This is a genomic window from Nocardia sp. NPDC004260 (assembly GCF_053603155.1).
The window spans coordinates 1-56034 of the sequence record NZ_JBSGEZ010000001.1 but is presented as its reverse complement, the minus strand read 5'-3'; the positions used below and the strand labels follow the sequence as shown (position 1 = coordinate 56034).

Below are 56034 nucleotides of genomic sequence, written 5' to 3'. Positions count from 1 at the left end.
CCCAGATCGAGGGCTTCCGCTGGCACATCGACCTGGCCAAGCGGGTGCGCAAGCCGCTGATGATCCACAACCGCGAGGCCGACCACGACCTGCTGACCGTGCTGCTGGACGAGGGCCCGCCGGAGCGGGTGATCTTCCACTGCTTCTCCTCGGACACGAACATGGCCCTGTCGTGCGTGGCCGAGGGCTACATCCTGAGCTTCTCCGGGACGGTGAGCTTCAAGAACGCGCACGAACTGCGCGAGGCGGCCAAGGTGGTGCCCGACGACCAGATCCTGGTCGAGACGGACGCGCCGTATCTGACCCCGCATCCGTTCCGCGGAGCGCCGAACGAGCCGTATTGCCTGCCGTACACCGTGCGTGCGCTGGCCGAGGTGCGCGAGCAGGATCCGCTGGAACTGGCCGAGATCACCACCGCCAACGCGCGTCGCGTCTACCGGAACTGAGCGGGACGCCCGCCCAGGGGCGCGTCCCCGAGGGCGTCACGAATGCCCGGAATGCATCGCTGTATGCGAAATGTGTCCTATGTCACTTTCGGCGTTCCGTTTTGTGATTTACCTGCGGGGTCGATATTCGATCGTGATATTGAAAAGGCCCTGTTCCGGAGCTTGCTGTTGTCGGCGCCCTACCCCCTCGTTATCGTGCTGTGACCATGTCCCCCTTCATGCGGATCAACCAGTCGCGTTCGCCGCTGCTGTACATCGCGGTCGGCGCACTGCTGCTGACGCTGATCGTCGGCGCCGGTCTCGCGATCGTGAACCGCAAGACGGTGACCGTCGTCGTGGACGGCGAGAAGCTGTTCCAGACCACGATGTCGCGTGACGTGCGCGGCGTGTTGAAGGCCGCGGGCTTCGCGGTGACCGACCGGGACAAGGTGGCGCCCGCACTGGCCGCGCACATCGCCGACGGCGCGACCATCACGCTCAACCGCGCGAAAGAGGTCGACCTGTCGGTCGACGGTATGACGCAGAAGGTCTGGACCACCGGGGTGACCGCGGGGGAGGCGCTCGAACAGCTGAAGATCCCGAAAGAGGTGTACGTCTCACCCGCCCGCGACGAGCGGCTCCCGCTGCAGGGCGGGACGCTGACCATCGCGACTCCGCGCGTGGTCTCGCTGGTCGACGGCATAGGCAATCCGGTGGACGTGCGCGCCGCCGCTCCCACCGTCGGCAAATTCCTCGAGGTCACCGGCATCCCGCTGCTCGAGCAGGACTCCGTCGAACCGGCCGCGTCCACGCCCCTGGCGAACGGCTTGCACGTCACCGTGACGCGCAAGCGGGTCGAACAGCAGACCGAGACGATGCCGCTGGACCCGCCGGAGAACGTCATCGAAGACCCGGAAATGAACATGAGCCGCACGGTGGTGGAGTCGCCCGGCGCTCCCGGCGTGCAGAACGTCACCTTCGCGGTCACCATGGTCAACGGCCAGGAAGTGGACCGTAAACCGGTCGCTTCGACCGTTACCGTGGCGGCGAAGCCGAAGACCGTCCGCAAGGGCGCCAAGCCTGGCACCGAGGTGCCCCCGGTGCGCGACGGCGCGATCTGGGACGCGCTGGCCCGCTGCGAGTCGACCGGCAACTGGTCGATCAACACCGGCAACGGCTATTTCGGCGGTGTGCAGTTCGACCAAGGCACTTGGGAGCGGCAGGGCGGGCTGCGGTACGCCCCCCGCGCGGACCTGGCCACCAGGGAAGAACAGATCGCCATCGCGGAGATCACCCGGCAGCGGCAGGGGTGGGGCGCCTGGCCCGCTTGCACCGGTCGTCTCGGCATCAGCTGACGCGGGGGAGACGTCGCGGCCGGCCGGGTATGCCGGTTGATAGATTCTCGAGGTGTCCGAACCTGATATTTCCGCCCGCGGGAGTGCGGCGCTGCTCGGGCCCGCCGAAGTGCGGGTGCTCGCCGAGCGGTTCGGGGTGCGGCCGACCAAGCAGCTCGGGCAGAACTTCGTGCACGACGCGAACACGGTGCGGCGGATCGTCGCGGCCGCCGGGGTGGGGCGCGGGGACGTGGTGCTCGAGGTCGGGCCCGGTCTCGGCTCGCTGACCCTCGCGCTGCTGGACGTGGTGGACTCGGTGGTCGCCGTCGAAATCGATCCCGTGCTGGCGCGCCATCTTCCGGTGACCGTCGCGGACCGGGCTCCGGAACTCGCGGAGCGCCTGTCGGTGGTGGAGGCGGACGCGCTGCGCGTCACCGCGGCGGACCTGCCCGCCGCGCCGACCGCGCTGGTAGCCAATCTCCCGTACAACGTGGCCGTCCCGGTGCTGTTGCATCTGCTCGCCGAACTGCCCGGCATCGCGGTCGCTCTGGTGATGGTGCAGGCCGAGGTGGCCGATCGCTTGGCCGCCGAGCCCGGTGGCCGCATCTATGGCGTACCCAGCGTGAAAGCGGGCTTCTTCGGGACCGTACGGCGCGCGGGGGCGGTGGGCACGCAAGTGTTCTGGCCGGTGCCGCGAGTCGAGTCGGGCCTGGTCCGGATCGACCGCTTCGCCGAGCCGCCGTGGCCGATGGACGACGAGCATCGCCGCCGCGTCTTCGAAGTGGTCGACGCCGCTTTCGCGCAGCGGCGCAAAACGCTGCGCGCCGCGCTCGCCGCCTGGGCCGGTTCGCCTGCCGAAGCCGAACGCCGTCTGCTCGCCGCCGGCATCGCTCCCACCGCTCGCGGCGAAACCCTCGACACCGCCGCCTTCGTCCGGCTGGCGGCCCAGGCGTAGCGCGCCGCACAGCACAGTGGCTCCGCTGCCGGCGTCGGCCGGTGCGCGGAGCCACTGGTGGGGACCGGTCAGACGGCGACTTCGTAGCCCGCTTCGTCCACGGCGGCGACGATGTCGGCGTCGGCGATCTGCGCGGTGCTGTCGACGCGGACGGCGCCGCTGGCGAGATCCACATCGACGCCGGTCACGCCGTCGATCTTGCCGATCTCGGTCTTGACGGAGCTGACGCAGTGCCCGCAGGTCATCCCGGTGACGGTGTAGGTGGTGGTGGGCATGTCCGACTCCTTCGCATCCATATCATTCATACGGGCGGGGGGTACCCCCGACATCCGAAAGATACCCCCTCAGGGTATGTGGCCGCAAGGGGCGGCCGGGCCTCACACGCCTTCGGCCAGTTCCATCCAGCGCTCTTCGGCCGTTTCCTTCTCCGCGAGCACCTGCTTGAGCTCCGCGCCCAGGTTGACCAGCTTGTCCGGGTCGGTGGCGGCGTCGGCCAGCGCGACGTGCAAGCGCTGCTCGCGCTCGGACAGCTTGTCGATGGCGCGTTCCAACCGGGTCAGCTCCTTGCGGGCCGCGCGGTAGGCCGCGGAATCGGTGGCCGGGGCGTCGGCGGGCTTGGCATCCGGTGTGGCGGTGCGGGTCTGGTTCGCCGCGAGGGCCGCGCGCTTGGTCAGGTACTCCTCGATGCCGCCGGGAAGGTTGGTGAGCTTTCCGTCGCCGAACAACGCCCAGGTCGAGTCGCAGATCCGTTCGATGAGGTACCGGTCGTGGCTGATCACGACCAGCGTGCCGGCCCAGTTGTCGAGCAGGTCCTCCAGCTGTTGCAGGGTGTCGATGTCCAGGTCGTTGGTCGGCTCGTCGAGCAGCAGCACGTTCGGTTCGGACATGAGGATGCGGGTCAGCTGCAGGCGTCGCCGCTCGCCGCCGGACAGGTCGCCGACCGGCGTGCGCTGGCGGGCGGGGGTGAAACCGAGTCGCTCGGCCAGCTGTCCCGCCGAGATCTCCTTGTCGCCCAGCATGATTCGCTGCGCCACCTGCTGCACCGCCTCCAGCACGCGCAGGTCGGTGGGCAGGTCGTCGAGCTCCTGGCGCAGCCAGCCGATCTGCACGGTCTGGCCTTGGATGCGCTTGCCCGCGGCCAAGGTCGTGTCGGTGTCGCCCGCGAGGGCGCGCAGCAGCGTCGTCTTGCCCGAGCCGTTGACACCGACCAGGCCGACGCGCTCGCCCGGCGCCAGCCGCCAGGTCAGGTCGCGCACCAATTCCCGGTCGTCCGGCGTGGTGAGCGTGACGTCCTCCAGCTCGACGACCACGCGGCCGAGGCGTTTGCGCGCGAAGGCGGCCAGCGAGACGCTGTCGCGCGGCGGCGGCACGTCGGCGATCAGGGCTTCGGCGGCCTCGACCCGGTAGCGCGGCTTGGATGTGCGCGCCTGCGGGCCGCGCCGCAGCCACGCCAGTTCCTTGCGGGCCAGATTGCGCCGCCGGGCCTCGGAGGCATCGGCCTGGCGGGCGCGCTCGGCGCGGGCGAAGATCCAGTCGCCGTAGCCGCCCTCGTAGCTCTCGACCTTGCCGCCGACCACTTCCCAGGTGTTGGTGGCGACGGTGTCGAGGAACCAGCGATCGTGGGTCACCACGACCAGCGCGCTGCGGCGGCCGAGCAGGTGTGCGGCCAGCCACTGCACACCCTCGACATCCAGGTGGTTGGTCGGCTCGTCGAGCACGAGCAGGTCGAGTTCGCGCACCAGCGCGGCGGCGAGCGCGACCCGGCGGCGCTCGCCGCCGGAGAGGTTGTCCACCGGGGTGTCCATGCCGAGACCGGCGATGCCGATGCCGTCCATCACCGAGCGGATGCGCGGGTCGGCGGCCCATTCGTGTTCGGCGACCTCGTCGGTCATGGCGTCGTCGGCCAGCCCGGCCAGCACCACCGATCCGACCGTCGCGCCGGCGGGCAGCACACCGCGCTGCGTCACCACGGCCATGCGCAGGCCGCCGAGTCTGCTGACCCTGCCGCTGTCGGGTTCCTCGATGCCGGTGAGCACCTCGAGCAGGGTGGTCTTGCCGCCGCCGTTGAGGCCGACGACTCCGATCCGTTCGCCCGCGTGCACGCCGAGCGAGACGTTGTCCAGCAGCGGCTTGATCCCGAAGCTCTTGTGGACCTGTTCGAGATTGATCAGGTTGGACATGGATCCTTCCGTGTCTTGCGGGGGCGGTCCGATCAGACCTTCCTGTCGCGGCCCTGGGGCCCCGGGCCAGCGTACCGATCTGGGTGGACCGCCTGTCGTCCCGGCGAACGGCGGCGAGCTTGCGGGACGAACAATGTTCGTCTAGATTGATCGCGACCGAACGCTGTTCGTTCTCATGCAACCGAATCGGCGCTCCCCAGAAGTACAGCCGCAGAGTGGGACGCCCGCCTCCTATCCGAAGGCGTCGGCGGGCGGCACTATTCCCATTCCGCATGCTCTCTGGAGGATTCTCATGCACGTCGGCCTCGGCCTGCCCATCTCCGATCCCGCCGCGTTGCTCGACTGGGCTCGGCGCGCCGACGCGGGCCCGTTCCGCACGCTCGGCCTGCTCGACCGGCTGGTCTACGACAATCCCGAACCGCTGATCGCGCTGGCCACGATCGCCGGCGCGACCAGCCGCGTCCGAGTGCAAACCGAAGTGCTGCTCGCGCCGTTGCGCGACCCGGTGCTGCTCGCCAAACAGGCCGCCACGCTGGACCGGATGTCCGGGGGACGGCTGGTGCTCGGACTCGGCGTCGGCGGTCGCGCCGACGACCACCTCGCCTCGGGCACCGACCCGCGCACCCGGGGCCGCCGCCTCGACGAGCAACTCGCGCTCATGCGCCGCCTGTGGGCCGGTGAGCCCTACGGCGAGGAGTGCGGACCGATCGGCCCCGTGCCACTGCGCCCGGAAGGGCCCGAAATCCTGTTCGGCGGTTTCCAGCCCGCCGCGCTCGAACGCGTCGGTCGGTGGGGCAGTGGATTTCTCGCCGCCGCCCCACCGTCGTGGGCGGGCGGGCTGTTCGACACCGTGCGCCGTTCCTGGACCGACCACGGCCGGCCGGGCGCGCCGCGGATCGTCGCCCAGGTCAACGTCGCCCTCGGTCCGGACGACGTCATCGAGGACGCCCGCGCGTCGATGGGCGCCTACTACGCGTTCACCGGCCGCGCCGAAGGCATGCTCGAAGGCATGCTCACCACGCCCGCGCGGATCCGCACCGCCATGGCGCAATTCGGCGATCTCGGCGCGGACGAGGTGATGTTCTATTGCTACGGTCGCGACGCCGATCAGATCGATCGAATCGCCGACGCGCTGCCCTGAGCGGGGCTGTACACCGCGTCCGTTCGCGGCCTACGGCGGTCAGTGCTTACCGGGTGCGTCGCCGCTGAGGACGCGCGCGCCCGGCACGGGTCCGCTGGCGGTCCGCACGCTGCGGCAGACGCCCGCGCCCGCGAGTTCGGCGGCCACCGAGATCGCCGACTGCTCGCTCTCGCAGAGGAACGCGCAGGTGGGCCCGGAACCGGAGACCAATCCGGCCAGCGCACCCGCGGTGATGCCCGCGCGCAACGTGCGGCGCAGTTCCGGCTTCAGCGACACCGCCGCCGCTTGGAGATCGTTGCCGAGCAGGGGTGCGAGCTGCCGCGCATCGCCGGAGGCCAACGCCTGCATCAGTTGCTGCGGCTCGCCGAGCCGGGGCGGTTCGCCGTGCTCGCGCAACCGGTCGAGTTCGGCGAACACCGCGGGAGTGGACAAGCCACCTTTTGCGAACGCGAGCACCCAGTGAAACGTGTTGCGGGACAGCACCGGCAACAGGCGCTCGCCGCGGCCGGTGCCCAGCGCGGTGCCGCCGTGCAGGGCGAACGGCACGTCGCTGCCGAGTTCGGCCGCCACCGCGCTCAGTTCCTCCCTGGACAGTCCCAGGTCCCACAGTTCGTTCAGCCCGACCAGCGCGGCGGCGGCGTCGGCGCTGCCGCCCGCCATGCCCCCTGCCACCGGAATGCCTTTGGTGATGGCGATTTCCACCAGGGGAGCGCGGCCGCCGAGGTGCGCCAGCCGGACGGCGGCTTTCCATACCAGATTCGTCCGGTCGGTCGGCACCTCCGCGGCGCCCTCACCCGTGACCCGGACGGCCAGCGAAGCCGACGGCGCGATCTCCAGATCGTCGCTCAGGGATAGTGCTTGGAACACCGTGGTCAGGTCGTGGTAGCCATCGGCCCGCAGGTCGCCCACTCCGAGATGGAGGTTCACCTTCGACGGCGCCCGCACGGTGACGGGACTCGGCACAACTGACAGCACGGTGCTCAAGCGTAATGGGTGCAGTCGGGCGGAGTCCGTCCTCAGTCCGCGCACGGCCGCAGCGAGGGCGGAGGTACGTCTATGGGTGGAGTCGGACGCGGAGTCCGTCCTCAGCTCGCGCACGGCCGCGGCGAGGGCGGAGGTACGCCTGATGGGTGCAGTCGGGCGATGCCGGTCCGTAGCTCGCGCGCGGGAAAGGCGCTTACAGCAGCGCGCCGCCGGTGGCATCGATCCACTGCCCGGTCACCCACCGGGCGTCGTCGGAGGCGAGGAACCCGACGACGTCGGCGACGTCGTCGGCCTGCGCCACGCGGTCGAGCGGGGACATCGTCGCCACCGACGCCTGTGCTTCGGCGTTGCGCAGCCAGTTCGCGTTCATGTCGGTGTCGATGATCCCCGGCCCGACCGCGTTCACGGTGATGCCGCGCGCGCCGACCTCCTTCGCGAGCACGCTGGTGAAACTGTCCAGCGCGGCCTTGGTCATGGTGTAGGCGATCAGTTGCGGCATGTATGCGCCGTGGGTCAGTCCGGTGGAGATGTTGACGATCCGCCCGCCCGTGCGCAACCGGTCCAAGCCGAGGCGGGTGATGAAGAAGGGGGCCTTGGCGTTGATCGCGAAGACCCGGTCGAACGCCGCCTCGTCGGTTCCGGCGATCGGCTCCCTGATCCCGTCGGTGCCCGCGTTGTTCACCAGGATGTCCAGCCCGTCGGCGTGCGCGTCGAAGGCCGCCCACAGCGTCTCGGCGTCGCCGGGCACGCCCAGTTCGGCGCGGATCGCGAACGCCGCGCCGCCCGAAGCCTCGATCGCGGCGACGGTCGCCTTCGCCGCCTGTTCGTCGCGGTGGTAGTGGACCGCGACGCGCGCGCCGTCACGCGCCAGTCGTTCGGCGATCGCTCGCCCGATGCCCCGGCTGCTTCCGGTGACCAGTGCCGTCTTGCCCGTCAGTGCGCCCATGGCGCGCCCCTTTCTCTAGCGACCGCTACAGAAAGAAAGTAGCACATTCTCTAGTGATCGCTATAAAATTGCGCCATGAGCACGACGACCCGAGGACGGCCGCGATCCTTCGATCGGGACGCGGCGCTGGACAAGGCCATGCGGCTGTTCTGGGCCCGTGGGTACGAGGCCACCTCGATCGGGGACCTGACCGCGGCCATGGGCATCGGCGCACCCAGCCTGTACGCGGCGTTCGGGGACAAGAAGACGTTGTTCGGCGAGGTCGTCGCGAAATTCGGCGACCGCTACGGCGGATTCGTCGCGCGGGCGCTGGCCGAGGAGGACACCGCGGAGGCGGCGGTGCGGCGGATTCTGCGGGAGGCGGCGACGGAATACACCCGGCCGGAATGTCCGCACGGCTGTCTGGTGATCAGCGCGGGCGTCAACACCACCAGCGCCGAGATCGCCGATCTCCTGCGCGATATGCGCAATCGGAACATCGACACGTTCGCCGCGCGCATTCAGGCCGACATCGACGCGGGCGTCCTGCCGGGCCACCTCGACGCGCGCACGCTGGCCCGCTACGTCGGCACGGTGATGCAGGGCATGTCCCAGGCGGCGCGCGACGGCGCAGGCCGGGCGGAATTGGAGCGGGTGGCCGAGATGGCGCTGCGCGGCTGGGGGCCCTAGTGGCCCGAGGCGCGTCCGTCCTGCACGACCACCGGCAGGCAGGTGCGCACGAAGTCCGCGCCGAAGTCGGTGAGCACCACGCTGCGGTAGATCACCTTGGTGCCGAACCCGGAGCGCTTCAGCATCTCCCGCACCGGTGACTGCGCCTCCAGCAGCTGGTACCGGTTCGGATTGCCGACCGGCTCGCGCGCGTGCTCGATCAAACCGAGCCTGCGCAGGTTGGTCAGGTACTGCTGGATCCGGTTCGGAAAGCGCAGGCCCGAGTGCTCGCCGATCAGCGTGAGCATCGAGCCCAGGCGTTCGGAGCCGAGCGCGCGCGGGCGGCCGGTGCGGATGTCGATCGAGGGCTGTGGCCCGTCAAGATGCAGGAAGCGCAGGATGCGCGCTTCGTCCGGGGTCAGCTCGGCGAGCATGCCCGCGAAGGCCGGATGGTTGTCATCCTCGCCATGCGGGCTGGCCGACAATCGCAGCAGCGCGGCGCCCTGCTCACGCAGCGTCGGCACCGCTTCCTGCGTGACCGGTTCCGTTGCGCCGGGCATCCCGAGCGCCTTGCGCATCGCGTCACGGACCTCGGACTCGGCCTCGGCCAGCACTTCTCGCGGCGGCGCTCCCTCGATGCTGCGCCGTACGACGGTCGAGGTGACGCCGACCGCGGTGCCGACACTCCAGGACGTCACCCCGGTGACCGCGGTCCATGCGACCCGCGCGACGCCCGTCGCCGCACGCACGGTGGCGAGGGGAACCGTTACCCGTCTGGGTAATTCGTCGGTGTGCGCGATGTCCGAAGCCGGCCGCCGGGCGATCTCCTGCGATGGCTCGGCATTCGCCGCCGCCGCGTCGAGGTGCTCGACGGCCTGGATATCGCCGTCGTCCGGACCCGCTACAGCCATGATGTCGCCACTCCCGTTCCGAAGATCAGGATATGAGCGTATCCGGCGAACAGTCCCAACACGCCGCCATGGACGAAAAGGAGCCATTCATCCTGCTTGATGGCCGCGCGCAGCATGTCGACGAAGTCCGGCGGCGACAACATCGCCATCTGCCTCGCGATGTATTCGTTGATCTGCCTGCCCTGGCGGATGTTGAATTCCGGGTCGGCGAACGCGATCGGCGCGATGGCCATGGCTTCGCTGGTGAACGTCGATTGCAGCGAGTCGTACTCGCGGCTGCCGAGCACGAACTTGACCGCGGGACGCGCCGGACCGAGCGCGCGGTCGGCGGCCGGGCGCAGCGTGTCCTCCAGCATCTGCATGGTGCGGTCCGAGCGGGGGCCGTTGAGCAACTCGTCGCCGATATTCGCCACGGTGATCACCTGGCTGGAAACCAATTCCGCGTATCCGTCGGTGATTTCGGACTTGCGTTTGATCAGCAGGCCCTGCCGCCACGGGACCCACCACTTCGGATACGCGGGCGCGAAGATCATATTGATGCCGATCCAGTTGACCACCCAGCCGATGATCACGCCGCCGATCGGCAGCACGACCAGGCTGGACCAGCCGGTCACATGCAGGATGACGACCAGCAGCACACCCATCGGCGCGCCGAAGTAGAAACCGAAGTTCTGCATGAAACGCAGTTCCTTCGCGCCGAGCACCTGGAACAGCGTGTTGAGCAGATGCGGCCGGGCCTGGAAGTAGCGGATCACCATCTGCTTCACATCGAGCAGCTGATCGATATTCGCGCCCAATTCCTCGGTCAGCTCGCGCAGGATCTCCGGCAGTTGCTGGCGCACCCTGGCGTGCACCATGTCGCGCACCTGGGCGGGCAGGTTGTACCAGAGCTGCGGATGCTCGCGGCGCAGGATGTCCTCGACGATGTCCTTGATCTGCGCGTCGGCGATGCTCGCGAGGTGCTCGGCCAGCTTGTCCGGCTCGAGTTCCCGATAGAAGTCCGCGACGCTGCCGAGTTTGGCCAAGCCCTTGTCGACCGCGATGCTGGCCATCTTGTCCGCACGCGACGGGACGATGCCCTGCCAGCCGACCCGGCCGTCGTAGCTCAGTAGCGGGAGAACTTGAATTCGCTTGGGAAGGAACGGATACAGCGCGCGCAGACCGGGAACTCGAATGCCGTGGAAGGCGACCGGCTTGAACAGCATGAGCACGCCGGTCCAGTTGGTGATGTAGCCGATCACGCCGGTGAAAAGCGGTATGGTCACGAGCTCGAGGAGGATCGTGGGGTGGATTCCGAAAACGCTCTCTAACACGACACCCTCCTGCCGATACACCGGTGATCGCCGCCTCACCGGCACCCAAAACTAGCACCCCCTCGGCGAAGAAACCTTATTGCGCGCCGCGTGCCGGTCGCACTGTCCGAGTCAGGCGGTGCGAATGCCCCGCGACACAAGGGGAAGTAATCTGTGGGACGGATTCGTTCCCCCCGGCGATATCGGAGAAAACGTGGCAGACGACAGGACCGGACAGGACGTGGTACGGCCAGGTCCCCGCGCCGTCGAGCGCAGTTCGGATGTCGAACAGCGGCAGATCAGCAATGAGGCACGGCTGATCCGCGGTGTGTTCCGTGCGGCCGGAGTGGCCGCGGGCACCGTCGTGCGCGGAAGCCAATGGGCGGTCGGCACGACCTACGAGGTCACCAGGGAGATCACCCAGGCCGCGCTGGACGGGGAGTCCTCGGCCGAGATCGCGGAGCGGACCGGAAACGCGTTGCGCTCCATCGCTCGCAGCGCGCTCGGCGTCACCGAGGGGTCGGTCCGGGAGATCGTCAGCTATGTCCCGACCTCCAACGGACCCACCTCGCAGCAAGCGCTGGCCGTCGGGCCGTACCTGCGCTCGGCGAGCACGGAGGAGTTGCGCCGCCGCGGCGACGCGCTGCTGGCCAGGTCCGCCGACGTCTACTTCACCGAGGACGTGCACCCGGCCTACGACCGCATCCTCGACGAGCTCGCTCCCGACGAGGCGCGCATCCTGCGCTTCATGGCGCTCAACGGCCCGCAGCCGTCGGTCGACGTGCGCACCAACCGTCCGCTGGGGATCGGCTCGGAACTGGTGCAGGGCGACCTCACCTCGGTTCCCGAGCAGGCCGGGGTGCGCTACCCGGACCGGTCGCGGTCCTACCTGATCAACCTCAACCGCCTCGGGCTGACGCTGACCTCGGACGATCCGGTGGTCCTGAGCCGCTACATGGTGCTGGAGGTGCAGCCCGTGGTGGAGGCGGCGCTGAAGAAGGCGGGACGGGCGCCGAAGATCGTCCGCAAGAGTCTCCGGCTGACCGAGTTCGGTGAGGACTTCTGCCGCACCTGCTTCACGATCGGAAGCTGACACCCCGAAGTTGATCTTCGTCGGAATGTTCTCTTTCGTCGCGATAGCAATCTGATACAACTCTCCCAATCCGGCACTCGGGATGGGATTGTTGAGGGTATGGATCAGCGAACCGGCGGGCAGGGGCGCGGCGACCCAGGTTTGGGCATCGCTGGGCAAACGCGTAACGACCGGGGCAAGGGTCCCGGTAATCAGCAGCGCGACGACCCGGGTTTCCCCCCGGGCCGGCAGGAGCGCGGCGGTGTGGACATAGATTCGAGCGGGCCGGAGCCCGAGGAACGAGATATCGGCACGGCCGGTCCCGCGCCGAGCCGTGGTCAGCGGGCGGCGAGCACCGGCGAACGAGATCCCGGTGACCTGCGCGCCGACGAGCGGCTGCCCTTCGACGCGGGGCCGATCGACTTCGGGCGGGTGCGCGACGACCCACGCCCGACCCGCGGCGAGGAGCGGGAGCCGGACGACGTGTCGGCGATCTCGCGGTTGAAATACCGGTACCTGCGTACTCTCGACACCAAGTCGTGGGATGAATTCGCCGATACCATGATCCCCGAGGCGACCGCGACCTACAGCGAATACCTCCAGTTCGAATCGCGCGAGGCTTTCATCGCGTTCATGCGCAACACGCTCGGGCCGCACGTGATCACCGAACACCGCTGTGACCACCCCGAGATCGATGTCGACGGCGACACCGCCACGGGCACCTGGTACCTCGCCGACACGGTGCTCATTCCGGGCCACAACATGCTGCTGCGCGGCGCGGCCTTCTACACCGACCGCTACGTGCGCTGCGATGACGCGCGGTGGCGGATCTCGCACACCGGCTACGAACGCACCTACGAAGTGGTGCTCTCCCTCAGCGACCTGCCCAGCCTGCGCCTGACCTCCAGCCGCTGGGGCCTGATCGCCAAGGAGGACGGCATCTCATCGATCGAACGCGACCCCGGCGCAGCGCCGCTGCGGCCGGAGTCCGAAGCCGGCTGACTCAGTCGGCCGTAGCGACCAGGGGCTCCAGGGTGAGCGCCGGGTGCTCCTTCTCGATGTATTGCAGCCGCCACTTGTCGCTGAACAACGCGAGCAGCGCACCGTCTGAGCGGGTGAACACCTCCACCCCGCGCTGCCGCCCGAGTTCGTCCGCCGACGCGGCGTCGGTGCGCCGGGCCAGCGTGTAGGCGAGGTGTTCCATCGTGGTCTCGACGTTGAACTCCGCGAGCATGCGCGCGGTCACCACTTCGAACTGCATCGGGCCGACCGCGGCCAGCACGGGAGACGCGTCGCCGCGGATGTCGTTGCGCAGCACCTGCACGACGCCCTCGGAATCGAGTTGTTCCACGGCCTTGCGGAACTGCTTGTATTTGCCCGCGCTGCGGGCTCGCAGCACCGCGAAATGTTCCGGTGCGAACGAGGGGATCGGCGGGAACTCCACCTTCTTGTCCACGAACAGCGTGTGCCCCGGCGCAAGCGCCGTCGCGTTGACCAAGCCGACGACGTCACCCGGGTACGCGGTGTCGACGGTGGCGCGTTCGCGGCCGAACACGGTCAGCGCGTACTTGGTGGCGAACGGCCGACCGGTCTGCGCGTGGGTGACCACCATGCCGCGTTCGAATTCGCCGGACACGATCCGCATGAACGCGAGGCGATCGCGGTGGGCGGCGTCCATGCCCGCCTGCACCTTGAACACCACCGCGCTGAACGGGTCGCCGGTCTCGCGCGGCTTGCCGTCGACGTCACGCCGCGAACCGGGTGCGGGCGCGAGCGCGACCAGGGTCTCCAGCAGTTGCCGCACGCCGAAGTTCAACATCGCCGAGGCGTAGATGACCGGCGAGGTCTGCCCGGCGAGGAACAGTTCCTGGTCGTGGTCCTGGCCGGTGGCCGAGAGCAACTCGCTCTCCTCCGCGGCGGTGCTCCACGGCTCGCCTTCGCGCGCCTCCGCGGCCTCCGGGGTGATCGACTCCTCCGGCGCGATGGTCGCGCCGCCCGCCGTGCGCGTGAAGTGGATGTATTCGAGCGGGACACCGTCCGGGCCGCGCCGCAGCAGGCCGCGGAAGTCCCCCGCGATGCCGACCGGAAGGAACAGCGGGGTGGGGGTGAGTCCGATCCGCTCGTTGATCTCGTCGAGCAGTTCCAGCGGCGCCCGCCCCGGCCGGTCCCACTTGTTGATCACGGTGATCACCGGGATGCCGCGGTGGCGGCAGACCTGGAACAGTTTCAGCGTCTGCGGCTCCAAGCCCTTGGCCGCGTCGATCAGCATCACCGCGGCGTCGACGGCGGTGAGCACCCGGTAGGTGTCCTCGGAGAAATCGGAGTGGCCGGGGGTGTCGACCAGGTTGATGACGCTGTCCACATCGGAGCCCCTGGCGCGGTAGTTGAACTGCAGCGCGGTCGAGCTGACCGAGATGCCGCGCGCCTTCTCCATCTCCATCCAGTCCGAGACGGTCGACTTGCGCCCGGCCTTACCGTGGATCGCGCCCGCCTCGGAAATCATCCTGGCGTGCAGCGCCAGCGCCTCGGTGAGCGTGGACTTGCCCGCGTCGGGATGGGAGATCACCGCGAACGTGCGCCGGCGGGCTACCTCGGCGGATAACCCACGGGATGCGGGCGCGACAACACCCTCAGGGGAGGCGCTCAACGCAAGACAACCTTTCGCAGACGACCGATCGGCAACCCCGCCAGCGTACGCGACTCGCTCGAGCGCGGGCCGAACCGCCGGTGACCACCCGATTCAAAGAGCGCCTCTGCGCTGGGGTATGGTGTTCGGGTTGTCTCGGCGAGGGTGACCGCAGACCAGTTTTGCGACACCGTGATCGACGCGGCGCGGCTTCCGGCCGTCCCTGTTCGGTCTTCGCCCCGACGAATAGACCATCCGTCAGGTGTGCAGCACCCCTGACGTGTAACTGACCAGCCCGGAAGAGCCGTAGGAGTAGATCCAGTCATGTCCGACGTCAACCTTCTCGAAGCATCCGTACGCACCGAGTTCGGCAAGGGTGCCGCGCGCCGCACCCGTCGTGCGGGCAACGTCCCGGCCGTACTGTACGGCCACCAGGCCGACCCGCAGCATCTGTCGGTGAACGCCCAGGCCTTCGCCGCCATCCTGCGTGAGCACGGCACCAACGCGGTGCTGAACCTCGTCATCGACGGCAAGAAGCAGCTCGCGCTGACCAAATCCGTCGTGGTGCACCCGATCCGCCGCTACATCGAGCACGCCGACCTGCTGATCATCAAGCGCGGCGAGAAGGTCACCGCCGATGTGCCCGTCACCGTCGTCGGCGATGCCGCCGCGGGCACCCTGATCACCCAGGAAGCCACCACCGTCTCCATCGAGGCCGACGCGCTGAAGCTGCCCGAGGCCATCGAGGTCTCCGTCGAGGGCGCCGAGCCGGGCACCCAGATCACCGCGGGCGCGCTGGAGCTGCCCGCCGGCGTCGAGCTGGCCGCCGATGCCGAGACCCTGATCGTCAACGTCATCGCCGCCCCGGCTGCCGAGCCCGTCGAGGGCGAGGGTGCGGCCGAGGCCGAGGGCGAGAGCGCTGAGTAGTACCGAATCGTCCGCCGGGCCCGCGCTCGTCGTCGGACTGGGCAATCCAGGTCCCGAATACGAGCGCACCCGGCACAATGTCGGTTTCCTGGTCGCCGACGTGCTCGCCGAGCGCGTCGGCGGCCGTTTCGGTGTACACAAGAAATCCGGCGCCGACCTGCTGCAGGCGCGGCTGGACGGGCGCCAGGTGCTGATCGCCAAGCCGCGTTCGTTCATGAACCTGTCCGGCAGGCCGGTGGCCGCGCTGGCGAATTTCTTCTCCGTGCCGCCGACCGAGGTGATCGTCGTGCACGACGAACTCGACCTGCCGTTCGGCTCCATCCGGCTCAAGCGCGGCGGCGGTGAGGGCGGGCACAACGGACTTCGCTCCGTCTCCAGCGCCCTGACCACCAAGGACTACTTGCGCACCCGCATCGGCATCGGCCGTCCGCCGGGCCGCCAGGACCCGGCCGATTACGTGTTGAAGCCGTTCTCCACGCCGGAGCGCAAAGAGGTCCCGGTGATCATCGAGCAGGCCGCCGACGCGGTGGAACTGCTGCTGCGCGTCGGGCTGGAGACCGCGCAGAACCAGTTGCACTGAGCCGCAAGCGCTATCCGCCCAGAACGGGTCGGTCTTCGCCAGAACTCGGCCGCATCATCACGGCAGGGGTGCGATCGTCCTGCGACGTCCCCGGCTCGCGGGCTTCCTTGCCGACCTCGGCGACGAAGGCTGCCAGTACTTCGCGATAATCCACTGTTCGGGACACCGATGACGGCGGCTTCGGTGACCGCGAGTCGCGGCTGCGCGGACCTTCCGGCTCTACCAGGGATCGCGAACGTCGATCGCACCCATGGCGTCCACCGCATCCGATCGGGGGACACGTATCCGCTAATGCATGTCGTGTCATTAAATTGCGCGACATTCAACCCTGTTGGGCGCATGGGTGTGACGCTGCGCGCATATTAGATTACACGACATGTATGTCGTGTAATCTAATGGCATGAGTAATCCAACGCTTGTTTTCGTTCCTTGTTTCTCCGGCGCACCGTGGGAGCTCGAACAGCTCGTCCCGCTGGCCGACCGGCCCATGCGCACGATGCGACTGCCCGAGGATGTGGCGGACATGGAAACCTATGCCGACGCGGTCGCCGCCGAAGTGGCGGATCTGGATGAGTACGTGCTGGTCGGGGACTCATTCGGGGCGAATGTCGCCTTGGCGCTCGCGGTGCGCCGACCCCTGGGCCTGCGGGGTCTGGTCCTGTCCGGTGGATTCGCGGCCAATCCCATTTCCTCGCCGGTGCTCAAGGCGGCCATGCGTGTGATGGGGAAGATGCGCGGCCCCCTCTATCGGCAGGTGGCGCTTCGCGCGCACGCTCACAATCTGGCATCGCCGCATGACAACGGAGGTCAGATCCGCTGGAGCAAAAGCGATAGTCGCCAGTTCTTCCTGGAGAACACGCCCGCATCCTCGTTCGGCGCTCGCGCGGTCGCCGCACTGAACGCCGACTACACCGCTGGTCTCGGTCGGGTCCAGGTGCCGACGCTGATTTTGACTCCTTCGCACGACGTGCTGATCGGTCCGGAAGCCGCGAGAGTTCTGCGCGAAGGAATCCCGGACGCCCGCGAGGTCGTCTTGGACCGCACCGGACACATGTTCCGCTTCTCTCATCCGCGAACCTACGCGCAGACAGTCGAGAAGTTCCTCCAGGAGGTCGGCCTGACCCGGCCGAGTTTCACACCCGCATGAGTCGGAAGGATCCGGCGCCGGGTAGTGCCGCAGCCGCGGTACTACCCGGACTGTCGCTGGGGGAGGGTGTTCGTGGCTCGGCCGATGTCCGCCGTCGCGAGGGGCCGGTCTCAGGCGGTGAGTGCCGTGTGATCCGATTACACGGCATCAATACATCGAGTCACGTGGTGAGGAGGCCTTTCGATGCGGCAGGCCGAAGAGTTGCGCTACCTCGTATTGGCTGTCCAACGAGAAGGTAATCGAATGCTCGCGGCCGAACTGCGGCCGTTGGGGCTGACTCCCTCTCAGGCCGAGGTTCTGCGGGTGCTGGCCGACCACCAACCCCTGACTCTGGCCGGACTCGGGGAACTTCTGGTCTGCGAGACCGGTGGAAGTCCCAGCAGGCTGGTCGATCGCCTCGTCGCCATGGACCTCATCGAGCGAGAATCCGCGACGGACGATCGTCGGCGAGTCACGCTCTCGCTGACGCCTGCCGGAGAGCAGCTCTCCTCCCGTGTCGCCGAGGTCGAAGAGCGGTTGTACCGAACAATAGACGAGCTCACGGTCGGGAAACCCATGACCGGCGCACTCGAGCTACTGCGCGGTTTCGCCGAACGGTTCCCGGCGGTCCAAGCCGTCGGACGTCGTGCCGATCGGCGGGGCAACCGCTGAAAAGCCGTTCGATGACCGTCGCTCCGGACGTGTTCAGCCGCGCGGCAGATGCATCGCGGTCGCGGCCCTGCGCAGTTTGCCGGAAGACGTCTTCGGTAGTGCGCCGGGGCCGAGCACGGTGACGGTGCGTGGCCGCGCGCCGACCTCCGCGAACACCGAGTGCACGATCTCGCGCTCGATGCGCTTGACCTCGTCGGGATCGTGGTGGCTGCCGCTCTCCACCACCACGGCGAAACTCTCCCGCTTCTGGCCCGCGTCCAGGCGCACCGCCACCGCGTTGCCCGGCCGGACGCCTGCCACCCTGGCCGCCGCGCGCTCGATGTCGGTGGGGTAGATGTTGCGGCCGCCCATGATGATGACGTCCTTGATCCGGCCGCACACCACGATCAGTCCCTCGTCGGTGAAGTAGCCGATGTCGCCGGTGTCCAGCCAGCCCTCGTCGTCCCGCGCCGATTGGAATCCGTCCACCGTCACATAGCCGGAAGTGACCGCGGGACCGCGCAATTCGATCACGCCCACCGAGCGGGCGGGCAACGGTTGACGTTCGCTGTCGACGATCCGGCCCTCCAGGTTGTCGACGAGATAGCCGAGGGTGGGCAATCGCCGGATGTTGGCCGGTTGGCCGTGCTCCTCCGGCACGGGCACCGCCTTGCCGATCGCCTCGAGCAGGTCGGCGTCGATTACGTCGAGCACCTGTCCGTGCCCGGGGTCGGGGATCGAAACGGCGAGCGTGGTCTCGGCCATGCCGTAGACCGGGGTGAGGGCCATCGGGTTGAGCCCGAAGCGTTTTCCGGCAGCGGCCAGGGCCTCCATGGTGTCCGGGTCAACCGGTTCGGCGCCGTTCCACATGTACCGCACGCTGCTGAGGTCGAACGCGCCTTCGTCGGCCTGCCGCAGCCGCCGGGCGAGCAGCGAATAGGCGAAATTCGGTGCGGCGGTGACTGTTCCACGGTACTTGCTGATCAGCTCGGCCCACAGCAGCGGCTTGGTGAGGAAGTCCAGCGGCGTCACGCACACCACTTCGGCACCGAATTGCATAGGGACACTGAGGAATCCGACCATTCCCATGTCGTGGAACAGCGGCAGCCAGCTGACCATCACATCGTCGGCGAGCTGGAATTTCACCCGGTCGAACATGGCGTAGGCGTTGACGAAAAAGTTCTCGTGCGTGATCCGCACCGCCTTGGGCGAGCCGGTCGAGCCGGAAGTCAACTGCTGCAACGCGATATCGCCCTCGGCGGTGGGCACCGGATCGATGTCGGGGCCGCCGGGCAGCTGGTCGATGCGCACGACGGTGATGCCGCGTTCGCGCAACAGCGGCTCGGCCGCCTCGAACGGCGCGCCGAGCACGACCGCCCGCGCCCGGATCATGGTCAGCACGGTTTCGGTGTCGCGCGCCCAGACCACCAGATCGGTGCGGGGAGTCGGCTGGTGCAGCATGGTGATCGACGCGCCGCGCATCCAGATGGCCTGGCAGGCCGGGGCGATGTCGACCGGCATGCCCGCGAGCACGCCGACCGCGTCACCGTGCCCGATACCGGCTTCGGCCAGCCCGCCCGCCATGCGCCGGGCGAGCCGGTGGATCTCCGGCCACGTGCGCCGCAGCGGGGCGCCGGGCTCGCCGGTCACCAGGCCGCGCTCGGAGTTCTCTGCGGTCGCATACATCTCGTCGGTGAATCTGCTCAAAGTCCCAACTCCTCCATCACCAACCGTTGCCGGGAACCGGCCTCCCCCGACTATCACGCCATAGTGGCCCAGCGTTAACCCCATTTCCAGGGGCGCAGGTCAGGGCCGTGAAACAGCGGCCGGAAAGGTTGCGGCGTAACGATCGACGTAGCACCGGCCGGAGCGGGCGGCCAGTTCGCGCATCAACTCGTCGGTCGCGGCGCGCACCGTCTGGCGCTGCTCGGCGGGCGGATAGCGACGCGGCGCGCCGAACGCGATACGCACCTTGCCGAAACGCAGCAGACGGCTGCCGCGCGGGTTCACCCGATCGGTGCCGGAGAGGGTCACCGGAACGACCGGCGCGCCGGTGGCCATGGCGACCCGCAAGGTGCCGGTGCGTCCGCGATAGATCCGGCCGTCGGGGGAACGGGTGCCTTCGGGATGGATCGCCCAGGCCCCGCCGTCCGTCAGGATGCGGGTGGCGGCGGCCAGCGCCGCGGCGGCCGCGTCACCGCCGGTCCGATCGACCGGCACCTGTCCGGAGACCGAGTAGAACCAGCGGTTGATCCGGCCGCGCACGCCTTTTCCGGTGAAGTACTCCTGCTTCGCCAGGAACGTCACGCGCCGTGGCACGACCAGCGCGAGGTAGAGGGAGTCGATCACCGCGAGATGATTGGCCGCGATGATCACCGGTCCGGTCCGCGGAATGTTCTCCAGTCCTTCGACCGTCGGCCTGCCCAGCAGTCGCAGCAGCGGACCGAGCAGGACGTACTTGAACAGCGGGTACCACACGTAGACCTCCTGGGAAATTGGGCGTAGACACTGTCTACCCGATTTCGTAGACAGTGTCTACACCCGGTGTGCGGTCACACGGCGACAGGTGTAGACAATGTCCGCATGGCCGAGAGCGAGTCGCTACGAGATCGTCTGGTCGACGCCGGTGTCGATCTGCTCGAAGAGGTCGGCGCCGCGGGACTGGGATTGCGGGTCATCACCAGGGCCGCTGGCGTCTCGCACGGTGCGCCGCGTCGGTATTTCCCGACCCACCGCGCACTGCTCGCCGCCATCGCGGCGCGGGGTTTCGCCGACCTCGCGGACCGGTTCGCCGCGGTGGACGCCGGGGCCGCGCGCGATCGTCTCACCCGGATGAGCGCCGAGTACATCGACTTCGCCGCGCGGCGGCCGGAGATGTTCACGCTGATGTTCCGGCACGACCTGCTCGAAGGCTCCGGCGAGAATCTACGGTCGGTCAGCCTGCCGCTGTTCGCGCGGTTCGCCGAGCTGGTCGGCGCGGCGGCGGAATCGGGCGCGATCGACCCGCGCCACCGTGCGATCGCCCTGTGGACCAATGTGCACGGCATCGCCACCACCCAGGCCAATCGAAGCTTGCGCCTGGTCGACCCGGGAGCGGACGCGGCGGCCCTGGTGGCCAGGGCACTGGCCGTGCACCTGGCCTGACCGTTCCGTGGCGCTCGCGGCTCAGGCGCGCAGCTGCGCCACCGCGGCGACGAAACGGTCGAGCTCGTCGAAACCGACGAAGCAGTGCGGCGAAGCGCGCACGACGGAGGCCAGGCCGCGGCCGGTCATGTCCAGCAGCGTCGAGCCCGCGTGGCTGACCGTGACGGTGATGTCCTGCGCCAGCAGCCGGTCGCGCACCTCGACGGACTCGACGCCGTCGACGGTGAACGACACGATGCCGCTGTGCCGGATGCCGAGATCGCGCACGGTGACGCCGGGAATCTCCGGCAGCGCCTTGCGCAGGTGCTCGGCGCGGGCCGCGATCGCGGCGTAGACGTTCTCCGGGCCCAGTTCGAGCAGATATCGCACAGCGGCGCCCAAGCCGAGGCGGCCCGCGACGTCGCACTCCCAGAACTCGAAGCGGCCTGCGTCGGGCGCGAGCCGGTAGTCGTGCGGGCCGGTCCATTCCGCGCTGTGCAGGTCGAGCCGTCCTGGTTCCATGGAGCGCGCCAACTCCGGCCGCAGATACAGAAATCCGGTGCCGCGCGGGCCGCGCAGCCACTTGCGTCCGGTGGCCGACAAGGCGTCGACGCCGAGTTCGGCCACGTCCAAGGGCAGCTGCCCGGCGGACTGACAGGCGTCCAGCAGCACCAGCGCGCCGACCGAGTGCGCGACCCTGGTCGCCTCCGCGGCCGGGTTCACCAACCCGCCGTTGGTCGGCGCGTGCAGGATCGAAACCAACTTGACCCGTTCGTCGACCAGCGCGGTGAGCGCGTCGAGGTCGATCTGCCCGCTGCCGTCGCTCGGGATCCGCTCCACCGTGGCGCCCGTGGCGCGGGCGCGCTGCAAGGCGGCGATGGCATTGCTGGCGTAGTCCGCCTCGGAGATCAGGATGCGGTCGCCCGCCGCGAGCGGGACCGAGTAGAAGAAGTCCGCCCAGGATCGGGTGGCGCTGTCGCTGAGCGCGATGCTCTCGGGTTCGGCGTTGATCAACGCGCCGATGGCGGTCTTGACGTCGGCGAGATCGTCGAGCCGCTCGTTCGCGGCGCGATAACCTCCGATCTCCGCTTCCCGCAGCAGATGCGCGACGACGGTGTCGGTGACGACTCGCGGCGGTAGCGACGACCCGGCGCTGTCGAGGAAAACGGGTCCGGGTTCCGGCCCGGACACGCATCCGGGAGTGTCGGCTCGTACGCGAACGTCATCCAGCATGGAGCCGACCTTATCGGGTCGATTGTTCGGCTTCATGTCGGTTTCTTGTCGGTCCGCGTGGCTACGCTGGATGGATCGCCGCACGCGAATTTCGGCCCGTGAGTGGAATATCACCGCGCCGAATGGCGATAACCGAAGAACAGCGGACAACGTCCCGACGCCCACTGGAGGTTGGCATGGCGGTCACGCTCGAGAGTCCTGAGTCGGCCGGTTGTGCCACCGAGCAGGGAGAACTGTCCTCCCGCGCGGCGGCGGAGGCCTATATCGGCGGGGTGTGCTTCAAGCTCGGACCACCCACGCTGATCGGCGCCGAACTCGAATGGCTCACGGTGCAGGGTGAGTGTTCGGCGTCCGGACCTTCGGCCGCTCCGCGCCCCCAACTGTCCGCCTTGGCGGACGCTCTCGGACCGTACGCACCACGGTCCATCGCCCCCGATTCGCCGGCGCTCGCGCTGCCGGGGGGCAGCCGGGTCACTCTCGAACCCGGTGGTCAGATCGAACTCTCCAGCGCTCCCTACGAAGCTGCCGCGCAGCTGTGTGATCGACTGCGCGATGATGCCCGCCTGTTGCGGGAACTTCTCGAATCCCGGTCCATCCGCCCCGTTTCCGTCGCCGCCGACGCGGACCGCCGTCCCAAACGCTTGCTTCAGCTGCCGCGCTATCGCGCGATGGAGCGCTCCTTCGGCGGCATCGGGCCGTTCGGCAAGCTGATGATGTGCAACACCGCGGCCGCCCAGGTCAGCGTCGACGCGGGCGCCGACCGTGCGGACGTCACCGCGCGGTGGACCGCCCTGTACGCCGTCGGCCCGGCCCTGCTTGCCGCCTTCGCCTGTTCACCCGTCCTGCGTGGCGCGCCGCCCGGAGCGTGGGCCTCTCAGCGCATGCGGGCCTGGCTGCGGCTGGACAACACGCGCACCCGTCCGCCGGTGCTGGACTGGACCGACCCGGTGGCCGCCTACGGCAGATGGGCGCTGGACGTGCCGCTGCTGTGCGTGCGCCGACCCGATGGTGCGGCGGAATGCGGCGACGCCGACGGATGGTCCGCGCCGCCAGGGGCCACCTTCGCCGACTGGCTGTCCGGCGCGCTGGACGACGAGGTGGGCCGCCGCCCCGACACCGGCGATCTCGACTATCACCTCACCACGCTGTTCCCGCCGGTACGCGCGTCCGGCCACTTGGAGGTCCGCTACATCGACGCGCAGCCCGGTGACGCGTGGACCGTTCCCGTGCACGTGTTCGACGCGCTCATGTCCAGCCCGTCGGTGGTCGCGGAGGCGAGCTCGATCGCGGCGCCGCTGGCAGGCCGCTGGGTCGATGCCGCCCGCTACGGATTGGCCGATCCGGACATCCGGGCGGGCGCGGTCGCCCTGCTGCGCCTCGCGGCCGAACACACCGCGACCGACGAGGCGGCCCGCGCCGTCGAGTCCGCCGCCGAACGATGTCACCGCGGTCGCACCCCGACCGAGGACGACATCGAACACGCCCCGAGCCCGCAGCTTCCGGGCGTCGCCACGTGAACCAGCCGCGCTGCCCTGGCGCCACGCAGGCCCACCGGGCCGCCGCCAGCCGAATCGCCGCCGTCGACCCCCATGAATCCCGGAGATGTTTTTCGTGACCACTTTCCAACCCGCCCCGACCGACAACTTCGGCACCGAACAGCTCAGGGACCGGATCGCCGACGTTCTCACGCGCGCCCGCCAGCGTACCCACACGCTCACCGACTGCGTCGACGAAGCCGAACTCGTGGCCCAGCATTCCCGGCTGATGAGCCCGCTGGTCTGGGATCTGGCACACATCGGCAATCAGGAAGAGCTCTGGCTCGTGCGCGACGTCGGCGGCCGCGACCCGGTGCGCGCCGACATCGATGAACTCTACGACGCCTTCAAACACGCCCGCGCGAACCGGCCCACACTGCCGCTGCTCGATCCCGCCCAGGCGCGCGACTATGTCGGCACCGTACGCGACAAGGTGTTGGACGTGCTGGCGCGCAGCGATCTGCGCGGCCGTCCGCTGATCGACGACGGATTCGCCTTCGGCATGATCGCCCAGCACGAGCAGCAGCACGACGAGACCATGCTGGCCACCCACCAGTTGCGCACCGGCGCCGTCGTGCTCTCGGCGGCGGACGCCCCGGCCGCGACGGCGGCGGTGGGCGCGGAAGTCGTCATCCCCGCCGGGGAATTCCTCATGGGCACCTCGACCGACCCGTGGGCGCTGGACAACGAGCGCCCCGCCCATCCGGTACGAGTGGCCGGTTTCGCGATCGACGCCGCGCCGGTCACCAATGAGCAGTACCTGGCCTTCGTCGACGACGGCGGCTACGAACGCCCCGAACTCTGGTCCGAGCGCGGCTGGGCGCATCGCGTCGAGGCGGGCCTGGTCGCGCCGCAGTTCTGGGAGCGTGATCCGTCCGGGCGTTGGTGGCGCCGGGTGTTCGGCGTGATGACCCCGCTGCGGCCGCGACAGCCGGTCGTGCACGTGTGCTGGTTCGAGGCCCAGGCCTACGCGAACTGGGCGGGCAAGCGCCTGCCCACCGAAGCGGAATGGGAGAAGGCGGCCCGGTTCGATCCGGCCACCGGCGCGTCGCGCCGATTCCCCTGGGGCGACGCGGATCCCGACGTCGCCACCGCGAACCTCGGGCAGCGGCATCTGGAACCCGCCGAGGTGGGCGCGTATCCGGCCGGCGCGTCCCCCGCGGGCGTGCACCAGTTGATCGGGGACGTGTGGGAATGGACCGCTTCGGGTTTCGAGGCGTACCCGGGGTTCCGGGCGTTCCCGTACCGGGAGTACTCCGAGGTGTTCTTCGGCGGTGACTACCGTGTGCTGCGCGGCGGTTCCTTCGGCACCGATCCGGTGGCCTGCCGCGGCACCTTCCGCAACTGGGACCATCCCATCCGTCGCCAGATCTTCGCCGGGTTCCGCCTGGCGCGGGATCTGCGGCCCGGAGAAGGGGAGTGAGCGACGCCCGTCGTGCCGGGCGATGGTGTGGCCGCGGTCCCGCGGCGAGCGGCCCGCGCCCGGCGACGGCGGCCCCGGCGGGTGCGGATGTGTAGACACCTGGGTTACGTCGGCCCGCCGGTGCGGGTGGGCGACATGTTGACCCTCGGCTCCCATTCGCTGCGCACCCAGGCGTGGGCGCCGCGCGACATGCGTCACGGGGGCACCATCAACGCCGACGGTTTCGGCGTCGCCTGGTGGAGCGTCACGCCGGACGACACGGTCACCGCCAGCCGTTACCGCAACGCCGAGCCGATCTGGACCGACCCGGCCGTGGACGAGGTGCTGCCGCAACTGGAGTCCGCCGCGGTGCTCGGGGCGGTGCGGTCGGCGACGGTCGGCATGCCGGTGGAACGGTCCGCGTGCGCGCCGTTCACCCGCGACCGCTGGGCGTTCAGCCACAACGGCGTGGTGCCGGACTGGCGCCGCACCCTGACCGGCGTGGCGGCTGAGTTCGCGGTCGTCGCGGCCGAACTCGGCGCCGAGGACCTGTTCTCTCCGGCACGGCTGCTGGAGGCCGAATCCGCCACCGACGCGGCGACGCTGTGGGTGCTGCTGTGCGATCTGCTGTCGACCGGCGCACCGGACGGCGAGTGGTCGGCGGCTCCGGCCGCGCTGCGGCTGCTCGTCTCCGCGATCCTCGACCGAGCGCCGGAAGCACGCCTGAACCTCCTGCTCTCCGACGGTGCGCAACTGTGGGCGACCACCTGCCACCACTCGTTGTCGGTGCTGGTCACCGACGATTTCGCACTCGTGTCCTCCGAACCGTTCGACGACGATCCCCGCTGGCAGTCGATCCCGGACCGCAGCCTGGTGAGCGCCAGGCCCGGCGTGCTGTCCGTCGACCCCCTCCTCTGACCCGAAAGGCCGGTGCCATGACCGCAGTCACGCTGGACATCCACCTGACCGAAGACGACCTGAACACCGCGCTGCGCTCGGACGCCAGGCTGGGCCTGACCGCGAACCCGAAATGGTTGCCGCCCAAATGGTTCTACGACGCCAAGGGCAGCGAGCTGTTCGAGCGGATCACCGAGTTGCCCGAGTACTATCCGACACGCACCGAGCGCGCGCTGCTCGAACGGGTGGTCGACGAGATCGCCGACGCCGCCCAAGCGGAGGTACTGGTCGAACTGGGCGCCGGGTCGGCGGCGAAGACGCGCCTGCTGCTCACCGCTCTGAGCGCGCGCGGGCCGTTGAAGACATATGTACCGCAAGATGTTTCGTCGGCAGCGCTGCGGGCGGCCGCCGACGAGGTCGCGGTCGAGTTCCCTGGGCTCGCCGTGCGCGGTGTGGTCAGCGACTTCACCGACACGCTGGCCAACCTCCCCCGCGGCGGACGCCGGATGATCGCATTCCTCGGCGGCACCATCGGCAACCTCGTCCCCGCGGAACGGGCGGAGTTCCTCGCCAGGATCCACGACTTGCTCGAGCCGGGGGAGCAACTGCTGCTCGGGGCCGGGCTGGTCACCGACCCGGCGGTACTCGTTCCCGCCTACGACGACGCGGCTGGCGTCACCGCCGAGTTCAACCGGAACGTCCTGCACGTGCTGAACTCTCGCTTGCGCGCCGACTTCGCGCCGGAGAAATTCCGGCACGTCGCGGTCTGGGACGCCGAACGGGAGTGGATCGAGATGCGGCTGGAGGCGAGCGAGGACATGACCGTCGCGGTCGGCGATCTCGACCTCACCGTGCGCTTCGGGCGTGGCGAACAGATGCGCACCGAGATCTCCGCCAAGTTCCGCGTCGAGCGCCTCGAAGCCGAACTCACCGACGCGGGCTTCGCCACCGGACACGTGTGGACCGATCCGGACGATCGTTTCGCGCTGCTGCTCGCCGGGCGGCGCTGACCACGTGTCGATCGGCGGCGCTCACCACGACGGGGCGCCGCCGACCACCGCCCCGAGCCACTCGACCAGCGGCCGCATCGTCTCCCAGGCGGCGCGGACTTCCTTCGCCGTGCGCGGCGTGTCCAGCCAGGCGGGCGCGCCGAATTCCCGGCCGCACGTGATCGACTTGTGCCGCAGCAGGTCGATGCGCGGGTGGTCGGCGTCGTAGCCCTTGGGTTTGGTCTTCAGCTTCTCGCCGCCGATGGTGAAGCCCCCGTCGGCGAGTTTCGCGAGGATCACCACCAGTTCCGGTCCGCGCACCTCGTCGTCGATGGTGGCGCGCAGCTGCGCGAGTTGCTCGGACGAGCCCTGGTAGAAACCGCCACCGACGAACAGACCCCCGGCGTTGATCTGGACGTACCAGCCGACGCCCGCCGCGGCGCGCACCACGGCGCCCTGGGCGGTCTTGTACGGCGACTTGTCCTTGGCGAACCGCACGTCGCGGTAGGGCCGGAAGATTTTCGCGGTCCCGAAATCCGGCTCCAAATCGGCCACCAGCGCCTTCATGGGTGCGAGCACCGACTCGTCATAGATCTTCTTGTGCGCGGTCCAGAACGCCTTGGAGTTGTCGGCCTCCAGGTCTTCGTAGAAGTCCAGCCCGGCGAGCGGGAAACCCGCGAATCCGGTCATGCCCGCACACCCGCCGCGCTGATGTCACCCGATAGACGCATACCGAAAATCTACGTCGTGATGTCTCCGCCGAACACGGCGAATCCCACGATGAGGCCGATCACCATTCCGACGGCCGCCGCGATCGCTGCCCATTTGCCGAGCGATTCGCCCTTGTTGCGCCCGATGATGCCCAGGATTATCCCGGCCGGGCCGAACAAGATCGGGCAGAACAGCACCGCGGTTATCGCGCAGACGAAGCCGATGATCGAGTACACCTGGCTGGTCGGCTGCTTCGGCGGGGTGGCATAGGGCTCGTACCCCTGCTGCGGATAGGACGGGTAGCCGTACTGCGGCTGCTGCGGTCCGGACGGTGGATAGCCATGCCCACCGTCGGGCGGGTACTGAGGCTGCCCCGTCGGCGGATACGGCTGCTGAGGGGGATACGGCTGCTGAAAGTCACCGGGCTGCCCGCTCGGCGGATAAGGCGGTTGCCCGCCCGCACCGTACTGCGTGTGCTCGTCGGGCGTGAACCGCTGCGTCGTTTCGCCGGGAGGCTGTGGCCCGGAACCCGGCGAGGGAGTCCCCGGCGCGGCGGGTTCGGCGCCCCAGGACTGCTGCTCACCCCCGCCGTTGGCGCCCCAAGGCCGGGGTTCGGCGGGCTGGCCGCTGGGCTCGGCGCCCCACTGACCGCCCATCGCTCCCGCGGGCGGCGGGCCGCTCGACTGCCACCATTGATCGGCCGGACCCGGCTCGTGCTCCGGCGGTCGCGCGGCGGCGGGATCATGCTCGGTGGGTCGTCCACCGGGCGTCTGTGCCGGGGCGGAGCCGGTCGATGGCTGGGCAGGCTCGTCACCGGAGGTCTCCCCGGTCGGCTTCGACGACGGTGACTCCGGCGGCCGCTGCTCGTCGTCGGTGTGGTCCGGATCCTTCGGCGTGCTCATCGCACCCTCCTCGTGTCGTCCCGGTCACGCAACCTATGCCTACCACGGTGAGCGTGTCGTCATAGCCGATTGCTACAGGCGCGTCGGGAACGGAGCAGGTTCAGAGATCCTCGTCGTCGATGATCTCGATCGCGGCCACCTCGGCGGACCGGTCGTCCTCCTCGTCCTCGGCGAGGGTGTCCCGGGTAGTCCACTCCTGGTCCAGCTCGTCATCGATGCCGAGCCTGCCGTCGTCCTCGTCCTCGTGGTAACGGATGCGCAGTTCGTCGGGCGGATCCTCGATGTTGCGCTGATACTCGCGGATCTCGTCCTCCTGGTCGTCGTCCCCCATCTCGGTCTCCAACGGATCACGGTCCATACCCTCAGTATCCCCATTGATCGCCGCGGCTAACAGGGACACGAGAACGGCGGCCCGGACCGTAGAGCCGCCGTTCTCGCGGTAAGAGCTCTATGCGTTTCCGTTGAAAAGTCCGGTCACGGAGCCGTTTTCGAAGACCTCGCGGATCGTGCGGGCCAGCAGTGGCGCGATGGACAGCACGGTCAGCTGGGGGAACTTCTTCTCCTCGCTCAGCGGCAGGGTGTTGGTCACCACGACCTCCTTGGCGCCGCAGTTGGCGAGGCGCTCGGCCGCGGGCTCGCTCAGCACGCCGTGGGTCGCGGCGATGACCACGTCACCGGCGCCCGCGTCCTTGAGCACCCTGACCGCGCCCGCGATGGTGCCGCCGGTGTCGATCATGTCGTCGATCAGGATGCAGGTGCGGCCCTCGACCTCGCCGACCACGCGGTTGGACTTCACCTGGTTGGGCACCAGCGGGTCGCGGGTCTTGTGGATGAACGCCAGCGGCGAGCCGCCCAGCGAGTCGGCCCACTTCTCGGCGACGCGTACACGGCCGGAGTCGGGGGAGACGACGGTGATGTGCTCGAGGCTGTAGTTGGTGCGGACGTACTCCGCCAGCTGCACCTGCGCGTGCATGTGGTCGACCGGGCCGTCGAAGAAGCCCTGGATCTGGTCGGTGTGCAGGTCGACGGTGATGATCCGGTTCGCGCCCGCGGTCTTCAGCAGGTCGGCGACCAGACGGGCCGAGATGGGCTCACGGCCGCGGTGCTTCTTGTCCTGGCGGGCGTACGGGTAGAAGGGCAGCACCGCGGTGATCCGCTTGGCCGAGCCGCGCTTGAGCGCGTCGATCATGATGAGCTGCTCCATCAGCCACTGGTTCAGCGGCGCGGGGAAGCTCTGCAGGACGAAGGCGTCGGAGCCGCGCACCGACTCCTCGAACCGGACGAAGATCTCGCCGTTGGCGAAGTCCCGTGCCACCTGCGGCGTGACGTGGACGTCGAGCTCCTTGGCGACCTGCTCGGCCAGCTCAGGATGAGCGCGTCCCGAGAAGAGCATCAGGTTCTTCTGGTTGTCCATCCATGACGCGGTCACTGCTGTTTGCCATCCTTTTGCTCTATTGCCTGACCCGACATCTCCTTGGCCGCGATGGCTTCCGCCGCCGCGCGGGCCGCGTCCGTCCCTGGACGGTGTCGCTGCACCCAGCCCTCGATGTTCTTCTGCGGTCCACCGGACACCGCGAGAGCTCCGGGCGGAACGTTTCTGCGCAGTACAGTACCCGCCGCCGTGTAGGCTCCGTCACCCACCGTCACCGGCGCGACGAACATGGTATCGCTGCCGGTGCGCACGTGCGAGCCGACGACGGTGTGGTGCTTGGTCACGCCGTCGTAGTTGACGAAGACGCTCGACGCACCGATGTTGCTGTGCTCGCCGATGGTGGCGTCGCCGACGTAGGTCAGGTGCGGGACCTTCGAGTGCGCGCCGATCGAGGCGTTCTTGGTCTCGACGAACGCGCCGAGCTTGCCCGTGTCGCCCACGATGGTGCCCGGCCGCAAGTAGGCGAACGGGCCGATGGTCGCCTTCGGGCCGATGGTGGCGCCCTCGCCGTGGGTGCGGATCACCTTCGCCCCGTCGCCGACGACCACGTCGGTGAGCGTGCTGTCCGGGCCGACCTCGGCGTCCTCGCCGACGACGGTGTTGCCGAGCAGTTGCACGCCGGGCAGGATCACGGCGTCCCTGCTGATGCGCACGCTGGCGTCCACCCAGGTCGAGGCGGGATCCATGATCGTCACGCCCGCGCGCATGTGGCGTTCCAGGATGTAGCGGTTGAGCGTGCGCGCCGCCGAGGCCAGCTGCACGCGGTCGTTGACGCCGGTGACCTTGGCCGCGTCGACCAGGCGTGCGCCGTGCACCGGGTGTCCGGCCTCCCTGGCCAGGCGCAGCACGTCGGTCAGGTACAGCTCGTGCTGGGCGTTGGCGGTGGACAGGCGGCTGATCATGGTGCGCAGTATCGCGGCGTCGAACGCGTACACGCCGGAATTGACCTCGGTGATCGCGGCCTGTTCCGGGGTGGCGTCGGCGTGTTCGACGATCTCGGCGAGCTGGCCTTCGGCGTCGCGGACGATGCGGCCGTAACCATTCGGGTCCGGCGGCACGAAGGTCAGCACGGTGACCGCGGGGCGTTCGGCGTAGCTGCGGTGCTCATCGAGCAGCGCGGCCAGGGTGTGCCCGTCCAGCAGCGGCACGTCGGCGGAGGTGACCAGCACGTCGCCGGTGAAGCCGACCGGCAGGGCGGCAAGCGCGCACTGCACCGCGTGGCCCGTGCCGAGTTGCTCTTCCTGGATCGCCGGGGTGATCTCCCGGCCGAGATCGTCGGCCACCGCGGCCACCGCGGCGCCGACTTGTTCGCGATCGTGCCCCACCACGGTGATGAGGTACGCGGGGTCGATCTCGTTCGCCGCATGCAGCGCGTGCGCGAGCATGCTCCGACCGGCCAGCGAATGCAGGACCTTGGGGGTCTTCGACCGCATTCGTGTCCCGGCACCGGCTGCGAGAACGACGACGGCGGTCTGCTGTGGCATGGATCTCCCTCGGCTGCCTGTCCTCGTGCTGGGCGTCGTCGTGCTTGGTCAGCGATGTGCGGGCCAACGATAAGTCATCGTGCTCTCGAGCTCCGCCGCCAGGACTCGAACCTGAACTCTCTGAACCAAAATCAGATGTGCTGCCATTACACCACGGCGGATTGCCACACCGGCGGTTGGCGAAACCCCCGCCGCTGTGCCATGGCACGGGATGAATCCTCGCATACTCGCCCGCCTCCCCGCGAATTGTTCCCCGCGCGGCATCTGGTATTCGGGCCGGACCAGCGCGGGAGCTCTCCTGTCCTCGGCCGGGCAGCGCTCGGGCGGACGGCCGCGATAGGACACCGGCCACATCGGAGCCCCGCGTCCCCTCGCCCCGGAGAAGCGGACCACCGACGGGTCTGGGACAGTGGTATCCGAATGTCGATGTCGTGCGTCGGAGCCCCGATGTGACGGCTGACCAGGCACGCGCAAGGGTAGATCGCCGGGCTCGCCCGCGGTCCCGTCCTGGCATGCGACCGTCGGGTCGAAGGGAACCGTCGAGGCACTCACGACCGGCAACAACGCGGGAAGGGCGGAGGAGCAGGGGTGTCTTCGGGTGAGTCGCATCGAGTGTCCCGGCCACGGATGACCGGCACCCAGCGGCGTCAGCAGCTGATCGAGATCGGGCGCGCGCTGTTCGCCGAACGCGGTTACGACGCGACCTCCATCGAGGAGATCGCGCAACGCGCCCAGGTCTCCAAACCCGTGGTGTACGAACACTTCGGCGGCAAAGAGGGGTTGTACGCGGTCGTCGTGGACCGGGAGATGTCGATGCTGCTGGACATGATCACGTCCTCGCTCACCCAGAACCGGTCGCGCATCCGGCTCGAACAGGTCGCGCTGGCGCTGCTGACCTATATCGAAGAACGGACCGACGGGTTTCGAATTCTGGTGCGTGATCAGCCCGCCGCGGCCGCCGAGGGCAGGTACTCCAGTTTGCTCAACGAAGCGACCAATCAGGTGGCGCACATTTTGGCCGGAGATTTCGAGCGGCGCGGGTTCGACACCAGTCTGTCCACCCTCTACGCGCAGGCGCTCGTCGGTCAGGTCGCCACCGCCGCCACCTGGTGGTTGGACGAGCGCAAACCCTCGAAAGAAGTTGTGGCGGCCCACTTGGTGAACCTGTGCTGGAACGGGCTGAGCCATCTGGAAGCCGATCCGCAGCTGAGTTCGGAATGGCGCGCGGGCGCCGGTGAGTGACCCGGATTGTTAACCAGCAAATTGCGCGACGGCTCTCGCCGAATGCTCGAATTGGCTGCTGGACGCGCGCCTGGTGGTACGGTTCACCCATCCTTTGGGTGCTGTTCGGGCGGTAAGTCGGTCAACTTCGGGATGTCGGTCTACTTCAGGATGGCTGGTTTTGGGATGACAGGCGGATCTGATGGCTAGGCAAGCGCGCGCGGAGATCACCCGCGACTCCGTCCTGGCAGGCGCAGCCGATGTCTTTCTGCGCTTGGGATATGCGAATGCGAGCCTGAGCGAGATCATCGCGCAGTCCAATGTGACCAAGGGCGCCTTGTATTTTCACTTCGGCTCCAAGGAGGAGCTGGCGCGCGCGGTGGTCGACCAGGGCAACGAGCGGTTGACGAGCTCGTGTCAGGGCTTCTTCGATCCGCGAGTGCCCGCGCTGGAGGCGTGCATCGGCATCACCTACGTCGTCGCCGATCTATCGATGAACGACCCGATGGTCGGCGCCATGCTGAAGCTGACCCACCAGATCGGCGACTACCGCGGCGCTCAAGGCGACAACATCGCCAAGAACTGGGGCGACACCTACCGGCTGCTCGCCGAACGGGCCATCGCCCAGGGTGACCTGATCGCCGACCTGGACGCCGAGGTCATCGGCCTGCTGTGGCAGGAGATGGCCGCGGGCGTGCACATCATCGCCGTCGGCACCGAATCCATCGACCAGATGGCGGTCCGGATGGAGCGCGCCTGGTACTTCCTGCTCCCGGCCATCGTCCCGGCCGAGAAGCTCTCGTACTTCAGGGAATTCGCGGCAAGGCGGTTGCGGCGCTACGTGCCGTGATATTGGCCGCGACTTCGTCGCGGCGTGTTCGCGGCCCCTTTACGGCTCGCGTCTGCGCGGCCGCCGCTTGCTCCTTCGTCGCGTACGCGGCGGCCGCGCACACGCGAGCCGGGCCGCGAACGGAACAGGCTCGGTCTCGCTTCGCTCGAAAGACGTGGCCGGGGTGCGCTGGGCACGTCGATATCGCAGTTCGCCACCCGGTGCACGCGGTGTGCAGTGACTGGCTCGCGAATCGGTCGTCGAAGGGGACGTACGGACTCGTGGATCGGCGCTGCATTCGGCAGACCGGCGTGCTGCCGCGCGGGGTGCACAAGTCCGGTGACGCCGGTCCGCTCGTGAAGTTCGCGCCATGCCCGGCCTTTACCCGGGATTCGGTCAGAGATCGAAGGTTTCGCCGGGGGCCACCGCATGCACGGGGCCGGTGAACTCTGCTTTCGCCTCGGCGATCACGTCCTCGCGGGAAGTCCACGGGGGGATGTGGGTGAGCAGCAGTTCCTTCACGCCTGCCTCGGCGGCGATCCGGCCGGCCTCGGTGCCCGAAAGGTGGATGCCGGGAGGGCGATTCGCCGGGTCGTGAGTCCAGGACGCTTCCGCCATCAGGATGTCTGCGCCCTGCGCGAGTTCGTGGACCTGGGGGCAGAGCGCGGTGTCGCCGGTGTAGACGAAAGTGCGTCCGGCGGCGGTGACGATCCGCAGACCGTAGGACTCCGGCGGGTGGAACATCCGGCGCGCGGTGACGGTGTGCCCCGGCCCGAACGAGACGGACTCGCCTTCGACCCAGGTCCGCATGTCGATCACATCCGACCAGTCGTCGCATTCGCCGCCGACCTCGGCGGAGGCGTTGCCGATGCGCAACGAGGTGTCCGACGGGCCGCGCACGATCGCCTTGCCCTCCGGGGGCGTCGGGTGGTAGCGGCGCCACACCAGCAAACCGGGCAGGTCCAGGCAGTGGTCGGCGTGCAGATGGGTCAGGAATATGTCGACCTCACCGGGATCGGCGTGGCGCTGCAACGCGCCGAGCACTCCCGGACCGAAATCGATCACCGTCGGCCGCATGTCCGGGCCGGTCAGCAGGTAACCCGACGCGGGAGAGTCCGGGCCGGACACACTGCCCGAGCACCCGAGGACGGTAAGGCGCATTCCCCCATGCTGCCACGCGGAATTCTCACTCAAGAAAGGATCCCCCCACATTTCCGGCGGGCCGCCAGCTCACCGCGGCGACGCGCCGATTCCGGCTCGGTCCCCGCGGCGGTTTCGTCGTGCATCTCCAGAGAGTACCCAGCCCGCCAGCAATCCACTCAACGCGCCGAATAGATGCCCCTGCCAAGAGATTCCGGGCTGTCCCGGGAGAACGCCCCACAGCAGCGACCCATAGAGGGCCAGCACCACGAGACCGAGCACGATCTGCCCGACGTTGCGCGCGAACCAGCCACGGGAGATGAGGAAGGTCAGCCAGCCGAACACCAGCGACGATGCGCCGATATGCGTGCTTCCCGTCGCCCCGGTGAGCCAGACGCCGAGCCCGGCCCCGAGCCAGATGATCGCGGTCGCGGCCAGCCCGCGGCCGATGCCGGTCACCAGGACCAGGAAGCCGAGCACCAGCACCGGGAGCGTGTTGCCGATCAGATGCGCCCAGCCGCCGTGCAGCAACGGGGCGAACAGGATGCCGGTCAGCCCGTCGGCACGGCGCGGCTCGATGCCCGCGTGGTCGAGCCGTCCGCCGACGGCGGTGTCGACCCCTTCGACGCCGTACAGCACTCCCACGAATCCGGCGATCAGCACTCCGGCCCGCAACCACAGTTGCTTGATCGCGGCGAAGCCTCCGGCGGCGGGCGGTGTGGGCACACCGACGGGCTTGCCCAGCTGCGCACGAAGCGCCGCCAGCCGATCAGGGTCGAACGACGGTCCGAGTCCCGCGCCGGTCATGGCCACCTCCTCGCCGTGGCGGGGACGTGGCCCCGCCTCACCGAGGGTACCGGCGCGGCCGGGAATCAGGCCCAGAGCTGGCCGTCGAGCCGCTCTTCCGCCTCTTCGAGCGTGCCGTCGTAGGCCCCGGTCGACAGGTATTTCCATCCGCCGTCGGCGACCACGAACGCGATGTCGGCGCGCGTGCCCGCCTTGACCGACTTGCGGGCGACGCCGAGCGCGGCGTGCAGGATGGCGCCGGTGGAGATCCCGGCGAAGATGCCCTCTTCGAGCACCAGTTCGCGAGTGCGTTTCACCGCGTCGTACGGGCCGACCGAGAAACGGGTGGTCAGCACGCTCTCGTCGTACAACTCGGGGATGAATCCCTCGTCGATGTTGCGCAGGCCGTAGACCAGTTCGCCGTAACGCGGCTCGGCGGCCACGATCTTGATGCCGGGCACCTTCTCCCGCAGGAAGCGGCCGGTTCCCATCAGCGTGCCCGTGGTGCCGAGACCCGCGACGAAATGGGTGATCTCGGGCAGGTCGGCCAAGATCTCCGGGCCGGTCGTCTCGTAGTGCGCCGCCGTGTTCGCCGGATTGCCGTATTGGTAGAGCATCACCCAGTCGGGGTTCTCCGCGGCGATCTTCTTCGCCAGCGCGACGGCCTGATTGGAGCCGCCCGCGGCCGGGGAATCGATGATCCTGGCGCCGAACATGGTGAGCAACTGCCGCCGCTCCACCGAGGTGTTCTCTGGCATCACGCAGACCAGCTGGTATCCCTTGAGCTTCGCCGCCATGGCCAGCGAGATGCCCGTGTTGCCGCTGGTGGGTTCGAGGATCGTGCAACCGGGCCGAAGCAGCCCGTCGGCCTCGGCCTGCTCGATCATCCGCAGGGCGGGCCGGTCCTTGATCGAGCCGGTGGGGTTGCGATCCTCCAGCTTGGCCCACAGCCGCACGTGATCGTCACCGTCCCATCGCGGGGACAGGGTGCGCAGCCCGACCAGCGGGGTATTGCCGAGAGTCGCGATCAGCGATTCGTAACGCGCCACGGGACGGGTCAGCCTCCGGCGACGGCGGGCAGGATCGTGACGCTGGCGTCCTGGGGCACTTCGGCGGCGAGCCCGCCCGCGAAGCGCACGTCCTCGTCGTCGACGTAGATGTTGACGTAGCGGTTCAGCTTGCCGTCCTTCAGCAGGCGCTCGGCGAGCCCGGGGTGGTTGGCCTCGAGGTCGTCGATCAGCGCCGACAGCGTGGCGCCTTCGGCCTGCACGCGCTTCTCACCTCCGGTGAGGCCGCGCATGATGGTCGGAATGGAGACGGTTACCGGCATGGGTACTCCTCGGTTTCGCGAACAGGCATCGGTCTAGTTCTCGTACGCGTCGACGATCCGCACCGGCTCCTCGGTGACCTCGCCGTCGACGATCCGGTAGCTGCGCAGCTCGTGCTGCTCGGGATCGCGGGTGGAGATCAGCACGTAGTGCGCGAACGGCTCGGAGGCGTACGACACGTCGGTCCGGCTCGGATAGGCCTCGGTGGCGGTGTGCGAGTGGTAGATGACGACCGGCGCCTCGTCGGCGTCGTCCATCGCGCGCCACACCTTCAACTGCTCGCCGGAGTCGAAGCGGTAGAACGTGGGGGAACGCTCGGCGTTGACCATGGCGATGAAGCGCTCCGGACGATCCGAGCCCTCCGGCCCCGCGATGACACCGCAGGCCTCATCGGGGTGATCGGCGCGCGCGTGCGCCACCATCGCCTCCACGAGGTCGGCCCTGATCACCAGCACGAGTCGCACACCTTTCCACAACGCCGACCCATCGCAGTCGACAACGAGCCAGGATATTCGGCTATTCCCCCGGCGACCTCGCCCGGTCCCCCGGTTCCCGGCATCGCCTGTTCAAGCACCGAACAGGTCGTTGTAGGCCGGGATGCCGGCCACTGGGTGCGCCGAGCGGATCGCGTCGACTATGGCGCGTTCGACGCAGACGGCGGCGGCGGTGCAGATCTGGTCCAGGACAAGCAGATCGGCGGGGAAGGCGGGTGGCAACGGCAAGTCGCCGCTCTCCTCCGCCGTTCCGGTGGCGAGCGCGAAGAGGGTGTCCCCGTCCAGTGGCGAGTGCGCGGGACGGATCGCCCTGGCCAGCCCGTCGTGCGCGGTGGCAGCGACGCGCTTGCATCCGGCCGGATCGAGCGGAGCGTCCGTGGCCACGACGCCGATCGTGGTGTTGAGCACGGTGCCCTTCACCGGCAGCGCGTTCGCCGCCGCCAGTTGCTCCTGGGTCGCCTGCCGCAGACCGAAGAAGTCGGGCCCATCGGTGCCGCACCCCCACGGCAACCCCGTGCGGGGATCGAACACCGAGCCGACCGGATTCGCCACGACCAGCGCCGCGACGGTGATTCCCGCGGCCACGCCATCACCGAGCACGATGCTCGCCGTGCCGATCCCGCCTTTGATCGAACCGGCGCGCGCGCCGACGCCCGCACCGACCGAACCGCGAGCGAAGTCGACGTCCGCCGCCGCGGCGGCCCGGTAGCCGAACTCGGCGGTCGGACGGATCTCCCACGCGCCGACCGGAAGATCGAAGATCACCGCGCCGGGGACGATGGGCACCACCCGGCTCGGGTCCGCCGGGTCCATCACGATGCCCGCGCCGTTCTCCTCCAGCCACCGCATCACGCCGTCGGCCGCGGCGAGCCCGAAGGCGCTGCCGCCGGTGAGCAGGATCGCGTCGATCTGCCGGACGGTGTTCATCGGATCGAGCAGATCGGTCTCACGGGTACCCGGCCCGCCGCCGCGCACGTCGACCGCCGCCACCGCGCCGCCCGGCACGCGCACCACCGTGCATCCCGTCGCCGATCCGGAACCGAGCGTGGCGTCCGGATCGAGGACGTGATGATGACCGACCAGCACGCCGGGCACATCGGTGAGCGAGTTGCGTTCACCCGGTTCGGCATTCACCATCGGTACTCCTCACGGCGCGGGACTGCTGGTCGGTTCGCGCCGATCATCGCAGCGCGGCCGGTCAGGGAGCCAGCGCCTGGAGCAGCGAGTCCTGCATCCAGGTCAGCCAGTGGTATACGTCCAGGTGCGGGGCGCGCGGATCGTCGGGATCGAGATGGTCGGGCGTGTCGGCATCGATGTTCAACACCGTGCCCAGCGCCAGCCGCACGTCGGTGAGCGCGGTCAACCACGCGTCGGCCTGCTCGGGGGTGATGACGATCTTGCCGCCCGCGCTCGGCACGGTGTCCAGCACGACCGAGCCCGCCGCCAGCTTGGCGTCGATGATGTCGGGCTCGTGCAGACCGCGCAGCGCGCTGTTGAGGTCGGCGCGTTCGGCGTCCGGCGAGCCGGGCTCGTTGCGGTGGAAGTCCGGCAGCAGTCTGCGCAGCCGCGGATCCTCCGGCGGGACGGTGTTGCCGGATCGCAGTCCGGTGAGGGCGGCCAAGTCGTCGTCGGGCGCCGACCCGGCGCGCTCGGTGAGCAGCCCGGAGACCGCACCGACCAGGGACCGAAGCACGTTGGCCTCACGTGCGTCCATTTCGGATCGCAGTTTGAGACCGCTCAGCGAGTTCTTCCTGCTCCACTTGCGCACGGCGTCAGGGTAGTCGCGCTGGTCAGTCGTCCCGCTGCATGGTGGCCCAAAGTCCCGCGGCGTGCAGCCGCTGGACATCGTGTTCCATCTTGTCGCGGGAACCGGACGAGACCACCGCCTTGCCCTCGTTGTGGACCTTGAGCATCAGCTCGGTCGCCTTCGCTTTGCTGTAGCCGAAAAGCTTCTGGAAGATATACGTGACGTAGTGCATGAGATTGACCGGATCGTCCCAAACCACGGTCACCCACGGGCGGTCCTCCGCCTCCAGGATCTCGGTGTACTCCACCGCTTCGGGTGTCGCCTGTGCCGCCGACAATGTCGCGTTCGCGGCGTCCACAACGACGTCACCCCGGACTGTGTTGCACAAGGCCATAGGGTCAAGGGTACGACTCGACACCGGATAAACAACACCCACGCAGCCCCGATTCGGGTTTTCGCCGGTTCACCGGGCCGATGCCGGACGGCGTGAGCCGACCGTTCTGTCTACAGTGACAGCGTGGACCTGCGTGACGGCGTGACCAGCACGGCACTGCTGACCGACCAGTACGAACTGACCATGCTCGCCGCGGCGCTCGCCGACGGTTCGGCGCATCGGCAGTGCACCTTCGAGGTGTTCGCTAGACGTTTGCCAAACGGTCGCCGCTACGGCGTCGTTGGGGGTACCGGCCGGGTACTCGACGCGCTACGGCAGTTCCGGTTCGGCGATGCGGAACTGTCCGTCGCCGCCTCGTTCTCAGATCGGCGGACGTTGGACTGGCTGCGTGACTACCGATTCACCGGCGACATCGACGGCTATCCAGAGGGCGAGCTGTACTTCCCAGGCTCCCCGATCCTCTCGGTGCGCGGCAGCTTCGCCGAATGCGTCGTGCTGGAGACGCTGGTCCTCTCGATTCTCAATCACGACAGCGCGATCGCGGCCGCCGCGGCGCGGATGGTCAGCGCCGCGGGCGGCCGCCGGATGATCGAGATGGGCTCGCGGCGCACCCACGAGCTGGCCGCCGCGGACTGCGCCCGCGCCGCGTATCTCGCCGGTTTCGACGCCACCTCGAACTTGGAGGCGGTGCGCCGCTACGGGATTCCGGGGGCGGGCACCAGCGCGCACGCGTTCGTCCTGCTGCACAGCGGCCCCGACGGGGCGCACGAGGCCGAAGCGTTCCGCAGCCAGGTGCAGACGCTGGGAGTCGGGACGACGCTGCTGGTGGACACCTTCGACATCACCAGGGGCGTCGCGACAGCGATCGAGGTCGCGGGAACAGAGCTGGGCGGCGTGCGGATCGACTCCGGCGATCTCGGTGTCCTGGCCAGGCAGGTGCGCGACCAGCTCGACGCGCTCGGGGCCACCAAGACCCGCATCGTGGTCTCCGGCGATCTCGACGAGTACGCCATCGCCGCGCTGCGCGCCGAGCCGGTCGACGTCTACGGTGTCGGAACGGCACTGGTCACCGGCTCCGGCGCGCCGACGGCCGGGATGGTCTACAAGCTGGTCGAAGTCGAAGGGGTGCCGGTCGCCAAACGCAGCAGTCACAAGCAGTCTCGTGGCGGTACGAAGAAGGCGCTCCGCTTGGCCCGCGACACCGGCACGATCGTCGAGGAGATCGTCTATCCGGCGGCCGGGCCGATGCCGCCCCGCAACGGCTTCCGATGCCGTGAGCTGCTGGTCCCCTTGATCCGGGAGGGCAAGCAGGTCGATGACCTGCCCACCCTCGCCGAGAGCCGCGACCTGGTCGCGCGCGGGCTGATCAGCCTGCCGTGGGAGGGCCTCAAGCTGTCGGCGGGGGAACCCGCCGTGCTGACCACCTTCGTCTGAGGTCAGCGCCTGCGCTCGTCGACGCGGGTCACCAGCCGCAACCCGGCGGCGAAGAGCAGCGCGAACACCACTCCGGTGATCCCGAACCACACCCATGCCGACGGCTCCGCGGGGCGGGAGCCGAGCAGGAAGAAGACCGCCAGGAACACGGTGGTGGCGACGAATACGCTGCGGAACAGTCTGGCAGGGCTCATGAGGGTCTCCGTGCTGGAGGGCGGCGCATCCGGCCGCCGACGAAAGGGGCACCCGGTAATCACCGGGAGCGCAGGCCGCGTTTACATCGCGAGCGTGCGAATTTCCCGCGAGTCGGCTGAACGAGCGTCCGACCGAGCGGCAGAATTCGAAATAGTTGTTCAGCCACATCGCGGGAGGTCGCCATGACCCGGGCACTGATAATCGTCGACGTCCAGAACGATTTCTGCGAGGGCGGTTCGCTCGCGGTCGCCGGCGGCGCCGCCGTGGCGGCCCGGATCAGCGAGCACCTCGCGGCGGCGAACTACGGCGCGATCGTGGCCACCCGCGATCATCACATCGATCCCGGTGCGCATTTCTCCGACGCACCCGACTACATCGACAGCTGGCCGCCGCACTGCCGGGTCGGCACGCCGGGCGCCGACTTCCACCCCGCCCTGAACACCGAACCCATCGATGCGGTCTTCGCCAAGGGCGCGTACTCAGCGGCCTACTCCGGGTTCGAGGGCACGACCGAGGACGGCACCGGGCTGGCCGACTGGCTGCACGACCGCGGCGTCGACGCCGTCGACGTGGTGGGCATCGCGACCGATCACTGCGTGCGCGCCACCGCGCTGGACGCGCGCATCGAGGGTTTTCACACCCGCGTCCTGCTCGATCTCACCGCGGGTGTCGCACCCGAAACGGTCGCCCTCGCACTGGACCGCATGCGCGGGGCCGGCATCGGCCTGGAAGGCGGCATCACCCGATAGACCGTCCGGTCTCCGCGACCGCCCTGCCCTGTCGGAGGCGCCGAGTAGGCTGCTCGCGTGCCCGAACTGCCCCCCGTATCCGATCTTTTGGCCACCGCCGTACACGCGCTGGGCGGCAAGGAGCGCGCCGGGCAGGTGGCGATGGCCGCGGCGGTGGACCACGCGATCGATACCAAGGAGCACCTCGCCGTACAGGCAGGCACGGGCACCGGCAAGTCGCTGGCGTATCTGGTGCCGAGCCTGCGCCACGCCGTGCGCACCGGCCGCACGGTGGTGGTCTCCACGGCCACGATCGCGCTGCAACGTCAGCTGGTCGACCGTGACCTTCCGCGCTTGGCCGAGGCGCTGAGCGGCCCGTTGGGGCGCACGCCGAAGTTCGCGATCCTCAAGGGCCGCAACAACTATCTGTGCTTGAACAAGATCAACAGCGCCGTACCGGACGAGCCCGCCGAAGCGGAGTTGTTCGACGCGTTCGCGATCTCGCGCCTCGGTCGCGAAGTGCAACGGCTCAACGAATGGGCCTCCGACACCGACACCGGCGACCGCGACGAACTCGCTCCCGGCGTGAGCGATCGGGCCTGGCGGCAGGTGAGCGTGTCGTCGCGGGAATGCCTGGGCAAGTCGCGTTGCTCCTTCGGCCAGGATTGCTTCGCCGAGCGCGCCAGAACCGAGTCGGCGCAGGCCGACGTGGTGGTGACCAACCACGCGCTGCTGGCCATCGACGCGATCAGCGGCATCCAGGTGCTCCCCGAACACGACGTCGTGGTCATCGATGAGGCGCACGAGCTGGTCGACCGGGTCACCGGCGTGGCAACCGCCGAACTGACCTCCGCCGCGATCAGCGCGGCGGCCCGGCGTTGCGCCAAGCTCATCGACGAGCAGGAGATCGACCGCCTGGAGGGCGCCGCGGAGGCCTGGCACACCGTGCTGGACGAGCTGCCCGCCGCCCGGTGGGACACCCTGCCCGACGGCGTGGCGCCGGTACTGGCCCTGGTCCGCGACGGCGCGTGGAATGCGCGCACCGCGCTCGCGCCCCCTGGCAGCACCACCGCGCAGGGCGACCCGGAGAGTTCCGCCGCCCGCACCATGGCCTTGGCCGCGCTCGACGAGGTGCACGACAGCGCGGTCCGCGCGCTGACGGCGTTCGACGAGCCCGATCCCGCCGCCCGCCGCGACGTCATCTGGCTTGCCGCCGACGAGATCCGGGGTGTTGTGCGCCGGTCGCTGCGGATGGCGCCGCTGTCGGTGGGCGGGCTGCTGCGCAGCAGGCTCTTCGGCGCCGCGACCGTCGTGCTCACCTCCGCCACGTTGCAGATCGGCGGCTCGTTCGACGGCCTCGCGGTCACCTGGGGCCTGCCCGCGCAGTCGGGCAATCGCACCGACCCGGCCACCGCGAACGGCGCGCAGGCGCCGTCGGACGCCGACAGCGTGCGCTGGAGTTCGCTCGATGTCGGCTCACCGTTCGACCATGCCAAGTCCGGCATCCTCTACGTCGCCAAACACCTGCCCGCGCCGGGCCGCGACGGGCTCGCACCGGCCTACCTGGACGAGATCGAGCGACTCATCACGGCCGCGGGCGGGCGCACCCTCGGCTTGTTCTCCTCGATGCGCGCCGCCCGCGCGGCCACCGACGCACTCCGCGAACGGTTGCACACACCGGTGCTGTGCCAGGGCGAGGACGCGACGGGCGCGTTGGTCCGCAAGTTCGCCGACGACCCGGAGACCTCCCTGTTCGGCACGCTGTCGCTGTGGCAGGGCGTCGACGTGCCGGGACCGTCGCTGAGTCTGGTGATCCTCGACCGCATCCCCTTCCCCCGCCCGGACGATCCGCTGCTGGCGGCCAGGCAACGCGCCGTGGAGATGCGCGGCGGCAACGGCTTCATGACCGTGGCCGCCAACCACGCGGCTCTGCTGCTCGCGCAGGGCACCGGCCGCCTGCTGCGCAGCGTCGACGATCGCGGGGTGGTGGCCATCCTCGATTCCCGCCTCGCGACCGCTCGCTACGGCGGATACCTGCGCGCGTCGCTGCCGCCGTACTGGGAGACAGCCGACCCTGAGGTCGTGGTCAAAGCACTGAGCAGGCTGGCCGCCGCGGCGAAGGTGTGACAACGGCGCACGGCCACCACGCCACCTCGAACAGCATGGCCGGCAACGCGAGCGCCGCGAATCCGTCTGCGCGGCGGGCTCAGAGCACCCACTTCAGGATCAACGTGAGCACGCCCGCGACGACGGCGAGGATCAGCGCTCCCACACCCCACACGAATCCGTGGCGCTCCCACGGACGCCCGGCGTCCAACGAGAACTTGCCCGGCCCGGTGAAGGGCAGCGCCGCGCCGACCACCGCGAACAGCAGGCCCATCTCGTAACCGCCCAGCAGGCCACCGGCCCAGGTGGCGTTGATCGCGTTGATCATGGTGCCCAGCACGATCGCTCCGGCCAGCGGCGTCAGCAGACCGAGCAGCAGGAGGAGGCCGCCGGTGAGTTCGCTGAGCCCCGCCAGCGTCCCGAACACCTTGCCCGGGTTGTAGCCCATCTTCTCGAAGCCGTCGGCGTTGGCTTGCAGACCGGGCCCGCCCCACCAGCCGAACAGCTTCTGCGCGCCGTGCGCCGCGAGCAGGCCACCGAAGACGACTCGCACGACCAGCAGGCCGATGTCGGGGGCGATTCGGTCCAGGTCGGAATCGGTTCCGGTTCTTTCGAGTACGGATTTGAAAGTCATGGTGGTCCTCATCCCTGCGCTGTCGTTCCCGGACATGATCGTTACTTCGGCGAAGAAAGCGGACTGCGGTCCGATTATCGCACGAACGGGGGCAACTGCCCAACCTCTCGGTCTATTCCACGGTCGGGCGGGAAGGATGGTTCAGCGCTCGGGCGAGCGGAAAGTCATTCCGCGAGGAAGAAGAAGTAGCCGAGGAACACCAGCATCAGTGCCCACATCGCCGGATGCACGTCCTTGACGCGGCCCTTGGCCGCCATGACCACCGGGTACAGCAGCATCCCCATGGCCAGGCCGTTGGCGATGGAGTACGTCAGCGGCATCATCACGATGGTGATGAACGCGGGCACCGAGTACTCCAGGCGGTTCCAGTCGATCTGCCCCAGCGAGCGGGCCATCAGGATGCCGACCACGATGAGCGCGGGCGCGGTCACCTCGCTGGAACCCGCGACGACCGCGAAGATCGGAAAACAGAACATGGCCACGAAGAACCAGCCCGCCGTGGTGACGGCGGTCAGCCCGGTCCGTCCGCCCGCCGAGACGCCCGCGGTCGATTCCACGTAGGCGGTGGTGGTCGAGGTGCCGATGACCGCACCCGCCATGGTGCCCACCGAGTCCGCCGCCAGCGCGCTCGCCGCGCGCGGCAACTTACCGTTCTCGTCCAGCAGCCCGGCCTGGTTCGCGACGCCGATCAGCGTGCCGGATGCGTCGAAGAAATCGACGAACAGCATGGTCAGCACCACCACGACCATCTGACCGGTGAACGCGTCGGGCAGATGGACGATCGCCTGACCGAAGGTCTGCTCGAGCCCCTGCGGCGCGGCGAACAAGCCTTTGGGGAGCGCGACCAAGCCGCTGACGATGCCGACGAGGGTGGTCAGGACGATGCCGTAGAGCACGGCGCCGTGCCAGCCGCGCACGAGGAACACCACGGTCACCAGCAACCCGAACAGGGCGAGCAAGGTGGTGCCCTTGGTGAAATCGCCCAGGGTGACCAGCGTCGCCTCGCTGTTCACCACTATCCCGGCGTTCTTCAAGCCGAGGAAGGCGACGAACAATCCGATGCCTGCGCCCACGGCGAGCTTCAACTGCATCGGGATCGCGTTGAGGATGCGTTCGCGAATCCGCGTCACCGCCAAGACGAAGAAGATGGCGCCGGACAGGAACGTGCCCGACAGCGCGACCTGCCAGGGAATCCCCATGCCGAGCACCACCGTGTAGGCGAAGAAGGCGTTGAGTCCCATGCCCGGCGCGAGCGCGATCGGATATCGCGCCCACAGCCCCATGACCAGCGTGCCGAATACAGCGGCGACGGCGGTCGCGGTGAACACCGCCTGCATCGGGATGCCCTTGTCACCCAGCGCGCCCTGGTCGCCGAGCACGGCGGGGTTGACCGCGAGGACGTACGACATGGCGAGGAACGTGACCGTCCCCGCCATGAGTTCGCGCTTGACGGTCGAGCCGGTCGAGCGAACCCCGAAGTATCCGTCGAGGCGTCCTCGGGTCCGGTGCAGAACGTCGGTGACCATGGGTGACTCCAGTGCGGGAACGATTCGGGGCGGGCCAAGGGCACGGTAGCCGACGGTTCACTGCCCGCGACACCCGCGGCGGCGCCACCGTGACCGGCGCCACCGGAGTCAGGCGCTCGGAGCGGAGACCAGCCCGAACTCGGCGTCGGAAGCCAGCAGATCGTTGTGCGGCAGCACGCGCACGGTGTACCCGACCGCGCCGGACAGCGGCAGCGGCGTGTCCACGGTGAACAGCTCGGCGCCCGCGTCGGACCCGACGTGCGTCATCGGGATCGTCGTGGTGTCGGAGAGATCGTCGGTCGACGAGACCCGGCCGAGCACCGCCTGCACCACCACGTCCTGCACGCTCAAGCCACCGAGCTCGACCCGCGCGGTGAGCGACAGCCGCGCCCCGATCACCGGCGTGTCCGGCAGCCCCGCACTGTCCACCTGGATCACCTTGACCGAGGGCCACGCCGACTCGACCCGGCGGCGGTACTCGGCGATGGCGCGCGCCACCGCGAAATCGTCGGCCGTCGCCCGCTGCGACGCCGCGGCGGCGGGAGCGTAGTACTCCACCGCGTAGTCGCGGACCATCCGGGAAGCCAGCACCTTCGGCCCCAAGGTCTGCAACGTGTGGCGAACCATCTCGACCCAGCGCACCGGCATCCCGGACGCGTCGCGCTCGTAGAAACGCGGCGCTACCGCACGCTCGAACAAGTCGTAGAGCGCGGCGGCCTCCAGATCGTCGCGGCGCTGCTCGTCCCGGACGCCCTCCGCGGTCGGAATGGCCCACCCGTTCTCGCCGTCGTACATCTCGTCCCACCAGCCGTCGCGGATGGAGAGATTGAGCCCGCCGTTCAGCGCGGATTTCATGCCGGAGGTGCCGCAGGCCTCGAGCGGGCGCAGCGGATTGTTCAGCCAGACGTCGCAGCCCCAGTACAGGTAGCGAGCCATCGATATGTCGTAGTCGGGCAGGAAGACGATCCGGTGCCGCACCTCGGGATCGTCGGCGAAGCGGACCACCTGCTGGATCAGCGCCTTGCCGCCGTCGTCGGCCGGATGACTCTTACCCGCGACGACCAACTGCATCGGCCGCAGCGGATCCAGCAGCAGCGCGCGCAGCCGCTGCGGATCGCGCAGCATCAGGGTGAGGCGCTTGTAGGTCGGCACCCGACGGGCGAACCCGACGGTCAGCACATCGGGGTCGAAAACGCCGTTCACCCAGCCGAGTTCGGCCGCCGCGGCGCCACGCTGCAACCAGGACGCGCGCAGCCTGCGGCGCACCTCCTCGACGAGGATGCCGCGCAGGGTGTTGCGGGTCGACCACAACTCGGTGAGATCGACGTCGCGCAGCCGTTCCCAGCCGCGGCCCTCCTCGACCAGCTCCGCGCCGATGTGTTCGCGTGCCTTGTCCACCCACTCGCGCGCGGCCCAGGTGGTGGCGTGCACACCGTTGGTGACCGAACCGATCGGCACCTCCGCCGGGTCGAAGCCCGGCCACAGCGAAGCGAACATGGACCGGCTCACCTCGCCGTGCAGCTTCGACACGCCGTTGGCGCGCTGCGCCAGGCGCAAGCCCATGTGCGCCATGTTGAAGACCGACGGATCGGCCTCCCGGCCGAGAGCCACGATCCGGTCCACCGAAAGCCCCGGCAGCAAAGCGGATTCGGATTCCCCGTGCGCACCGCCGAAATAACGCCGCACCATCGGCATGGGGAACCGGTCGATGCCCGCTGGGACCGGCGTATGCGTGGTGAACACCGTGCCCGCCCGAACGGCGGCGAGCGCGGAATCGAAATCCTGCCCGGCCGCGACGAATTCGCGGATCCGCTCCACGCCGAGGAAACCAGCGTGGCCCTCGTTCATGTGGAACACATCGGGATCGGGCAGTCCGGCGGACGCGGTGTACGCGCGCACCGCCCGCACACCGCCGATGCCAGCGAGAATCTCCTGACGGATGCGATGCTCCTGGTCACCTCCATAGAGCCGGTCGGTCACCGCACGCAACTCCGGGTCGTTCTCGGCGATGTCGGAGTCGAGCAGCAACAGCGGAACCCGGCCGACCTGCGCGATCCACACCCGAGCACGCAGCACCCTGTGGTCGGGCATCGCGACGTGGATCAGCACGGGCGAACCGCCGGAGGTGAGCGCCCGCAGCGGCAAGCCCTGCGGATCCAGCGCCGGATAGTGCTCGGCTTGCCAGCCGTCCGTCGTCAGCGACTGCCGGAAGTAACCCGAGCGGTACAGCAATCCCACGCCGATCAGCGGCAGGCCGAGGTCGGAGGCGGCCTTCAGGTGGTCTCCGGCCAAAATGCCAAGGCCGCCCGAATAATTCGGCAACACCTCCGTGACGCCGAACTCCATCGAGAAGTAGGCGATGCCCCGCACCCCTTCCTCGCCCGCCCGGCGCTGGAACCAGCCCGGCGCGGCCAAGTACTCGCGCAGGTCCGCCGCTGCGGAGTCCACACGCGCGACGTAGTCAGGGTCGGCGGCAAGCTCGTCCAACCGCGCCGCGGGCACCTCGCCCAGCATCCGGACCGGGTCGTGCCCCATCTCCTGCCACCGCCGGGGATCGAGCGCAGCGAACAGGTCCTGCGTCGGCGGATGCCACGACCAGCGCAGATTCGTGGCGAGCTCCCCCAGAGCGGCCAGACGCTCGGGCAGATGGGCACGGACGGTGAAACGACGCAATGCCTTCATTGGGTAGAACCTACACGCCGACCGCGGGACGCACCCTGCCCGACCACGGCCCGGAACAACCTTCCCACCAGCGTGTTTCCCGGCAGCGTAACGCTCTGCATCGTCACGGAACGGCCACACGACGCACATCGCCACCCGTTCCCGCTACCCGATCGAGACCCGCGCTCGCTTGTGAACTCCGGGACGCGGGGCAAACCCACAAGCTGTGCGGACCAACCGGCCGCACCAACCGAATCAGTACGGGAGTGATCGAGATGTGGATGACAGCACACCCAAATCGCGCCCGCGATCGGCGCTGGTCGCGCGCTGGAGCAGCGATCACAGGGTTCGGAGCGCTCGCGGCGGCATTCGTTCTCGTCGCACCCGCCGCCGGCGCGGCGGTCACGACGGCGACCGCCAGCCCGGCCCAAGGCACCAGTTTCGGCTTCGGAAACTACGGAACCAACTGCCAGTACCGGGTGACGGCGACGGTGGACAACAATCCCTCGACCGAATCGGTTCAGTTCGCCGACAGTGCCGGGGGCACCTTCTCACCGAACCCCGCACCGGTGGTCGGCAGCCAGGCCACCACGGTCTGGATCCCCGAGGCGACCGGGCAACACACCATTTCCGCGACGCAAGGCGCCACGCCCGCTTGGACTTCACCGGTGATGACGGTGGGCAACGGGATGAACCTCGGCTTCGCGTGCATGGTCATGCCGTGATCGGCGTTTCGGGCATGTCGAGTTGAGCGCCCGGGTGGCCACCCAGTGGACGAGCGAGTTCCGTCCGCGGCCACCCGGGCACCTCACTTCCGAAGGCGGAGAAATCGGTAGCCCGAGCAGGGCCGGGATGACAGCATCGGCTGATGCCGCACTGGGTCGACGTTCTTCCGCAATTCCTGCCTGCCTGCCTGGTCCTCGCCGCGCTCCCCGGACCGGCGACCGCACTGTTCTTGCAGCGCGCGGTCCGGGACGGCCGCAGCGCGGGCTTGGCGGCGGTGGCCGGGAACGAGATCGGCGTACTCGGCTGGACGCTGGCGGGCGGGGCTGGACTGTCCGTCCTGCTCGTCGCGAACCGCGCCATGAACACGGCCGTGCACGTCATCGGCGCGCTGGTCCTGATCTGGCTCGGGGTGCAGGCGTGGCGGAATGCCCGTGGTGGCGAGGAGTTCGGCGGCGCGATGACGAGGATGCTCCCCGCGGGTCACACGCCCGCCGCCGCGTTCCGCGCCTCGCTGATCTCGATCGCGGCCAACCCCAAGGCGGCGGTCTTCGGATTGACAATCCTTCCCCAATTCCTTCCCTCCGAGGGGCCGGTGCTGCCCACGGTGGTGATCCTGGCGCTCATCCAGTTGGTGATCGACACCGCGTGGTGCGTCGGCGTGGTCCTGGCCGCCGACCGCGCGGGCGCATGGCTGCGCCGCACCGGTATCCGGCAGCGGGTAGAGCGTGCGCTCGGCGTGGTCCTGGTCGCGCTCGGCCTGGGCCTCGCCGCCGACGCACGCTGAGGCGAACGCCCAGTTCGCCCGCCACGGTGAGAAGCCGGAACCGGGCACGAAAAATCGGCTGGTCCGGTCCGAAAGGGCGGTTGCCGGTAGGTTGGGGTCCGTGACCGGCCGCATCGCTATCGATGACACTGCCCCGTCCATCCCCGGCGGCCGGCCCGCCAAGGCGGTGGTCGGCGAGGTATTCCCGGTGCGCACCGTGGTTTGGCGAGAGGGGCACGACGCCGTCGCCGCCACACTCGTCGTGCGCGCCCCCGGCGCGTCGCGACCCACCCGCGTCCGCATGACGCCGGACTACGAGCCCGACGTCTTCAACGCGACCTTCACACCGAACACGCCGGGAGCCTGGACCTACCGGATCGAAGGCTGGAGCGATCCGATCGCGACCTGGCGATCGGCGGTCGAGGCGAAGCTTGCCGTCGGGCAGAGCGCCGTCGATCTGGCCAACGATCTCGAGCTGGGCGCTCGCCTGTTCGACCGCGCGGCGCAGGCCGTCCCGAAGAAACAGTTCGAGCGCTTGCGCGCGGTCGCCGCCGCGCTGCGCGGTGACGAGCAACTCCCCGCACGGGTGGCCCCGGCCTTCACCGAGGAGGTCGCCGAGATCCTGCGCGCCACGCCGTTGCGCGACCTGGTCACCCGCGGGCCGCAGCACACCGTCCTGGTCGAGCGGCACCGCGCGCTCTACGGCTCCTGGTACGAGTTCTTCCCGCGCTCGACCGGCGGCCGCGACGCCACCGGCGAGCCGGTTCACGGCACCTTCGTCACGGCGGCCAAGGATCTTCCGCGCATCGCCGCCATGGGCTTCGACGTGGTGTACCTGCCGCCCATCCACCCGATCGGCGAGGTCAACCGCAAGGGCCGCAACAACGCGCTCACCGCGGAGTCCGGCGACGTCGGCTCGCCGTGGGCCATCGGCTCGCGGCACGGCGGTCACGACGCCGTGCATCCGGAATTGGGTACCGACGCCGATTTCGCCGAGTTCGTCAGGGCGGCGCGGGAACTGGGCCTCGAGGTCGCGCTCGACCTCGCCTTGCAGTGCGCGCCGGACCATCCGTGGGTCGAGGCGCACCCCGAGTGGTTCACCACCTTGCCCGACGGCACCATCGCCTACGCCGAGAACCCGCCGAAGAAGTACCAGGACATCTATCCGGTCAACTTCGACAACGACCCCGACGGCCTCTACGCCGAAGTGCTGCGCGTCGTCAAACACTGGATCGGCTTGGGCGTCAACATCTTCCGCGTCGACAATCCGCACACCAAGCCCGCCGACTTCTGGGAGTGGCTGATCGCGAACGTGTGGCGCACCGACCCGGACGTCATCTTCCTGTCCGAGGCGTTCACCCGCCCCGCCCGGCTCTACGGCCTCGCCCGGCGCGGATTCAGCCAGTCCTACACGTATTTCACCTGGCGCGTGGCCAAATGGGAGCTGACCGAGTTCGGCAACGAATTGGCCGCGAAGGCCGACGAGGCCCGCCCGAACCTCTTCGTGAACACCCCGGACATCCTGCACGAGAGCCTCCAGCACGGCGGGCCGGGCATGTTCGCCATCCGCGCCGTCCTGGCCGCCACCCTCGCGCCCACCTGGGGCGTCTACTCCGGCTTCGAGCTGTTCGAGCATCAGGCGGTGCGCCCGGACAGCGAGGAGTACCTCGATTCGGAGAAATACGAGCTGCGCCCGCGCCCGTTCGCCGAGGCGCTGGCGCGCGGAGAATCGCTGGAACCCTGGCTCACCCGGCTCAACGAGATCCGCCGGGCCCACCCCGCCTTGCAACAGCTGCGCTGCCTGCATTTCCACCACGTGGACAACGACGCGCTGATCGCCTATTCCAAGCTCGATCCCGTCAGTGGCGACGCGGTGCTGGTCGTGGTGAATCTCAACCCTTTCGGCGCCGAATGGGGCATGCTCTCGCTCGACCTGCCCGCGATCGGCCGCGAGTGGCACGACCACCCGGTGGTGTACGACGAGGTCAGCGGCGAGGAATACCACTGGGCCCAGACCAATTACGTGCGATTGGACCCCGCGCGGGCCGTGGCGCACATCATCGCCCTGCCCCCGGTGTCCCAGCAGGCTCGCACCGAGCTGGCCTACCGCAGGACGCTGCGATGAAACGTCGCGACCTCATGCTGCTCGCGGCGGGCACCCATACCGACCCGCACACCGTGCTCGGCGCACACCCCCATCCGGACGGCACGGCCATCCGGGTGCTACGCCCGCACGCCGAAACCGTGTCGGTGCGGGTCGGCGGCGACGACCACGTGCTGAAGTCCGTGGGCCACGGCGTGTTCGCCGCGGTGCTGCCGTACCCGGAGGTCAATGACTATCGCGTCGTGACGACCTACCCCGGCGGCCAGACCGTCATCGGCGCCGACGGCTACCGCTTCCTGCCCACGCTCGGCGAACTCGACCTGCACCTGATCGGCGAAGGCCGCCACGAACGCCTGTGGGACGTGCTCGGGGCGCACCCGCGCCGCTACAGCACCCTCGACGGTGACGTCGCGGGCACGTCGTTCGCGGTGTGGGCGCCGAACGCGCGCGGCGTCACCGTGATCGGGGACTTCGACGGCTGGAGCGGCAACACCGCACCCATGCGCACGCTGGGGTCGTCCGGGATCTGGGAAGTCTTCATCCCGGGTGTCGAGCCGGGCGCCAAGTACAAATACCGCGTGCACGGCGCCGACGGGCGGACCGTCGATCACGCCGACCCGCTGGCATTCGCCACCGAACTACCACCGGCCACGGCGTCGGTGGTCACCGAAAGCCATTACGTGTGGCAGGACAGCGCCTGGCTCGAGCAGCGCGCGGCCACCGATCCCACCCGCGCCCCGATGAGCGTCTACGAGGTGCATCTCGGTTCCTGGCGGCCCGGCCTCGGCTACCGCGAACTGGCCGACCAGCTCGCCGAGTACGTGCGGGCGACCGGATACACCCACATCGAGTTGCTTCCCATCGCCGAGCATCCGTTCGGCGGCTCGTGGGGCTACCAGGTCACCTCCTACTACGCGCCGACGGCGCGATTCGGTTCCCCGGACGACTTCCGCGCGTTCGTCGACCGCATGCACGCGGCGGGCATCGGCGTCCTGCTGGACTGGGTCCCCGCCCACTTCCCGCGCGACGAGTGGGCGCTGGCCCGATTCGACGGCACCCCGCTCTACGAGCACGCCGACCCTCGCCGGGGCGAGCAACTCGACTGGGGCACTTACGTGTTCGACTTCGGCAGGCACGAGGTGCGCAACTTCCTCATCGCCAACGCTCGCTACTGGGTCGAGGAATTCCACATCGACGGCCTGCGCGTCGACGCGGTCGCCTCCATGCTCTACCTGGACTACTCCCGCGCCGAAGGCCAGTGGGAGCCCAACGTGCACGGCGGCCGGGAGAACCTGGAGGCCGTCGACTTCCTGCAGGACCTCAACGAGACGCTGCATCGGCATCACCCCGGCGTCGTGACGATCGCCGAGGAGTCCACCACCTGGCCCGGCGTCACCCGCGGCATCGACGTCGGCGGTCTCGGCTTCACCATGAAATGGAACATGGGCTGGATGCACGACACCCTCGGGTTCCTCGGCCGTGACCCGGTGCACCGCTCCTGGCACCACAACGAGATCACCTTCTCACTGGTCTACGCCTGGAGCGAGAACTACGTGCTGCCGATCAGCCACGACGAAGTCGTGCACGGCAAAGGCACGCTGTGGACCAGAATGCCGGGCGACGATTTCGCCAAAGCCGCGGGCGTGCGGGCGCTGCTGGCCTACATGTGGGCCCACCCGGGTAAACAACTGCTGTTCATGGGCCAGGATTTCGGCCAGTTCCGGGAGTGGTCACACGATCGCGGTCTGGACTGGCACGAACGGGACAACCCGCTGCACCAAGGCATCACCACGCTGGTGCGTGACCTGAACGCCGTCTACCGCGCCCACCCCGCCCTGTGGAGCCAGGACACCACACCCGGTGGCTACGCCTGGATCGAGGCGGACGACCGCGCGAACAACGTGCTGGCGTTCCTGCGCTACGGCTCCGACGGCTCCGTGGTCGCCTGCGTCTACAACTTCTCCGGGTCGGCGCACGACGCGTACCGGATCGGCCTGCCGCACGCGGGCTCGTGGCTGGAGATCCTCAACAGCGACGCCGCGGACTACGGCGGCTCCGGCCTCGGCAACCTGGGCGAGGTGACGGCGAGCGCCGAGCCGTGGCACGACCGGCCCGCCTCGGCCACCGTGACGCTCGCACCCCACAGCGCGGTCTGGCTGCGCCCCGCCTGACGAGTCGCCCGGCGCAACTCCTATGTGCGCCCGGTCCGCGGACGAACTCGTCCCGAACTCCAGGACACGAGCTCCGTCCACGGTGGTGGCGCGATCAGCCGATTGCGACCGCGCCACACGGCGGCTCAGTACAGCGCCGCGGCCAGCTTGCGGCGCGCGGCCACGACGAACGGCTCGGCCTGATCGAACAGCTCGAACAGCTCGAGCAGCCGGGTGCGCGCCTTGGTGCGCTCGTCGCCGGAAGTGCGCTTGACGACGCCGATCAGCCGATCGAAGGCCGCTTCGGGCCGCTGCTGGAACAATTCGAGATCGGCGGCGCGAATCGCGGCGTCGACGTTCGACGGGTCGGCATCGGCATCCGCGATCGCCGACTCCGGCAGCTCCTGGGCCCGTGCGAGGAAGCGCAGCTGACGCAGCGCGCCCTTGGCTTCGTCGTTCGTCGGCTCGGCGTCGAGAATCGCCTGGTAAGCGGCCTCGGCGCCGGCCAGGTCACCGTGCTCGAGCGCCGCCTCGGCCGCCGCGAAACGCGGGTCCTCGGCCTGCGGCTGCGGCTCCCCGCCGCCCTCCAGCTTGCCCGCCACCGCGTCGACCACGGCGTTCAGCCACTGCCGCACCTGCGGCTCCGGCTGGGCGCCCTCGAAATCGGCCAGCGGCTGCCCGGCCGCGATCGCGATGACCGTCGGGATGCCCTGCACCCGCAGCGCCTGCGCGATGCGCATGTTGGCCTCGGCCTCGACGGTCGCCAGATCCCAGCTGCCGCCGTCGGCGGCCACCAGTCGCTCCAGCGTCCGCACCAGTTCGACACTGCCCGGACTGCGCTGCGAGTACAGCACGACCACCACCGGCACCTGCATCGAACGACGCAGCACCTTGGTCTCGAAATCGGCCTCGGATACCGCGTAGTCGCCACGGGCCGGAGCGCCCCCGCCACCGGCGGGCTGCTTCAGGCTGGACAGATCGACCGCGCCGGACATGGCGGCGGCGACAGCGGGCGAAGGACGGCGTGCGGCTGGTCGATTCACGACCTCCAGTTTGTCACGACGTGGCGGATGCGGGGGCCCCGGACTCGACCGAACCGGCGTTGCTCAGCTCACCCAACCGCCCCGTGCGCACCGCCCAGACCTCGAACAGCACCGTGCAGAACGGCGGAATGCTCGACAGCAGCGCGAGGACGGTGGTCTTGACGTTCCAGCCCAGCTCGCGCGCCGCCACGATCGCGGTGATGACGAACAGCACGAACACGATGCCGTGCGTCATGCCGAACACCTTGACCGGCCACAGCACCGGCTCCGGAATCCGCTTGAACACCATGCCGATGATCAGCAGCAGCCAGGAGATCGCCTCGAGCACCGCGATGAAACGAAACCGCTTGGCCACCGTGCTCAGGTCGAAGACATTGCCCATGCGCCCATTCTGCCGGATGCACTACAGGCTGTCGTAGTGAGCTGTGTCTAATTACCAGCGCCTGCGGCGCTGGGTGTTCGCGGCCCCCTTATGGCTCGCGTGTGCGCGGCCGCCGCTTGCTCCTTTGTCGCGTACGC

Annotated in this window: 54 protein-coding genes and 1 tRNA gene (1 of these 55 only partly in view); 25 read left to right on the top strand and 30 right to left on the bottom strand. The window is 69.1% G+C overall.

The window, feature by feature from the left end; translation table 11 throughout:
* The 3 genes from ACWEO7_RS00275 to rsmA all read left to right on the top strand — a co-directional run.
* Positions 1–446 carry the 3' portion of a TatD family hydrolase gene (locus ACWEO7_RS00275; RefSeq protein WP_452419837.1) on the top strand. The gene continues 382 nt to the left of window position 1, outside the view, so the window shows 446 of its 828 coding nt (coding positions 383–828); the start codon falls outside the window, past its left edge; it ends in the stop codon at positions 444–446.
* Positions 447–652: 206 nt separating this feature from the next.
* On the top strand, positions 653–1780 hold the full coding sequence (locus ACWEO7_RS00270) for a transglycosylase family protein (RefSeq protein WP_452420026.1): 1128 nt from the start codon (positions 653–655) through the stop codon (positions 1778–1780).
* A 52-nt stretch (positions 1781–1832) separates the two neighbouring features.
* On the top strand, positions 1833–2714 hold the full coding sequence (gene rsmA, locus ACWEO7_RS00265; RefSeq protein WP_364428889.1) for a 16S rRNA (adenine(1518)-N(6)/adenine(1519)-N(6))-dimethyltransferase RsmA: 882 nt from the start codon (positions 1833–1835) through the stop codon (positions 2712–2714).
* Between the two features lie 68 nt (positions 2715–2782).
* Here the strand turns inward: rsmA and ACWEO7_RS00260 are convergent, their stop codons facing one another.
* Together ACWEO7_RS00260 and ACWEO7_RS00255 are read right to left on the bottom strand one after the other, a co-directional pair.
* Positions 2783–2989, bottom strand: coding sequence for a heavy-metal-associated domain-containing protein (locus tag ACWEO7_RS00260; protein ID WP_364428892.1), 207 nt, complete (start codon positions 2987–2989; stop codon positions 2783–2785).
* A 102-nt stretch (positions 2990–3091) separates the two neighbouring features.
* Positions 3092–4894 (bottom strand): ABC-F family ATP-binding cassette domain-containing protein, encoded by a 1803-nt coding sequence (locus ACWEO7_RS00255; RefSeq protein WP_452419836.1) that lies wholly within the window; start codon positions 4892–4894, stop codon positions 3092–3094.
* A gap of 292 nt (positions 4895–5186) precedes the next feature.
* On the opposite strand from ACWEO7_RS00255, the gene ACWEO7_RS00250 reads away from it, so the two are divergent.
* Positions 5187–6035 (top strand): LLM class flavin-dependent oxidoreductase, encoded by an 849-nt coding sequence (locus ACWEO7_RS00250; protein ID WP_452419835.1) that lies wholly within the window; start codon positions 5187–5189, stop codon positions 6033–6035.
* Positions 6036–6074: 39 nt separating this feature from the next.
* Here the strand turns inward: ACWEO7_RS00250 and ACWEO7_RS00245 are convergent, their stop codons facing one another.
* Together ACWEO7_RS00245 and ACWEO7_RS00240 are read right to left on the bottom strand one after the other, a co-directional pair.
* Positions 6075–7010 (bottom strand): 4-(cytidine 5'-diphospho)-2-C-methyl-D-erythritol kinase, encoded by a 936-nt coding sequence (locus ACWEO7_RS00245; protein WP_452419834.1) that lies wholly within the window; start codon positions 7008–7010, stop codon positions 6075–6077.
* Between the two features lie 202 nt (positions 7011–7212).
* A complete protein-coding gene (locus tag ACWEO7_RS00240) occupies positions 7213–7965 on the bottom strand; it encodes an SDR family oxidoreductase (RefSeq protein ID WP_452419833.1) in 753 nt (250 codons plus the stop codon).
* A 75-nt stretch (positions 7966–8040) separates the two neighbouring features.
* Between ACWEO7_RS00240 and ACWEO7_RS00235 the strand changes: the two genes are divergently transcribed.
* Positions 8041–8634 (top strand): TetR/AcrR family transcriptional regulator, encoded by a 594-nt coding sequence (locus ACWEO7_RS00235; protein WP_379255400.1) that lies wholly within the window; start codon positions 8041–8043, stop codon positions 8632–8634.
* On the opposite strand, the gene ACWEO7_RS00230 is transcribed toward ACWEO7_RS00235, so the two are convergent.
* Both ACWEO7_RS00230 and ACWEO7_RS00225 read right to left on the bottom strand, forming a co-directional pair.
* The gene (locus ACWEO7_RS00230; RefSeq protein ID WP_452419832.1) at positions 8631–9524 is read right to left on the bottom strand and encodes an Abi-alpha family protein; all 894 of its coding nucleotides are present in this window, start codon (positions 9522–9524) and stop codon (positions 8631–8633) included. The genes ACWEO7_RS00235 and ACWEO7_RS00230 overlap by 4 nt on opposite strands.
* Positions 9515–10789 (bottom strand): hypothetical protein, encoded by a 1275-nt coding sequence (locus ACWEO7_RS00225; RefSeq protein ID WP_452419831.1) that lies wholly within the window; start codon positions 10787–10789, stop codon positions 9515–9517. Before ACWEO7_RS00225 ends, ACWEO7_RS00230 begins: the two co-directional genes overlap by 10 nt.
* A gap of 241 nt (positions 10790–11030) precedes the next feature.
* Here ACWEO7_RS00225 and ACWEO7_RS00220 point away from each other — a divergent pair, with 241 nt between their 5' ends.
* The gene (locus ACWEO7_RS00220) at positions 11031–11909 is read left to right on the top strand and encodes an Abi-alpha family protein (RefSeq protein WP_355074531.1); all 879 of its coding nucleotides are present in this window, start codon (positions 11031–11033) and stop codon (positions 11907–11909) included.
* Between the two features lie 462 nt (positions 11910–12371).
* Complete coding sequence (locus ACWEO7_RS00215; RefSeq protein ID WP_450020430.1) at positions 12372–12890, top strand: nuclear transport factor 2 family protein; 519 nt, start codon at positions 12372–12374, stop codon at positions 12888–12890.
* A gap of 1 nt (position 12891) precedes the next feature.
* Here ACWEO7_RS00215 and ACWEO7_RS00210 read toward each other — a convergent pair whose 3' ends face one another.
* Entirely contained in the window at positions 12892–14535 is a 1644-nt protein-coding gene (locus ACWEO7_RS00210; protein ID WP_452419830.1) for a peptide chain release factor 3, read from the bottom strand.
* A 303-nt stretch (positions 14536–14838) separates the two neighbouring features.
* Between ACWEO7_RS00210 and ACWEO7_RS00205 the strand changes: the two genes are divergently transcribed.
* The 4 genes from ACWEO7_RS00205 (at position 14839) to ACWEO7_RS00190 (ending at position 17819) form a co-directional block, all read left to right on the top strand.
* A complete protein-coding gene (locus ACWEO7_RS00205) occupies positions 14839–15441 on the top strand; it encodes a 50S ribosomal protein L25/general stress protein Ctc (RefSeq protein ID WP_450020399.1) in 603 nt (200 codons plus the stop codon).
* Positions 15407–16021, top strand: coding sequence for an aminoacyl-tRNA hydrolase (pth, locus tag ACWEO7_RS00200; RefSeq protein WP_452419829.1), 615 nt, complete (start codon positions 15407–15409; stop codon positions 16019–16021). The genes ACWEO7_RS00205 and pth overlap by 35 nt, the downstream gene beginning before the upstream one ends.
* A gap of 400 nt (positions 16022–16421) precedes the next feature.
* A complete protein-coding gene (locus tag ACWEO7_RS00195; RefSeq protein WP_452419828.1) occupies positions 16422–17168 on the top strand; it encodes an alpha/beta fold hydrolase in 747 nt (248 codons plus the stop codon).
* A gap of 183 nt (positions 17169–17351) precedes the next feature.
* The gene (locus ACWEO7_RS00190; protein WP_397076281.1) at positions 17352–17819 is read left to right on the top strand and encodes a MarR family winged helix-turn-helix transcriptional regulator; all 468 of its coding nucleotides are present in this window, start codon (positions 17352–17354) and stop codon (positions 17817–17819) included.
* Between the two features lie 33 nt (positions 17820–17852).
* Here ACWEO7_RS00190 and ACWEO7_RS00185 read toward each other — a convergent pair whose 3' ends face one another.
* Complete coding sequence (locus tag ACWEO7_RS00185; protein ID WP_452419827.1) at positions 17853–19505, bottom strand: fatty acyl-AMP ligase; 1653 nt, start codon at positions 19503–19505, stop codon at positions 17853–17855.
* A 99-nt stretch (positions 19506–19604) separates the two neighbouring features.
* Positions 19605–20276, bottom strand: a complete 672-nt coding sequence (locus ACWEO7_RS00180; RefSeq protein WP_452419826.1) for a lysophospholipid acyltransferase family protein — start codon at positions 20274–20276, stop codon at positions 19605–19607.
* Between the two features lie 105 nt (positions 20277–20381).
* On the opposite strand from ACWEO7_RS00180, the gene ACWEO7_RS00175 reads away from it, so the two are divergent.
* On the top strand, positions 20382–20942 hold the full coding sequence (locus ACWEO7_RS00175) for a TetR/AcrR family transcriptional regulator (RefSeq protein WP_450020407.1): 561 nt from the start codon (positions 20382–20384) through the stop codon (positions 20940–20942).
* A 21-nt stretch (positions 20943–20963) separates the two neighbouring features.
* Here ACWEO7_RS00175 and ACWEO7_RS00170 read toward each other — a convergent pair whose 3' ends face one another.
* Positions 20964–22154 (bottom strand): aminotransferase class V-fold PLP-dependent enzyme, encoded by a 1191-nt coding sequence (locus tag ACWEO7_RS00170; protein WP_452419825.1) that lies wholly within the window; start codon positions 22152–22154, stop codon positions 20964–20966.
* Positions 22155–22330: 176 nt separating this feature from the next.
* Between ACWEO7_RS00170 and egtA the strand changes: the two genes are divergently transcribed.
* The 4 genes from egtA (at position 22331) to egtD (ending at position 26998) form a co-directional block, all read left to right on the top strand.
* Positions 22331–23671 carry an ergothioneine biosynthesis glutamate--cysteine ligase EgtA gene (gene egtA / locus ACWEO7_RS00165; RefSeq protein ID WP_452419824.1) on the top strand — a complete coding sequence of 447 codons (1341 nt, stop codon included), beginning with the start codon at positions 22331–22333 and terminating at the stop codon, positions 23669–23671.
* Between the two features lie 94 nt (positions 23672–23765).
* Positions 23766–25112, top strand: a complete 1347-nt coding sequence (egtB, locus tag ACWEO7_RS00160) for an ergothioneine biosynthesis protein EgtB (protein WP_452419823.1) — start codon at positions 23766–23768, stop codon at positions 25110–25112.
* An 87-nt stretch (positions 25113–25199) separates the two neighbouring features.
* Positions 25200–26009 carry an ergothioneine biosynthesis protein EgtC gene (gene egtC, locus ACWEO7_RS00155; RefSeq protein ID WP_452419822.1) on the top strand — a complete coding sequence of 270 codons (810 nt, stop codon included), beginning with the start codon at positions 25200–25202 and terminating at the stop codon, positions 26007–26009.
* Positions 26010–26026: 17 nt separating this feature from the next.
* Positions 26027–26998, top strand: a complete 972-nt coding sequence (gene egtD, locus ACWEO7_RS00150; protein WP_452419821.1) for an L-histidine N(alpha)-methyltransferase — start codon at positions 26027–26029, stop codon at positions 26996–26998.
* Positions 26999–27019: 21 nt separating this feature from the next.
* Here the strand turns inward: egtD and ACWEO7_RS00145 are convergent, their stop codons facing one another.
* The 6 genes from ACWEO7_RS00145 to ACWEO7_RS00120 form a co-directional block, all read right to left on the bottom strand.
* Entirely contained in the window at positions 27020–27667 is a 648-nt protein-coding gene (locus tag ACWEO7_RS00145) for a DUF2461 domain-containing protein (RefSeq protein ID WP_452419820.1), read from the bottom strand.
* Positions 27668–27717: 50 nt separating this feature from the next.
* On the bottom strand, positions 27718–28590 hold the full coding sequence (locus ACWEO7_RS00140; RefSeq protein WP_452419819.1) for a hypothetical protein: 873 nt from the start codon (positions 28588–28590) through the stop codon (positions 27718–27720).
* Positions 28591–28690: 100 nt separating this feature from the next.
* Positions 28691–28948, bottom strand: coding sequence for a hypothetical protein (locus ACWEO7_RS00135; protein ID WP_452419818.1), 258 nt, complete (start codon positions 28946–28948; stop codon positions 28691–28693).
* A gap of 90 nt (positions 28949–29038) precedes the next feature.
* Positions 29039–30004: a ribose-phosphate diphosphokinase gene (locus tag ACWEO7_RS00130; protein ID WP_452420025.1), complete on the bottom strand. Its 966-nt coding sequence runs from the start codon at positions 30002–30004 to the stop codon at positions 29039–29041.
* Between the two features lie 11 nt (positions 30005–30015).
* Complete coding sequence (gene glmU, locus ACWEO7_RS00125) at positions 30016–31506, bottom strand: bifunctional UDP-N-acetylglucosamine diphosphorylase/glucosamine-1-phosphate N-acetyltransferase GlmU (RefSeq protein WP_450020425.1); 1491 nt, start codon at positions 31504–31506, stop codon at positions 30016–30018.
* Between the two features lie 90 nt (positions 31507–31596).
* Positions 31597–31667 (bottom strand) — tRNA-Gln (locus ACWEO7_RS00120).
* 466 nt (positions 31668–32133) lie between these two features.
* Here ACWEO7_RS00120 and ACWEO7_RS00115 point away from each other — a divergent pair.
* The gene (locus tag ACWEO7_RS00115; protein WP_043731867.1) at positions 32134–32748 is read left to right on the top strand and encodes a TetR/AcrR family transcriptional regulator; all 615 of its coding nucleotides are present in this window, start codon (positions 32134–32136) and stop codon (positions 32746–32748) included.
* A gap of 181 nt (positions 32749–32929) precedes the next feature.
* The gene (locus tag ACWEO7_RS00110) at positions 32930–33577 is read left to right on the top strand and encodes a TetR/AcrR family transcriptional regulator (protein ID WP_159843027.1); all 648 of its coding nucleotides are present in this window, start codon (positions 32930–32932) and stop codon (positions 33575–33577) included.
* 375 nt (positions 33578–33952) lie between these two features.
* Here ACWEO7_RS00110 and ACWEO7_RS00105 read toward each other — a convergent pair whose 3' ends face one another.
* From ACWEO7_RS00105 to clpS, 8 genes are all read right to left on the bottom strand, one after another.
* Positions 33953–34717, bottom strand: coding sequence for a cyclic nucleotide-degrading phosphodiesterase (locus tag ACWEO7_RS00105; RefSeq protein ID WP_450025159.1), 765 nt, complete (start codon positions 34715–34717; stop codon positions 33953–33955).
* A gap of 69 nt (positions 34718–34786) precedes the next feature.
* Positions 34787–35503 carry a rhomboid family intramembrane serine protease gene (locus ACWEO7_RS00100; RefSeq protein ID WP_452419817.1) on the bottom strand — a complete coding sequence of 239 codons (717 nt, stop codon included), beginning with the start codon at positions 35501–35503 and terminating at the stop codon, positions 34787–34789.
* Positions 35504–35568: 65 nt separating this feature from the next.
* The gene (locus ACWEO7_RS00095; RefSeq protein ID WP_452419816.1) at positions 35569–36531 is read right to left on the bottom strand and encodes a cysteine synthase; all 963 of its coding nucleotides are present in this window, start codon (positions 36529–36531) and stop codon (positions 35569–35571) included.
* Between the two features lie 8 nt (positions 36532–36539).
* The gene (locus tag ACWEO7_RS00090; RefSeq protein WP_063051456.1) at positions 36540–36812 is read right to left on the bottom strand and encodes a MoaD/ThiS family protein; all 273 of its coding nucleotides are present in this window, start codon (positions 36810–36812) and stop codon (positions 36540–36542) included.
* Positions 36813–36845: 33 nt separating this feature from the next.
* Complete coding sequence (locus ACWEO7_RS00085) at positions 36846–37265, bottom strand: Mov34/MPN/PAD-1 family protein (RefSeq protein WP_067803148.1); 420 nt, start codon at positions 37263–37265, stop codon at positions 36846–36848.
* 111 nt (positions 37266–37376) lie between these two features.
* On the bottom strand, positions 37377–38441 hold the full coding sequence (locus tag ACWEO7_RS00080; RefSeq protein ID WP_452419815.1) for a P1 family peptidase: 1065 nt from the start codon (positions 38439–38441) through the stop codon (positions 37377–37379).
* A 61-nt stretch (positions 38442–38502) separates the two neighbouring features.
* Positions 38503–39072: an oxidative stress transcriptional regulator AosR gene (gene aosR, locus ACWEO7_RS00075; RefSeq protein ID WP_355075589.1), complete on the bottom strand. Its 570-nt coding sequence runs from the start codon at positions 39070–39072 to the stop codon at positions 38503–38505.
* A 22-nt stretch (positions 39073–39094) separates the two neighbouring features.
* Positions 39095–39445, bottom strand: coding sequence for an ATP-dependent Clp protease adapter ClpS (clpS, locus tag ACWEO7_RS00070; protein WP_039796380.1), 351 nt, complete (start codon positions 39443–39445; stop codon positions 39095–39097).
* Positions 39446–39568: 123 nt separating this feature from the next.
* On the opposite strand from clpS, the gene ACWEO7_RS00065 reads away from it, so the two are divergent.
* A complete protein-coding gene (locus ACWEO7_RS00065) occupies positions 39569–40879 on the top strand; it encodes a nicotinate phosphoribosyltransferase (RefSeq protein ID WP_452419814.1) in 1311 nt (436 codons plus the stop codon).
* A gap of 2 nt (positions 40880–40881) precedes the next feature.
* On the opposite strand, the gene ACWEO7_RS00060 is transcribed toward ACWEO7_RS00065, so the two are convergent.
* Complete coding sequence (locus ACWEO7_RS00060) at positions 40882–41073, bottom strand: hypothetical protein (protein WP_452419813.1); 192 nt, start codon at positions 41071–41073, stop codon at positions 40882–40884.
* Positions 41074–41256: 183 nt separating this feature from the next.
* Between ACWEO7_RS00060 and ACWEO7_RS00055 the strand changes: the two genes are divergently transcribed.
* Together ACWEO7_RS00055 and ACWEO7_RS00050 are read left to right on the top strand one after the other, a co-directional pair.
* The gene (locus ACWEO7_RS00055) at positions 41257–41823 is read left to right on the top strand and encodes an isochorismatase family protein (RefSeq protein ID WP_452419812.1); all 567 of its coding nucleotides are present in this window, start codon (positions 41257–41259) and stop codon (positions 41821–41823) included.
* 57 nt (positions 41824–41880) lie between these two features.
* A complete protein-coding gene (locus tag ACWEO7_RS00050) occupies positions 41881–43929 on the top strand; it encodes an ATP-dependent DNA helicase (protein WP_452419811.1) in 2049 nt (682 codons plus the stop codon).
* A gap of 79 nt (positions 43930–44008) precedes the next feature.
* Here ACWEO7_RS00050 and ACWEO7_RS00045 read toward each other — a convergent pair whose 3' ends face one another.
* From ACWEO7_RS00045 to glgP, 3 genes are all read right to left on the bottom strand, one after another.
* Positions 44009–44542 carry a DoxX family protein gene (locus ACWEO7_RS00045; RefSeq protein WP_452419810.1) on the bottom strand — a complete coding sequence of 178 codons (534 nt, stop codon included), beginning with the start codon at positions 44540–44542 and terminating at the stop codon, positions 44009–44011.
* A 164-nt stretch (positions 44543–44706) separates the two neighbouring features.
* Positions 44707–46068 carry an NCS2 family permease gene (locus tag ACWEO7_RS00040; RefSeq protein ID WP_450025140.1) on the bottom strand — a complete coding sequence of 454 codons (1362 nt, stop codon included), beginning with the start codon at positions 46066–46068 and terminating at the stop codon, positions 44707–44709.
* 108 nt (positions 46069–46176) lie between these two features.
* Positions 46177–48750, bottom strand: coding sequence for an alpha-glucan family phosphorylase (gene glgP, locus ACWEO7_RS00035; RefSeq protein WP_452419809.1), 2574 nt, complete (start codon positions 48748–48750; stop codon positions 46177–46179).
* Positions 48751–49010: 260 nt separating this feature from the next.
* On the opposite strand from glgP, the gene ACWEO7_RS00030 reads away from it, so the two are divergent.
* From ACWEO7_RS00030 to glgB, 4 genes are all read left to right on the top strand, one after another.
* On the top strand, positions 49011–49454 hold the full coding sequence (locus ACWEO7_RS00030) for a hypothetical protein (RefSeq protein WP_355075574.1): 444 nt from the start codon (positions 49011–49013) through the stop codon (positions 49452–49454).
* A gap of 143 nt (positions 49455–49597) precedes the next feature.
* A complete protein-coding gene (locus tag ACWEO7_RS00025) occupies positions 49598–50239 on the top strand; it encodes a LysE family translocator (protein ID WP_452419808.1) in 642 nt (213 codons plus the stop codon).
* 100 nt (positions 50240–50339) lie between these two features.
* Positions 50340–52343: a maltotransferase domain-containing protein gene (locus ACWEO7_RS00020; protein ID WP_452419807.1), complete on the top strand. Its 2004-nt coding sequence runs from the start codon at positions 50340–50342 to the stop codon at positions 52341–52343.
* The gene (glgB, locus tag ACWEO7_RS00015) at positions 52340–54493 is read left to right on the top strand and encodes a 1,4-alpha-glucan branching protein GlgB (RefSeq protein WP_452419806.1); all 2154 of its coding nucleotides are present in this window, start codon (positions 52340–52342) and stop codon (positions 54491–54493) included. Before ACWEO7_RS00020 ends, glgB begins: the two co-directional genes overlap by 4 nt.
* 125 nt (positions 54494–54618) lie before the next feature.
* On the opposite strand, the gene ACWEO7_RS00010 is transcribed toward glgB, so the two are convergent.
* The gene (locus ACWEO7_RS00010; protein ID WP_452420024.1) at positions 54619–55467 is read right to left on the bottom strand and encodes a tetratricopeptide repeat protein; all 849 of its coding nucleotides are present in this window, start codon (positions 55465–55467) and stop codon (positions 54619–54621) included.
* Positions 55468–55528: 61 nt separating this feature from the next.
* Positions 55529–55897, bottom strand: coding sequence for a DUF3817 domain-containing protein (locus ACWEO7_RS00005; protein WP_355075568.1), 369 nt, complete (start codon positions 55895–55897; stop codon positions 55529–55531).
* Between the last annotated feature and the right edge of the window lie 137 nt (positions 55898–56034).

Excerpts from the sequence above, each read along its gene's own strand:
- ACWEO7_RS00115 (WP_043731867.1), top strand. The coding sequence starts at position 32,134 with ATGACCGGCACCCAGCGGCGTCAGCAGCTGATCGAGATCGGGCGCGCG.
- clpS (WP_039796380.1), bottom strand. The coding sequence starts at position 39,445 with ATGGCCTTGTGCAACACAGTCCGGGGTGACGTCGTTGTGGACGCCGCG.
- ACWEO7_RS00130 (WP_452420025.1), bottom strand. The coding sequence starts at position 30,004 with ATGGACAACCAGAAGAACCTGATGCTCTTCTCGGGACGCGCTCATCCT.
- ACWEO7_RS00255 (WP_452419836.1), bottom strand. The coding sequence starts at position 4,894 with ATGTCCAACCTGATCAATCTCGAACAGGTCCACAAGAGCTTCGGGATC.
- ACWEO7_RS00005 (WP_355075568.1), bottom strand. The coding sequence starts at position 55,897 with ATGGGCAATGTCTTCGACCTGAGCACGGTGGCCAAGCGGTTTCGTTTC.
- glgP (WP_452419809.1), bottom strand. The coding sequence starts at position 48,750 with ATGAAGGCATTGCGTCGTTTCACCGTCCGTGCCCATCTGCCCGAGCGT.
- ACWEO7_RS00080 (WP_452419815.1), bottom strand. The coding sequence starts at position 38,441 with ATGGTGAATGCCGAACCGGGTGAACGCAACTCGCTCACCGATGTGCCC.
- egtC (WP_452419822.1), top strand. The coding sequence starts at position 25,200 with ATGTGTAGACACCTGGGTTACGTCGGCCCGCCGGTGCGGGTGGGCGAC.
- ACWEO7_RS00105 (WP_450025159.1), bottom strand. The coding sequence starts at position 34,717 with ATGCGCCTTACCGTCCTCGGGTGCTCGGGCAGTGTGTCCGGCCCGGAC.
- ACWEO7_RS00270 (WP_452420026.1), top strand. The coding sequence starts at position 653 with ATGTCCCCCTTCATGCGGATCAACCAGTCGCGTTCGCCGCTGCTGTAC.
- egtD (WP_452419821.1), top strand. The coding sequence starts at position 26,027 with ATGACCGCAGTCACGCTGGACATCCACCTGACCGAAGACGACCTGAAC.
- ACWEO7_RS00060 (WP_452419813.1), bottom strand. The coding sequence starts at position 41,073 with ATGAGCCCTGCCAGACTGTTCCGCAGCGTATTCGTCGCCACCACCGTG.
- ACWEO7_RS00100 (WP_452419817.1), bottom strand. The coding sequence starts at position 35,503 with ATGACCGGCGCGGGACTCGGACCGTCGTTCGACCCTGATCGGCTGGCG.
- ACWEO7_RS00045 (WP_452419810.1), bottom strand. The coding sequence starts at position 44,542 with ATGACTTTCAAATCCGTACTCGAAAGAACCGGAACCGATTCCGACCTG.
- ACWEO7_RS00040 (WP_450025140.1), bottom strand. The coding sequence starts at position 46,068 with ATGGTCACCGACGTTCTGCACCGGACCCGAGGACGCCTCGACGGATAC.
- ACWEO7_RS00230 (WP_452419832.1), bottom strand. The coding sequence starts at position 9,524 with ATGGCTGTAGCGGGTCCGGACGACGGCGATATCCAGGCCGTCGAGCAC.
- ACWEO7_RS00140 (WP_452419819.1), bottom strand. The coding sequence starts at position 28,590 with ATGAGCACGCCGAAGGATCCGGACCACACCGACGACGAGCAGCGGCCG.
- ACWEO7_RS00170 (WP_452419825.1), bottom strand. The coding sequence starts at position 22,154 with ATGCTGGATGACGTTCGCGTACGAGCCGACACTCCCGGATGCGTGTCC.
- ACWEO7_RS00090 (WP_063051456.1), bottom strand. The coding sequence starts at position 36,812 with ATGCCGGTAACCGTCTCCATTCCGACCATCATGCGCGGCCTCACCGGA.
- ACWEO7_RS00135 (WP_452419818.1), bottom strand. The coding sequence starts at position 28,948 with ATGGACCGTGATCCGTTGGAGACCGAGATGGGGGACGACGACCAGGAG.
- ACWEO7_RS00250 (WP_452419835.1), top strand. The coding sequence starts at position 5,187 with ATGCACGTCGGCCTCGGCCTGCCCATCTCCGATCCCGCCGCGTTGCTC.
- glgB (WP_452419806.1), top strand. The coding sequence starts at position 52,340 with ATGAAACGTCGCGACCTCATGCTGCTCGCGGCGGGCACCCATACCGAC.
- ACWEO7_RS00030 (WP_355075574.1), top strand. The coding sequence starts at position 49,011 with ATGACAGCACACCCAAATCGCGCCCGCGATCGGCGCTGGTCGCGCGCT.
- ACWEO7_RS00260 (WP_364428892.1), bottom strand. The coding sequence starts at position 2,989 with ATGCCCACCACCACCTACACCGTCACCGGGATGACCTGCGGGCACTGC.
- ACWEO7_RS00145 (WP_452419820.1), bottom strand. The coding sequence starts at position 27,667 with ATGACCGGATTCGCGGGTTTCCCGCTCGCCGGGCTGGACTTCTACGAA.
- ACWEO7_RS00055 (WP_452419812.1), top strand. The coding sequence starts at position 41,257 with ATGACCCGGGCACTGATAATCGTCGACGTCCAGAACGATTTCTGCGAG.
- ACWEO7_RS00205 (WP_450020399.1), top strand. The coding sequence starts at position 14,839 with ATGTCCGACGTCAACCTTCTCGAAGCATCCGTACGCACCGAGTTCGGC.
- ACWEO7_RS00240 (WP_452419833.1), bottom strand. The coding sequence starts at position 7,965 with ATGGGCGCACTGACGGGCAAGACGGCACTGGTCACCGGAAGCAGCCGG.
- ACWEO7_RS00110 (WP_159843027.1), top strand. The coding sequence starts at position 32,930 with ATGGCTAGGCAAGCGCGCGCGGAGATCACCCGCGACTCCGTCCTGGCA.
- ACWEO7_RS00025 (WP_452419808.1), top strand. The coding sequence starts at position 49,598 with ATGCCGCACTGGGTCGACGTTCTTCCGCAATTCCTGCCTGCCTGCCTG.
- ACWEO7_RS00010 (WP_452420024.1), bottom strand. The coding sequence starts at position 55,467 with ATGTCCGGCGCGGTCGATCTGTCCAGCCTGAAGCAGCCCGCCGGTGGC.
- ACWEO7_RS00195 (WP_452419828.1), top strand. The coding sequence starts at position 16,422 with ATGAGTAATCCAACGCTTGTTTTCGTTCCTTGTTTCTCCGGCGCACCG.
- ACWEO7_RS00190 (WP_397076281.1), top strand. The coding sequence starts at position 17,352 with ATGCGGCAGGCCGAAGAGTTGCGCTACCTCGTATTGGCTGTCCAACGA.
- glmU (WP_450020425.1), bottom strand. The coding sequence starts at position 31,506 with ATGCCACAGCAGACCGCCGTCGTCGTTCTCGCAGCCGGTGCCGGGACA.
- ACWEO7_RS00235 (WP_379255400.1), top strand. The coding sequence starts at position 8,041 with ATGAGCACGACGACCCGAGGACGGCCGCGATCCTTCGATCGGGACGCG.
- egtA (WP_452419824.1), top strand. The coding sequence starts at position 22,331 with ATGGCGGTCACGCTCGAGAGTCCTGAGTCGGCCGGTTGTGCCACCGAG.
- ACWEO7_RS00175 (WP_450020407.1), top strand. The coding sequence starts at position 20,382 with ATGGCCGAGAGCGAGTCGCTACGAGATCGTCTGGTCGACGCCGGTGTC.